51 protein-coding genes and 1 riboswitch are annotated in these 55,802 nt (G+C 45.2%); of the genes, 27 read left to right on the forward strand and 24 right to left on the reverse strand.

Going from position 1 to position 55,802, the window contains the following annotated elements; all coding sequences use genetic code 11:
- Both K1M91_RS01675 and K1M91_RS21315 read left to right on the forward strand, forming a co-directional pair.
- Nucleotides 1–549: carbohydrate-binding protein (locus K1M91_RS01675; RefSeq protein ID WP_232799822.1), on the forward strand; the 549-nt coding region annotated here is incomplete at its 5' end.
- A gap of 315 nt (nt 550–864) precedes the next feature.
- Nucleotides 865–987, forward strand: coding sequence for a hypothetical protein (locus tag K1M91_RS21315; protein WP_282560156.1), 123 nt, complete (start codon nt 865–867; stop codon nt 985–987).
- Nucleotides 988–1,123: 136 nt separating this feature from the next.
- On the opposite strand, the gene K1M91_RS01680 is transcribed toward K1M91_RS21315, so the two are convergent.
- The 3 genes from K1M91_RS01680 to nudC all read right to left on the reverse strand — a co-directional run bounded on the left by K1M91_RS01680 (nt 1,124) and on the right by nudC (nt 3,810).
- The gene (locus K1M91_RS01680; protein WP_232799823.1) at nt 1,124–1,636 is read right to left on the reverse strand and encodes a GNAT family N-acetyltransferase; all 513 of its coding nucleotides are present in this window, start codon (nt 1,634–1,636) and stop codon (nt 1,124–1,126) included.
- 198 nt (nt 1,637–1,834) lie between these two features.
- On the reverse strand, nt 1,835–2,899 hold the full coding sequence (gene hemE / locus K1M91_RS01685; RefSeq protein ID WP_232799824.1) for a uroporphyrinogen decarboxylase: 1,065 nt from the start codon (nt 2,897–2,899) through the stop codon (nt 1,835–1,837).
- Nucleotides 2,900–2,994: 95 nt separating this feature from the next.
- Nucleotides 2,995–3,810: an NAD(+) diphosphatase gene (nudC, locus tag K1M91_RS01690; protein ID WP_232799825.1), complete on the reverse strand. Its 816-nt coding sequence runs from the start codon at nt 3,808–3,810 to the stop codon at nt 2,995–2,997.
- Between the two features lie 138 nt (nt 3,811–3,948).
- Between nudC and rsd the strand changes: the two genes are divergently transcribed.
- On the forward strand, nt 3,949–4,428 hold the full coding sequence (gene rsd, locus K1M91_RS01695; RefSeq protein ID WP_232799826.1) for a sigma D regulator: 480 nt from the start codon (nt 3,949–3,951) through the stop codon (nt 4,426–4,428).
- Between the two features lie 93 nt (nt 4,429–4,521).
- Here the strand turns inward: rsd and fkpA are convergent, their stop codons facing one another.
- Nucleotides 4,522–5,349: an FKBP-type peptidyl-prolyl cis-trans isomerase gene (gene fkpA / locus K1M91_RS01700; protein WP_232799827.1), complete on the reverse strand. Its 828-nt coding sequence runs from the start codon at nt 5,347–5,349 to the stop codon at nt 4,522–4,524.
- 131 nt (nt 5,350–5,480) lie between these two features.
- On the opposite strand from fkpA, the gene K1M91_RS01705 reads away from it, so the two are divergent.
- The 4 genes from K1M91_RS01705 to K1M91_RS01720 all read left to right on the forward strand — a co-directional run bounded on the left by K1M91_RS01705 (nt 5,481) and on the right by K1M91_RS01720 (nt 9,780).
- Nucleotides 5,481–6,470: a hypothetical protein gene (locus K1M91_RS01705; protein WP_232799828.1), complete on the forward strand. Its 990-nt coding sequence runs from the start codon at nt 5,481–5,483 to the stop codon at nt 6,468–6,470.
- Nucleotides 6,463–6,684 (forward strand): SlyX family protein, encoded by a 222-nt coding sequence (locus K1M91_RS01710; RefSeq protein WP_232799829.1) that lies wholly within the window; start codon nt 6,463–6,465, stop codon nt 6,682–6,684. Before K1M91_RS01705 ends, K1M91_RS01710 begins: the two co-directional genes overlap by 8 nt.
- Nucleotides 6,685–6,883: 199 nt before the next feature.
- A complete protein-coding gene (locus K1M91_RS01715; protein ID WP_232799830.1) occupies nt 6,884–8,347 on the forward strand; it encodes a TldD/PmbA family protein in 1,464 nt (487 codons plus the stop codon).
- A 2-nt stretch (nt 8,348–8,349) separates the two neighbouring features.
- Nucleotides 8,350–9,780, forward strand: coding sequence for a metallopeptidase TldD-related protein (locus tag K1M91_RS01720; RefSeq protein ID WP_232799831.1), 1,431 nt, complete (start codon nt 8,350–8,352; stop codon nt 9,778–9,780).
- 77 nt (nt 9,781–9,857) lie between these two features.
- Here K1M91_RS01720 and slyD read toward each other — a convergent pair whose 3' ends face one another.
- The gene (slyD, locus tag K1M91_RS01725) at nt 9,858–10,385 is read right to left on the reverse strand and encodes a peptidylprolyl isomerase (protein ID WP_232799832.1); all 528 of its coding nucleotides are present in this window, start codon (nt 10,383–10,385) and stop codon (nt 9,858–9,860) included.
- A 12-nt stretch (nt 10,386–10,397) separates the two neighbouring features.
- Nucleotides 10,398–10,604 carry a YheV family putative zinc ribbon protein gene (locus K1M91_RS01730; RefSeq protein ID WP_232799833.1) on the reverse strand — a complete coding sequence of 69 codons (207 nt, stop codon included), beginning with the start codon at nt 10,602–10,604 and terminating at the stop codon, nt 10,398–10,400.
- 108 nt (nt 10,605–10,712) lie between these two features.
- On the opposite strand from K1M91_RS01730, the gene K1M91_RS01735 reads away from it, so the two are divergent.
- Nucleotides 10,713–12,632, forward strand: coding sequence for an ABC transporter ATP-binding protein (locus tag K1M91_RS01735; protein WP_232799834.1), 1,920 nt, complete (start codon nt 10,713–10,715; stop codon nt 12,630–12,632).
- A 77-nt stretch (nt 12,633–12,709) separates the two neighbouring features.
- Here the strand turns inward: K1M91_RS01735 and K1M91_RS01740 are convergent, their stop codons facing one another.
- From K1M91_RS01740 to K1M91_RS01750, 3 genes are all read right to left on the reverse strand, one after another.
- Nucleotides 12,710–12,892, reverse strand: coding sequence for a hypothetical protein (locus tag K1M91_RS01740; protein ID WP_232799835.1), 183 nt, complete (start codon nt 12,890–12,892; stop codon nt 12,710–12,712).
- A 102-nt stretch (nt 12,893–12,994) separates the two neighbouring features.
- Nucleotides 12,995–13,618 carry a bifunctional 4-hydroxy-2-oxoglutarate aldolase/2-dehydro-3-deoxy-phosphogluconate aldolase gene (locus K1M91_RS01745; RefSeq protein WP_232799836.1) on the reverse strand — a complete coding sequence of 208 codons (624 nt, stop codon included), beginning with the start codon at nt 13,616–13,618 and terminating at the stop codon, nt 12,995–12,997.
- Nucleotides 13,619–13,833: 215 nt separating this feature from the next.
- Nucleotides 13,834–14,961 (reverse strand): immunoglobulin-like domain-containing protein, encoded by a 1,128-nt coding sequence (locus K1M91_RS01750; protein WP_232799837.1) that lies wholly within the window; start codon nt 14,959–14,961, stop codon nt 13,834–13,836.
- 401 nt (nt 14,962–15,362) lie between these two features.
- Between K1M91_RS01750 and K1M91_RS01755 the strand changes: the two genes are divergently transcribed.
- Together K1M91_RS01755 and K1M91_RS01760 are read left to right on the forward strand one after the other, a co-directional pair.
- The gene (locus K1M91_RS01755) at nt 15,363–16,193 is read left to right on the forward strand and encodes a transporter substrate-binding domain-containing protein (protein WP_232799838.1); all 831 of its coding nucleotides are present in this window, start codon (nt 15,363–15,365) and stop codon (nt 16,191–16,193) included.
- A 62-nt stretch (nt 16,194–16,255) separates the two neighbouring features.
- On the forward strand, nt 16,256–16,807 hold the full coding sequence (locus K1M91_RS01760; RefSeq protein ID WP_232799839.1) for a DUF1543 domain-containing protein: 552 nt from the start codon (nt 16,256–16,258) through the stop codon (nt 16,805–16,807).
- A 93-nt stretch (nt 16,808–16,900) separates the two neighbouring features.
- Here the strand turns inward: K1M91_RS01760 and K1M91_RS01765 are convergent, their stop codons facing one another.
- The 3 genes from K1M91_RS01765 to K1M91_RS01775 form a co-directional block, all read right to left on the reverse strand.
- Nucleotides 16,901–18,025, reverse strand: coding sequence for a methyltransferase (locus tag K1M91_RS01765; RefSeq protein ID WP_232799840.1), 1,125 nt, complete (start codon nt 18,023–18,025; stop codon nt 16,901–16,903).
- A gap of 152 nt (nt 18,026–18,177) precedes the next feature.
- Nucleotides 18,178–20,532 (reverse strand): EAL domain-containing protein, encoded by a 2,355-nt coding sequence (locus tag K1M91_RS01770; protein ID WP_232799841.1) that lies wholly within the window; start codon nt 20,530–20,532, stop codon nt 18,178–18,180.
- Between the two features lie 2 nt (nt 20,533–20,534).
- Complete coding sequence (locus K1M91_RS01775) at nt 20,535–20,678, reverse strand: hypothetical protein (protein ID WP_232799842.1); 144 nt, start codon at nt 20,676–20,678, stop codon at nt 20,535–20,537.
- 540 nt (nt 20,679–21,218) lie between these two features.
- Between K1M91_RS01775 and K1M91_RS01780 the strand changes: the two genes are divergently transcribed.
- Nucleotides 21,219–22,181 carry an alpha/beta hydrolase-fold protein gene (locus K1M91_RS01780; RefSeq protein ID WP_232799843.1) on the forward strand — a complete coding sequence of 321 codons (963 nt, stop codon included), beginning with the start codon at nt 21,219–21,221 and terminating at the stop codon, nt 22,179–22,181.
- Between the two features lie 49 nt (nt 22,182–22,230).
- Complete coding sequence (locus tag K1M91_RS01785) at nt 22,231–22,749, forward strand: TrmH family RNA methyltransferase (RefSeq protein WP_232799844.1); 519 nt, start codon at nt 22,231–22,233, stop codon at nt 22,747–22,749.
- Between the two features lie 425 nt (nt 22,750–23,174).
- Here K1M91_RS01785 and K1M91_RS01790 read toward each other — a convergent pair whose 3' ends face one another.
- Nucleotides 23,175–23,909, reverse strand: a complete 735-nt coding sequence (locus K1M91_RS01790) for a transporter substrate-binding domain-containing protein (RefSeq protein ID WP_232799845.1) — start codon at nt 23,907–23,909, stop codon at nt 23,175–23,177.
- Nucleotides 23,910–24,251: 342 nt separating this feature from the next.
- Between K1M91_RS01790 and K1M91_RS01795 the strand changes: the two genes are divergently transcribed.
- On the forward strand, nt 24,252–24,923 hold the full coding sequence (locus K1M91_RS01795; RefSeq protein WP_232799846.1) for a VWA domain-containing protein: 672 nt from the start codon (nt 24,252–24,254) through the stop codon (nt 24,921–24,923).
- A gap of 1 nt (nt 24,924) precedes the next feature.
- Nucleotides 24,925–25,593 (forward strand): PP2C family serine/threonine-protein phosphatase, encoded by a 669-nt coding sequence (locus K1M91_RS01800; protein WP_232799847.1) that lies wholly within the window; start codon nt 24,925–24,927, stop codon nt 25,591–25,593.
- Between the two features lie 824 nt (nt 25,594–26,417).
- Here K1M91_RS01800 and K1M91_RS01805 read toward each other — a convergent pair.
- From K1M91_RS01805 to K1M91_RS01820, 4 genes are all read right to left on the reverse strand, one after another.
- A complete protein-coding gene (locus K1M91_RS01805; RefSeq protein ID WP_232799848.1) occupies nt 26,418–26,759 on the reverse strand; it encodes a hypothetical protein in 342 nt (113 codons plus the stop codon).
- A 159-nt stretch (nt 26,760–26,918) separates the two neighbouring features.
- Nucleotides 26,919–28,463: a PepSY domain-containing protein gene (locus K1M91_RS01810; protein ID WP_232799849.1), complete on the reverse strand. Its 1,545-nt coding sequence runs from the start codon at nt 28,461–28,463 to the stop codon at nt 26,919–26,921.
- 93 nt (nt 28,464–28,556) lie between these two features.
- The gene (locus K1M91_RS01815; protein WP_232799850.1) at nt 28,557–30,713 is read right to left on the reverse strand and encodes a TonB-dependent receptor; all 2,157 of its coding nucleotides are present in this window, start codon (nt 30,711–30,713) and stop codon (nt 28,557–28,559) included.
- A 168-nt stretch (nt 30,714–30,881) separates the two neighbouring features.
- The gene (locus K1M91_RS01820; protein ID WP_232799851.1) at nt 30,882–31,277 is read right to left on the reverse strand and encodes a hypothetical protein; all 396 of its coding nucleotides are present in this window, start codon (nt 31,275–31,277) and stop codon (nt 30,882–30,884) included.
- Between the two features lie 185 nt (nt 31,278–31,462).
- A riboswitch (FMN riboswitch) is annotated at nt 31,463–31,632 on the forward strand.
- A gap of 135 nt (nt 31,633–31,767) precedes the next feature.
- Between K1M91_RS01820 and ribB the strand changes: the two genes are divergently transcribed.
- Entirely contained in the window at nt 31,768–32,421 is a 654-nt protein-coding gene (gene ribB, locus K1M91_RS01825; protein WP_232799852.1) for a 3,4-dihydroxy-2-butanone-4-phosphate synthase, read from the forward strand.
- A 200-nt stretch (nt 32,422–32,621) separates the two neighbouring features.
- Here the strand turns inward: ribB and K1M91_RS01830 are convergent, their stop codons facing one another.
- Together K1M91_RS01830 and K1M91_RS01835 are read right to left on the reverse strand one after the other, a co-directional pair.
- Nucleotides 32,622–34,451, reverse strand: a complete 1,830-nt coding sequence (locus K1M91_RS01830; RefSeq protein ID WP_232799853.1) for an ABC transporter ATP-binding protein — start codon at nt 34,449–34,451, stop codon at nt 32,622–32,624.
- 190 nt (nt 34,452–34,641) lie between these two features.
- Complete coding sequence (locus K1M91_RS01835) at nt 34,642–35,457, reverse strand: PhzF family phenazine biosynthesis protein (RefSeq protein WP_232799854.1); 816 nt, start codon at nt 35,455–35,457, stop codon at nt 34,642–34,644.
- A 257-nt stretch (nt 35,458–35,714) separates the two neighbouring features.
- On the opposite strand from K1M91_RS01835, the gene K1M91_RS01840 reads away from it, so the two are divergent.
- Nucleotides 35,715–35,999 carry a pyrimidine/purine nucleoside phosphorylase gene (locus K1M91_RS01840; RefSeq protein WP_232799855.1) on the forward strand — a complete coding sequence of 95 codons (285 nt, stop codon included), beginning with the start codon at nt 35,715–35,717 and terminating at the stop codon, nt 35,997–35,999.
- A 100-nt stretch (nt 36,000–36,099) separates the two neighbouring features.
- On the opposite strand, the gene K1M91_RS01845 is transcribed toward K1M91_RS01840, so the two are convergent.
- Nucleotides 36,100–37,749 (reverse strand): cellulase family glycosylhydrolase, encoded by a 1,650-nt coding sequence (locus tag K1M91_RS01845; RefSeq protein WP_232799856.1) that lies wholly within the window; start codon nt 37,747–37,749, stop codon nt 36,100–36,102.
- 463 nt (nt 37,750–38,212) lie between these two features.
- On the opposite strand from K1M91_RS01845, the gene K1M91_RS01850 reads away from it, so the two are divergent.
- From K1M91_RS01850 to K1M91_RS01890, 9 genes are all read left to right on the forward strand, one after another.
- Nucleotides 38,213–39,361, forward strand: coding sequence for a hypothetical protein (locus tag K1M91_RS01850; RefSeq protein ID WP_232799857.1), 1,149 nt, complete (start codon nt 38,213–38,215; stop codon nt 39,359–39,361).
- Between the two features lie 10 nt (nt 39,362–39,371).
- Entirely contained in the window at nt 39,372–40,901 is a 1,530-nt protein-coding gene (locus tag K1M91_RS01855) for a hypothetical protein (protein WP_232799858.1), read from the forward strand.
- On the forward strand, nt 40,902–41,558 hold the full coding sequence (locus K1M91_RS01860) for a hypothetical protein (protein ID WP_232799859.1): 657 nt from the start codon (nt 40,902–40,904) through the stop codon (nt 41,556–41,558).
- Between the two features lie 12 nt (nt 41,559–41,570).
- Nucleotides 41,571–43,502 (forward strand): hypothetical protein, encoded by a 1,932-nt coding sequence (locus K1M91_RS01865; RefSeq protein ID WP_232799860.1) that lies wholly within the window; start codon nt 41,571–41,573, stop codon nt 43,500–43,502.
- 372 nt (nt 43,503–43,874) lie between these two features.
- Entirely contained in the window at nt 43,875–44,336 is a 462-nt protein-coding gene (locus K1M91_RS01870; RefSeq protein ID WP_232799861.1) for a RidA family protein, read from the forward strand.
- Between the two features lie 225 nt (nt 44,337–44,561).
- Nucleotides 44,562–45,344: a thiol:disulfide interchange protein DsbA/DsbL gene (locus tag K1M91_RS01875; RefSeq protein ID WP_232799862.1), complete on the forward strand. Its 783-nt coding sequence runs from the start codon at nt 44,562–44,564 to the stop codon at nt 45,342–45,344.
- A 237-nt stretch (nt 45,345–45,581) separates the two neighbouring features.
- Nucleotides 45,582–46,550 carry an OmpA family protein gene (locus K1M91_RS01880; RefSeq protein WP_232799863.1) on the forward strand — a complete coding sequence of 323 codons (969 nt, stop codon included), beginning with the start codon at nt 45,582–45,584 and terminating at the stop codon, nt 46,548–46,550.
- A gap of 134 nt (nt 46,551–46,684) precedes the next feature.
- Nucleotides 46,685–47,638 (forward strand): LysR family transcriptional regulator, encoded by a 954-nt coding sequence (locus tag K1M91_RS01885; RefSeq protein WP_232799864.1) that lies wholly within the window; start codon nt 46,685–46,687, stop codon nt 47,636–47,638.
- The gene (locus K1M91_RS01890) at nt 47,625–48,590 is read left to right on the forward strand and encodes a LysR family transcriptional regulator (RefSeq protein WP_232799865.1); all 966 of its coding nucleotides are present in this window, start codon (nt 47,625–47,627) and stop codon (nt 48,588–48,590) included. Before K1M91_RS01885 ends, K1M91_RS01890 begins: the two co-directional genes overlap by 14 nt.
- Before the next feature lie 29 nt (nt 48,591–48,619).
- Here K1M91_RS01890 and glpX read toward each other — a convergent pair whose 3' ends face one another.
- Nucleotides 48,620–49,630 (reverse strand): class II fructose-bisphosphatase, encoded by a 1,011-nt coding sequence (gene glpX / locus K1M91_RS01895; protein ID WP_232799866.1) that lies wholly within the window; start codon nt 49,628–49,630, stop codon nt 48,620–48,622.
- A 282-nt stretch (nt 49,631–49,912) separates the two neighbouring features.
- Between glpX and msrA the strand changes: the two genes are divergently transcribed.
- Nucleotides 49,913–50,542: a peptide-methionine (S)-S-oxide reductase MsrA gene (msrA, locus tag K1M91_RS01900; protein ID WP_232799867.1), complete on the forward strand. Its 630-nt coding sequence runs from the start codon at nt 49,913–49,915 to the stop codon at nt 50,540–50,542.
- Between the two features lie 401 nt (nt 50,543–50,943).
- Here msrA and K1M91_RS01905 read toward each other — a convergent pair whose 3' ends face one another.
- On the reverse strand, nt 50,944–51,810 hold the full coding sequence (locus K1M91_RS01905) for an NAD(P)-dependent oxidoreductase (protein ID WP_232799868.1): 867 nt from the start codon (nt 51,808–51,810) through the stop codon (nt 50,944–50,946).
- Between the two features lie 129 nt (nt 51,811–51,939).
- On the opposite strand from K1M91_RS01905, the gene K1M91_RS01910 reads away from it, so the two are divergent.
- Nucleotides 51,940–53,298, forward strand: a complete 1,359-nt coding sequence (locus tag K1M91_RS01910; RefSeq protein WP_232799869.1) for a PLP-dependent aminotransferase family protein — start codon at nt 51,940–51,942, stop codon at nt 53,296–53,298.
- Nucleotides 53,299–53,441: 143 nt separating this feature from the next.
- On the opposite strand, the gene K1M91_RS01915 is transcribed toward K1M91_RS01910, so the two are convergent.
- Entirely contained in the window at nt 53,442–54,242 is an 801-nt protein-coding gene (locus K1M91_RS01915) for a DUF1338 domain-containing protein (RefSeq protein ID WP_232799870.1), read from the reverse strand.
- A 60-nt stretch (nt 54,243–54,302) separates the two neighbouring features.
- A complete protein-coding gene (astD, locus tag K1M91_RS01920) occupies nt 54,303–55,763 on the reverse strand; it encodes a succinylglutamate-semialdehyde dehydrogenase (protein WP_232799871.1) in 1,461 nt (486 codons plus the stop codon).
- Nucleotides 55,764–55,802 lie beyond the last annotated feature (39 nt).

Raw genomic sequence — 55,802 nt, forward strand, 5'->3', positions numbered from 1 at the left:
GTTGAACCAACTGTTGAACCAACTGTTGAACCAACTGTTGAACCAACTGTTGAACCAACTGTTGAACCAACTGTTGAACCAACTGTTGAGCCAACTGTTGAACCAACTGTTGAGCCAACTGTTGAACCAACAGTTGAGCCAACACAGCCACCAGCTGGTGCTATCGTTTGGGTACCAGGTCAAACTGCTGTTAACAACGGTGACCTAGTAACTTACAACGGCCTATGTTTTGTAGCTAAGAACAACCCTGGTACTTGGGAATCTCCAGCTGCAGGCGGCAACTGGTTCTGGACTGAAGTTCAATGTGAAGGCGGCGTAACACCTACTGTTGCACCTACAGCTGAGCCTACAGTTGCTCCAACTGTAGCACCTACTGTTGAGCCAACTGTTGCTCCTACTACTGAGCCAGGTAACACTACTTGGAGTGCTGAAGCTGTTTACAACAAAGGCGATACTGTAATCGTTAATGGCGTAACTTACACAGCTAAGTGGTGGACAACAGGTGAAAACCCTGAGACTACTGGTCCATGGGGCGTATGGTCTAAATAATAGCTAGTTAGATTTTCTAACTCACTTTAAGGGATGCTTCGGCATCCCTTTTTTGATCTTTACTATCTTTCATGTAATCCCCATACAAACGCCATCAAAACGTAATAAAGTTACACTCAATACGATAATCACGACAAAACAATTGACGCAAATCACATAAAAAAGCCCAAAGAGATATAGATCACACTTTTCTGTAATTATTTTACACAAAAGTATTGAAAAGTGTGATCTGACGCAGTATGATGAACTCGTTCCTTAAGAAAGGGACAAAGAGAAAACTTAGATAAACAACTTAAGTCAAATAGAGGTAATATTATGTTATTAGGTAGCTCAGCATTAGACTTTACACGTGCAACAATTCAAGAGCGCGAAGCACAACGTAAAGCAGGTTTAAACTTAAACTTTTTCGCAAAAAAGAAAGAGAAAAAAGTTAAATAATTAACCTAACAATGCTTAACATTAAGCATTAAAAAGCAGTAAATTTAGTAAGAAAAGAAAGTAAAGCATCGACAGAGAATAGCTCCAATCATGGAGCAAAAGACACACCTCCCCTGCCATTCAAAAATTCAACAAATTAAACTTTTTTTTCCAAACTATAAACCAACACGGGTTTATCATAAAAATGCGTTTCTCGCTCTAGCTTAAAACCAGAACTCTCAGCCACCCGCTTTGACGCTTCATTATTATCAGCAATGAATGATATCAGCCTGTCCAACCCTAATTGATTAAACGCATAATCTGTCGCCGCTCGAGCAGCTTCACTCGCCAGCCCTTGCCCCCAATAATCAGGTAATAAACGATAGACCAGCTCAATCTCGTCTTTACCCTCAAGACGATGAAAAAAGTGGCCGCAAAACCCGATTACTCGTTCATCTGCTTTACTGTGCACCGCCCACAAACTAAAACCTTTACTCGCGTAAGTATCAAGAATGCTGTCAAGAAATGTATTGGCTTGTTTACGATTGAGCGGCCCGCTAATAGAGAACTTCATTACTTGCCGATTAGACATAATCTTATAAATAACATCAACATCTTCAGGCTCAAAAAAGCGCAGTATCAAGCGTTCGGTTTCTGCAATAGTTGGCATATCATCTAGCTCCATACATCAGGGGGGAAGTTAATCATACCAATGGTTATCGCCATATTAAAACGCAAAAGGTATAAAGACGGTTAATACGCAGGCTAAGCTTAGGCGAGGAAGTTGTCCCTATCAAATTTATCCAGTAGACACAAAAAAGCCACTAATGGGACAACCCCTTAGTGGCTTTAACAGCTAAGAGTTAAATTATTTGTGGTACGGCTGACTTAATTCATGCACAGCATCAATAAACACACCAGCATGATCTGGATCGACGTCTAAATGAATTCCGTGTCCCAAATTGAATACGTGCCCCGTGCCTTCACCAAAATCAGACAGTATATGCGCCACTTCTTCACGAATACGTTGTGGTGAAGCATACAACATCGAAGGGTCCATATTACCTTGCAACGCCACTTTGTCACCAACACGGGCTTTAGCATTGGCAATATCTATGGTCCAATCTAAGCCTACAGCATCACAGCCTGTTGCCGCGATATCTTCAAGCCACATGCCACCATTTTTAGTAAATAACGTTACAGGCACCTTACGGCCGTCATTTTCACGAGTGAGGCCATCAACAATTTTCGCCATATATTGCAGTGAAAACTCACGGTAATCTCGCGGTGATAACACCCCGCCCCAAGTATCAAAAATCATTAATGATTGTGCACCAGCTGCCACTTGAGCATTGAGGTAGCTAATCACTGAATCTGCCACTTTATCGAGCAGTAAATGCAGTGTTTTGGGCTCAGCAAATGCCATTTTCTTAATCTTAGTAAAAGCTTTTGATGAGCCACCTTCTACCATGTAAGTCGCTAAGGTCCAGGGGCTACCCGAAAAGCCTATCAACGGCACTTCACCTTTTAATTCTCGGCGAATAGTGCGTACTGCATTCATCACATACTGCAACTCACCTTCAGGATCAGGTATGCCAATTTTATCAACATCAGCCTTACAAGTGATTGGACGCTCAAACTTAGGACCTTCACCGGTTTCAAAATACAAACCTAACCCCATCGCATCAGGGATCGTTAAAATATCCGAAAACAAAATCGCAGCATCAAGGGGAAAACGGCGCAGTGGCTGCAGTGTCACTTCACAGGCTAACTCAGCATTTTTACATAACGACATAAAATCGCCAGCCTGCGCGCGCGTCGCTTTATATTCTGGTAAATAGCGGCCTGCTTGACGCATCATCCATACTGGCGTTTTGTCGACAGGCTGTTTTAGCAGCGCTCTAAGGTAACGATCATTTTTTAACTCGTTCATAAAACTTCCATTGCATTGATTCTGTCGCGAATTGTAGCAAAGCCCATCACCAAGGGAAAAGTAAATGTCAGCTTAATAGCCATTACTTGCCGTGATTAACGACATCGCTGACGCACTTTTTCGATTAACAGACGCGCAATGGTGCCATGTGGTGGTAACAAAGGAAGGTTGTTAAAATCGTACCAATTAGCATCATTTAGCTCGTGCTTATCAATGTTCAATTCTCCACTATCATAATCAGCAATAAAGCCCATCATTAATGAATGGGGAAACGGCCAAGGCTGGCTTTTCACGTAGCTAATATTTTTAACCTTGATCCCCGCTTCTTCAAACACCTCTCGCTCAACACACTGCTCTAACGTTTCACCAGCCTCGGTAAAGCCCGCTAAAGTAGTATAAATCTCTTGCCCTGGCTTATTATGGCGTACATGGTTTGCTAACAATACTTGCTTACCTTTTCTGATGGCGACAATAATACAAGGAGAAACACGTGGATAGCAGCGGTGGCCACAGTCATAACACTTCATCGCTAGTTCCCAGTCAATACGGTGCATTTGCTTACCACATTGACCACAGAAACGATGTGTCGCAAGAAAATTAACTATTTGAAAAGCCCGGCCAGCCAAATTGAATAAATCATCATGCACTTTACCCAGCAAATAGCGTAAACCTTGATATTCCCCTAGCCCCATATCTATCGATGCATCAGTTAACTGGAATAAATAAGCTGGCGTGCCTTCAAATTCGCCAATATGAATACACGGCTCAAAGTCTAAATCTGGAAAAGGTAACTCCCTTAAACAACCAAAAGGAACAGGCTGCGGCCCATTTGCCACAAGTAGCTGCCCATCACAGATAATAAACCACCATGCCACTAAATCTGGTGATAGATGGATTTGTTCATTTTGCAAAATTAAGTCCTCACAATTTCCATATAGCTCACAGTTATACATGAAGCCGGATTCAGTAACCAAATTAGAGTTGACGATAAGCCTGCTTTTCATTACTTATATCAATATGGCAATAAAAATAAAAACCAAGGACATAATATGCTAACCAAACTTGAACAAGCAAAACAGGAATGGGGTGGTACATCTCATATTATTGACAATTGGTTAAATGACCGCCAAAAGGTACTAGTTGAATACTGCGAGCTTGCAGGCTTACCGCCTTACAGTAAAGAGCACCAAACACTTCCCTCGATAGAGCAAATACAAACCTTCTGCCAGTCTTTGGTTGATTACATGTCTACCGGACACTTTGAAATTTACGACCAAGTAGTTTCGGAATGCGAAAGACACGGCGCTGAAAGCGCAAAATTAGCCCAAGATATTTATCCTCGCATCTCTACTACGACAGATACAGCGCTTGAGTTTAATGATAAATACGCCGAAAAAATTGACGATGACACGTCGGTGGACTTCGATGCTGACCTATCAAAGCTTGGGCAAATTATGGAGCAGCGCTTTGAACTAGAAGATAAGTTGCTAGCGACCTTGCATCAAAAGCATTTACAACCAGAAACTTAAACAGCAGTTACAAACAGACACTACAAATAAAAAAGGGCGCCTCAATGAGCGCCCTTTTCACACCTGCTATTTAATAGCTAGTTAACAGCTAAACTATTCAGCCGCTTTTTCATCTGCAACTACAGGCTCAGCCGCAGCTTTTTCAATTGACAGTAGTTCAACATCAAAAATCAGCGCAGAGTGCGGAGGAATATTACCTGCACCTTGGTCACCATACGCAAGCTCAGCAGGAATAGTGAACTGGTATTTTGAACCAACAGACATCAGTTGAACACCTTCAGTCCAACCAGCTATCACGCGGTTAAGTGGGAAAGTAGCAGGTTGGCCACGAGTCATTGAGCTGTCAAATACTTCGCCATTTAACAAACGACCTTCGTAATGAACTGTTACCGTATCTTCAGCGTTTGGCTTGTCGCCTTCAGCTGCTGTTAATACTTGGTACTGTAAACCAGAATCCGTAGTGGTTACGCCTTCTTTTTTAGCATTTTCAGCTAGGTAAGCCGTCGCTTCAGTTTTCGCTTTTTCTGTTGCTTCAGCTTGTTTCGCTTGTGCAATCTCGCTTAACTTTTTGTCGTAAGCTTGCAATGTTGCAATCACGTCTTCATCTTTTAATTTCAGTTCGCCACGCAGCGCATCTGAAATACCAGCAATGATTTGCTCTTTGTCTAAAGTAACGCCTAGTTGCTCTTGCTCAGCTAACGTCTTTTCAATGTAACGAGAAACAGATGCACCAATCGCGTAAGCCGCTTTCGCATCTTCATTGGCAAACTCTGCCACAGGCGCAGTTTCAACTGCTGCCGATACCGCTTCAACAACTTCTGACTCAGCCGCTTTAGGGGCTGTTTCAGCTTGCTTATCATTACAACCAGCTGCAGCTAGTACAGCACCAGCAAGTAGCGATACCTTAAAAATATTATTCATGTAAATAACTCTCCCAAAAAAAATTCGCCTCATCGCGCATAATCAAAACACAAAGAGGGGCTTAGCGTAATAAATCCATTTATACTAACGCTATCACGCAGTAAACAAAACAAAATTAGTAGACTATAAAGATGACAAAAGGTGCAATCTTTTTATCTGTGATCTCGGCAATCTTGTTAACTGCTTGCAGCGGTGAGCAACTGTCAGCCACAAAAATCGAACACGCTGTTGAAGGCGCGTATGCTGCCGACATCTCAACAGATGGACATTACAGTGTTATTTCATCCATCCACCACGGCATTAGCCTATGGGACAATAAGAAAAATGCGCTTAAATATCAATGGAGCCATCAAAATGATGCGCAAAATGGGGTATTTTTAACGAAATTTTCTGATGATGCCAGTCATGTCGTCACCGCGAGCAGTGATGAGTTCGTCGTCTGGGATGTGGCAACGGGTGAAGCCAAAGGCTATTACAAAATCCCTGAATCGAATATTCGTGACATCGTCATCTCGGCGCAAGGACGTTACGTGCTATATGGCTTAGCAACCGGTAAAGCCGTACATATCGATTTAAATACCGGGAGACGCATCGAGTTTCTCGGCCATACAGAAAAAATAAATGCGGTGGATATGTCAGCCAACGGTCACTATGCGTTAACCGGTGGTAATGATTATACAGCCTACTTCTGGGATACCCGCACAGCACAAGTACTGCATCGCTTTTCTCATCCTAGCCGGGTCACTATGGTTAAACTAGAGCGAGAAGGTAAATATATATTTACCGCAGACAACCAAAAACAAGCCAACATCTGGGACATGCGCAGCGGCCAACCGGTAAGTCGGTTAAACTATCTAGCCCGCCAAGAGATCTTCAGCAGCGTGCGCTTTGTTGAACAAGGCAAATATCTTTTAACGGGCTCTCCGTCTCGCATGCTGGCACTGTGGGACTCAAAAACCGGTCAACAATTACAGAAGTGGCATGTCAGCCCAAGAAAAAACAGCCGTCCGAAAAGCGCTGTTGTATACTCAGCCACCTTAGCAGATGGGCAAATTCTTAGTGAAAGCTCGGCTGGCCTTCTCGAAACTTGGACTTTAGATAAGAGCATATCCCATGAATAACCTTGAAGATGTATTGAAGCGACTGGAATACTTAGAAACAAAAGTTGCCTTCCAAGACGACACCATAGAAGCGTTAAATACTGAAATCGCATCGATGCAAAACCGCCTTGAAATACAACGTGAGCAAATGAAGTACCTAGTGAATAAAGTCAAAGATGTGCAAAGTGGGCAAATCGCTCGCGAAGAAGACGAAACGCCTCCTCCTCATTATTAATATATTGCCGCTAAGCTAGGTTAGCTCTGCTGATTCCCTCAGCAGAGCAGGCTATGATACCTTGAGAATAAATGGTTAAAACACTGCGCCACAACTCGCCCCTTTTATTCCAGCAGCTAAGCTATCACTATCAAGCCGCGTATTAGCATCATTAATTCACTGCAAACATCCACTTGCCAAAGAAATAAGGGTTTAGTTTATGCTAGAGCAAGGGCGACAGGTTATTAATTACCTGCAACAACACGGCGTCGATTACGCCGATATTCGCATCCATCAATTGGACGAAGAAGAAACCATTGCCACTATGAAAGGCGATGTTGATAAATATAATCTGGTTAGCAAACAAGGCTATGGTATTCGTGTATTAGTGAATGGCGCGTGGGGCTTTGCATCCAGTGAGGTGATGACCTTAACGGCGATGCAGCAAACTGGCCATCAAGCCATTGCAAAGGCAAAAAACGCTAGCGACTATATTCAACAAAAAGTCAGACTTGCACCAAAAGCAGTTATTCAAGATAGCTACTCCTCACCCTGTCAAATCGATCCCTTTACCGTTTCTACTCAAGACAAACTGGCACGCTTATTACAACTCGATAGCCAGCTGGCTGATAAGCGCTTTGATTATTGGGGCGTATCGGCCAGCTTCTACAAGCGCGATATCCTCTATATTGACAGTGAAGGCAGTGAGATTCGTCGCCACCTAATTGAACTCGATGCCGAGCTATTTGCCTACGCCAAAGACCAAAACGGTGAGCAATGTCGTCGCACCTTCAACTTACCACAAGACGCCAACGGCACCACTGGCTGGGAAAACATCATCAACGATGCTCAGTTTGATCACACCGCCCGCATCCGCGAAGAGTTACTGGCATTACTCGATGCCCCTGAGTGTGAAAAAGAAGTATGTGACGTGATTTTATTGCCTGAGATGATGGCATTGCAAACCCACGAAACCATCGGTCATGCCTTAGAGCTCGATCGCATTTTAGGCTATGAGTTGTCGTATGCCGGCGGTTCACACGTGGATTTAGCCGATTTTGGTCAATTGCAGTTTGGTAGTCACAAGCTCACAGCGCGCGCCGATGGCACAGTGGCTAACTCACCCGGCTCTATTGGTTATGATGACGATGGCGTTAAAGCGCGCAATGTCACCTTAATCAAAAACGGTGTGTTGCAAGATGCCATCACCTCACGCCAAATGATCATGGAAGCCAACGCCAAAGCGGGCCGTACTATTTTTAGTGCGTCAGGCGCCACCAGCCGTGCGCAAAACTACAGTAATCTACCCATCGAGCGCATGAACAACATCAACATTGATCCCGGCCAAGATGGCAGTCTGGCCGATATCATTGCCGCCACTGAAAACGGCTTGTTAATGGAAACCCCACGCTCATGGTCGATTGGCTCTAATCGTGAAAACTTCCATTTTGCTACCGAAGTTGCGTGGAAAATTAAACACGGCAAGATCACCCACATAGTGCGCAATGCTACCTACCGCGGTGATAGCCTGAGCTTCTGGAACGCCCTCGATATGGTAGGTGATGAACGAACTTGGCAGCTGCAACCTGTGTTTCAATGTGGTAAAGGCCAGCCCAATCAAATAATGCGCTTAGCCCACGGCATTCCTGCCTGCCGCTTTAAAAACGTTCAGGTAGGAGAGTAATCATGAGCAAACAATCTACCCACAAAGCGATGCACACCGCCATGCAACCTGTGCTGCAGTTACTCACAGAGATCAACACCTTTATGAAAAATGAGGGGATCACTGGCAGTATCACGTACCGCCAAGAAAGTTCACACATGGTGCGCTGCGGCCGCAGTCAAATCTCCCTTAACGTGTCAGAAGAAGGTGAGAAATACTTTGTCGAGATCCAAGCCAGTCAGCGTAAAATTTCAGGCAGTACCACCGCCCAAGCCAACGACAGCGATAAACTCAAAACACTGGTATCAACCCTTAATGAACGGGTTAAACTGATGCCAGAAGTAGCCCATATGAGCCCGATGACGGCGATTGTCCAAGGCGACCTCAACCGCTTTAATGCTGATGGGGCTCTGATTAACCTCGACTCAAAAGTGATGGTGGATCTCTTTAAACGCTGCGGTGAGCACTTTGCCCATGGCAACGTTGAAGTATCAGGTGCCTTTTCTGCTGGTGTTTACAGCTACGCAATCATCAACACCTTAGTGGACGCGCCAGTGGCTTACCAAGGCAGTGATTACAACGTCGAGCTCGTGTTACAACTACTAGACCACGACAAAAAAGAACTGCGCGTCGCCGATGTTGGTGAGGCATTAAATCAGTTCGACGCTAACTCGCTGATTAAACAACTAGATGCCAGCTACCAACTGCTCACCAATACGCCCCGTCAAGATATCGAGCCTGGTGAATATGATGTCATCTTCCATGCCGATGCCTTTGGCGATCTCATCAACTACCTCGGTTACATGGCGCTACACGGTGAAACTTACCAATACGGCATGGGCATGTTACAACAAGACAAACATCAAATCGGCAGTCAGCTGTTTGGCAGTAATTTTACCATCACTGATGATCCAACCGATCCCGAGGTGTTATTTGCTCGTCCCGTTGGCGAAAATGGTATAGCGCGTCAGCCCTTTCCCCTGATCAGTGATGGCGTATTAAGCAATCAGTTTTACAGTGATAAAGACGACTGCGATCGCTTTGGCATTGCGCGCAATAATGATATGGATGTGGCCAGCATTAAAGTGGCCACAGGCAACGGCCCCACTGACTTTGCCGCCATGGTAAAAAGCTGCACTAAACCAACCTTATTTATTTCATTTATTCATTACATGAATTTAACCAACGCCGCCAAGGGTGAGTTCACCGGCAGCAGCCGCTTTGGCACCTTTTTAATTGCAGACGGCGAAATCAAAGCGCACTTATACAATCAACGTATCAATGACTCTTACCATCGTATTTTTAATCAAATCGAATGGTTATCGAGTCAACTCCATCACGTTAACATGTCGAGCACTTATGGCATGCGCAGCGCCAGCAGCATAGCTTGCCCGCGGTTTGTAAAAGTGAACAAGGTGAAAATAACCGGATCGAGTGCGCCGGGTAAAGGCTAAAACACTATTAACTAAGAAAAATAAAAACCAAGGCTCAGCCTTGGTTTTTGATTCACACTAACTCACTCTAGATGAACTTAGTGCTTACAGTGCTCGCCATGAACGTGCTCTTCTTCGTCGTGGCTGTGACCACAACCGCCGGCGCTGTGCACATGGCCGTGGGCAAGCTCTTCATCAGTCGCAGCGCGCACCGATAATACTTCACCTTTAAAAATCAAGGTTTGACCCGCTAGCATATGGTTGCCGTCTACGGTTACAGTGTTTTCTTTCACATCAGTGATTTCAACTGGGCGTGGGCCTTGGTCAGTTTCAGCGGTAAAACGCATGCCTACTTCAACAGCGCCTTCGGCTTCAAACAGCTCGCGTGGCACTTCTTGTACTAGGCCTTCTTGGTGCTCGCCGTAAGCATCTTCTGGCGCACAAGTTAAATCAAACTTGTAACCCACTTCTTTGCCATCAAGCTCAGCTTCAAGACCCGGTACTAAAAACATGCTGCCTTGAATAAATTCAAGAGGAGCACCGCCTTCGGTTGTACCGAGCTCAACGCCGTCTGCATCATGTACAGAAAAATGGATGGATACTACTAAATCATTTTCAACTTTCATCTTAATTTCCAATTAGTTTTCGTCTGGGTTAAACACGCCAATCACTTGTTCAAACTGACGTGTGGCGCCACTTACTTCACCTGGGGCTTGGGACTGCAAGTAGTCACATTTAACGCATTGCACTTTCTCGACGTTTTGTTCAACAAACACCACTATCGTGTCTTGCTCGTTACACGATGGGCAGGTTGCGCCAGCAATAAAACGTTTTCTCTTACTCATATTGCTCCCCTTTATTTTTGTCACAGTGTAACCGATCAAACAGGGTTTTTCTTCTGCTATCACACCTGTGTTAGAATCGCGGCTTATTTTTTAATGTTGAAGTAAATTATGATCACAGCCAGTGCCATTGAACTTATTCGCGGCGGACGCCCGCTGTTACAAAATGCCACCGCCAGTATCAACCCCGGCCAAAAAGTGGCATTAGTGGGCGCTAATGGCACAGGTAAATCCAGCTTCTTCGCTTTATTAAAAGGCGAACTGCATGCCGATAACGGTGAGTTAAGCTTTCCCAGTAACTGGCAACTCGCCAGTGTGGCGCAGGAGACTCCAGCATTAAATAAAAGCGCCATTGAATACGTGATTGATGGCGATCGTGAGTTTCGTCGCCATGAAGCCGAGCTTGCCGCAGCAGAAGCCGCCGAAGATGGCCATAAAATTGCCCTCCTGCATGGCCAAATTGAAACCATTGGTGGTTACACCATTAAAGCCCGCGCCGCTGAGTTATTAGCCGGCTTGGGCTTTAGTAATGAAAAACAGCAGCACGCCGTCAGTGATTTTTCTGGTGGTTGGCGTATGCGCCTAAACTTGGCACAAGCCCTGCTTTGCCGCTCAGATTTATTGCTACTGGATGAGCCAACCAACCACTTAGACTTAGACGCAGTAATCTGGTTAGGAAAATGGCTAAACGCTTATCCTGGCACCTTAATTCTGATTTCTCATGACCGTGACTTTATCGACGACATCGTGGGTAAAATAATTCACATCGAGCAAAATAAATTTTTCGAATACACAGGTGATTATTCCAGCTTTGAAAGGCAGCGCGCCGAAAAACTAATGCAACAACAAGCCACTTATGAAAAACAACAAAAGCAAGTGGCACATATGCAAAGCTACATTGACCGCTTTCGCTACAAAGCATCAAAAGCGCGCCAAGCACAAAGCCGCATCAAAGCCCTAGAAAAAATGGAACTGGCGATGCCAGCGCACGCCGACAGCCAATTTAACTTCTCATTTTTTGCACCTGACGCACTGCCAATGCCATTGATAACCATGGAAGAGATTTATGCAGGTTACGGTGATACCCTGATTTTAGAAAAAATAAAATTTAACCTTGTGCCCGGCAGCCGTATTGGTTTACTTGGGCGCAACGGCGCCGGTAAATCCACTTTAATCAAACTACTGGCAGGCGAAATCAAAGCCCAAGGCGGCAACTTTGAGCTTAACCCTAATGCCAAAGTCGGTTATTTTGCCCAGCACCAACTTGAATTTTTGCGTTTAGACGACACGCCACTTGAGCACTTAGCACGCCTAGCTAAAGATAAAACCGAACAAGAATTGCGTAACTATTTAGGCAGCTTTGGTTTCCAAGGAGATAAAGCCCTAGAGCCCGTTGCACCGTTCTCGGGCGGTGAAAAAGCGCGATTAGTATTAGCGCTGATCGTATGGCAAAAACCGAACTTGCTACTACTCGATGAGCCAACCAACCACTTAGATTTAGAAATGCGCCACGCCTTAACCGTTGCGCTGCAAAGCTTTGAAGGCGCGATGGTCGTGGTATCGCACGATCGTCACTTACTGCGTACCACCACAGATGATTTATACCTAGTGCATGATGGCCAAGTGGAGCAGTTTAATGGTGATTTAGCGGATTATCATAAGTGGCTTGGCGAACAGCAGAAAATTGATAAACAAAAAGCCGCGCCTGATAACGGGGAAAAGAGCGCCAATAGCGCCGTCAATCGCAAAGAGCAAAAGCGCCTAGAAGCCGAGATCCGTAAGAAAACCCAGCCGTTCAGAAAAGCAATGGAAAAAGCGGAAAAACAAATGGATAAGTTAAGCGCGCAACTGGCAGAAGTAGAGCTAGAACTTAACGACAGTGCCCTTTACGACATCGCACAAAAAGCTAAATTGACCAAAATATTAGAGCAACAACGTCAGCTTAAAGCCGAAATTGAAGATGCAGAGATGGAGTGGATGGATGCCCAAGAGCAATTGGAAGCGTTAGAGGCGGAGCTTAATTTGGCCTAAATCACCGTTTAGTCGTGACTAGATGAGTAGGCTGCTAATAAAACAAGCCTACTCATTTAATTTACATTTAACGTTAGTTAGTCTGCTTTGCGCTCACCTAACATATACCAAGCCTGCTTTTCTGCCGCAGGCTTCATTAACTCTAGCCGTTCGTCAGTCGAAAAAGATGACGCTTTAACATAAGACACAAACACGATGGTTAATAACAGCGCTGTCACTTCTAACCAAGGTAATTTGCTTAAGTGGGATAGCTTTTTCATTTTGGCTTAATCTCTTGTTGGGAATATAACAAAGATTAAGCCGAAAGCATGGCAAAACAGTTAACACTTTAAGTCGTTTTAATTAAATCAACGCGCCAAGGATTAGGCTAATGCAGCGACCGCTTCTTTTACCAAAAGAGCAATCTCATCCCACTGTTGATTATCAATTAAATCGCCCGGCACCATCCAAGTACCACCGCAAGCCAATACCGCTTTAACGCCTAAGTAATCATTAATATTGGCAGCCGACACGCCGCCCGTCGGCATAAAGCTAACGGGATAAACCGCCGTTAACGCTTTCAACATGCCCACACCGCCAGATGGGCCAGCAGGGAAAAACTTTAACGTATCTAGCCCCATTTCCATGGCTTGCTCAACCAACGAAGGATTGTTTACGCCAGGAATGATTGGCATGTTACGTTGCTGGCAGTATTTAACCGTAGTGGGGTTAAAGCCAGGACTAACAATAAAATCGACACCCGCATCAATCGCCGCATCCACAGTGGCCGCGTTTAATACCGTGCCTGCACCAATTAACATATCAGGAAAAGCTGCGCGCATATTTTTAATCGCTTGCGCTGCAGCGGGGGTGCGAAAGGTAATTTCAGCACATGGCAGGCCATTTTCTACTAACACTTTACCCAGTGGCACGGCATCATCCGCGTTATTAATCGCAATCACTGGTACCACTTTTAACTGTTTTAATCTTTCGTTAATTGAGCTCATGTCACTTCCTATGAAAATTAAAATATTTACCATTATCAAATCGTATAGTACCGACTTGCTAGCAGCATTGCTTTAATATGGTAAACAATTTCATAGTGAACTGCTGCTATTAGGTTGACCCGAAAGGTTTAACCCAAGAAGCTCAACCTAAGAAGGTCTATCAATAGGTACCGAAAGGCTCAGTTAAAGCCCTTCGAGATAAGAGCTAAACAAGACTACATTTTTTGATGTTGTAATAACCACTGGAACAGACTTTGGTCGTAAACATCGTAATTAGTAGCGCCTTCCCCCATAAACCCTAGGCTATACACATCATCATCAATCAAGTGGCCGCCACTAGGGAAAACTGTTAACTTGGTTTCGGAGACCGAGCCTGAACAGGCTTTGAGGGTAGCGACAACGCTAATGACATTGTCACTAGGAACCACGTTATCATCAGCAGCAGTGAACGCCCAGATCGGGACTTCTTTTACCGGACAGATATCGAGCCAATACCCCATAGACAACGGCGCAGCAGCTGCAAGTTTATGGCCATACTTCTGCGCATAATCCCACGTCATAAAACCGCCATTACTAAAACCTGTCATGTAGATCCGGCTTTTGTCGATCGGGTAATTGCGCTCTGCCCATTCAACAAAACTATTGAGCCTTGCCGTTACACTATCCCCCAAAGCACTCTGGCAGCGTTGTGGTGCTAATACAATAAAGGGCAATTGATTATCCCATTGATCCGTTTTAAACATTTTCACCACATTGGTTTTATCCATTCCACTCATACTGCGGCCATCAGTATCGAAGGTTTTAGAATGCTCATAACCATGATTACTGATTAATAGTGGGTAACGGGCTTTGGGATCCTCGCCAAAATTAGCGGGAAGCTGTTCATAAAACTCCCAAATAGCATCCATTTCAGTAAAAAAGCGCGGACTATATCTCGCTACTCGATCGCCATCAAGGATCCGCACCATGCGGTACTCACTCAATGAAAGGTTTTGCTCACTATCTGCAACACTATATTTAAGTAAATAATCCCCTACTTTTCCGGTGTCTAGCTTATCTAACCCTTGTACTTGTACAGCAGAAGATAACTCACCATCTTCGCTATCAAATGCCTCGACACCCGGCTCTACATACTGGTCCCCCACATTAAGCAACATCACTTTATCACCCAGTAATTGAATACTCGGCTGGCCTGCTTGCTGAGCATAATTAGGTAATGCAACCTGACATACGTCACCAGAGCTACCCGCAATAGAATTTCCAGTGCCGGATGAACCGCCGCCACCACAACCCAGCAAAACAAGTCCAAGGGCACTGCAAATAACCGTCCGAAATGGTGACATCTCAACTGATTCCTTTTTGTTAGCGAATAAAATCACTACTAAATAGATAGCGATTCATTTTAATACTGAAGACTACTGAAGCTAAAAACCTGAACAAAAGTCACATAAACATGAATAAATAAAATTTAGCGTTCTATTTTTCGACCAGGATGATGCATTCAACATTCAGGGCAAAGCATAGAAAAGGAATTAGCAGCTAAAACTGATCCGTGCTGCTCGCCAACAGCACTCAGTAACACCATAAGTTATGGTCAGTTTTATCAAAACTAGTTTGTCCGTTTTTCCTCACTGTCTAATTTGCATTTAGAGCTATACTGACGAAGTAACCGATTAAACCTTTAACTGCCTTCGCGGGAGTTGAGCAATTGAAAAACAGAACACAGTGCCAGACTGAGCCTCTAATGAAACAATTCGTTCAGCAACTATTTAACCACCTAAAAAATAGAATTTACCGTAGCGCTTTAGCGATGGCTGTTTACGGCATATCCGCTTTCTCACCCGCCTTTGCAACTTGTAATCAGGCTTCTTTAACATGGGGTTGGGTTGCGTGGGAACCGTTCATTTACCAAAGCCGACAAGGCGCAATGCAAGGCATTGATTATGAAATCGTGTCACAAGTGTTTCAACAAACGGGTTGCTTATTTTCGGTGACAGATAAAGAAATCCCTTGGCGTCGGCAATTGGCGTGGCTAGAAGCAGGGGAAATAGACGTCATGACAGGCGCATCCAAAACGGCCGAGCGAGAACAGTATGCCTTGTTTTCACTTCCTTATCGCACCGAGTCCGTCACCCTATTTATCAGAAAAGCAGACCAAGAGAGTTTTGCTATCAAGCAACTATCGGATTTAACTCAATCAAAACTGCATCGTCTAGGGTATTACAAGGGGACTTATTACGGCGAGGAATTTAGTCTGCTTCAACAAAAGCCTGAGTTTCAGGCTTTACTACAGTCCGATATTGAAATTAACAACTTTACTCGTCTGCTAAATAATCGTATCGACGCAGTCCTTGCGGATGAAATAGTCGGTCAACTATTGATAGAGCAACTTAAACAACAAGACAATATTGTACCATTAAAGGGCTTTAGCATTAAAACAGGGGGGATCCATGTTATGTTTAGTAAAAAAACCACCTCAGAAGCCTTTATCACTCAATTTAACCAAGCGCTAACGAAGTTTAAGGCATCTTCTGAATACCAAAGGATTTTACAACGATATTTAAAGGGAGAGTAGCAATCCAAACTGACCTTTAATTCGTTGACTTATCTAAACGTACGAACATAAAAGTGAAGCCAGTGAGCGACCATTCCCACACCCCAATCAGTAAACTATTTTTAGCCTATTTAGGTGGTCGTATCAATGGCGGGCACATAGAGTTGCATGATGTCAGATTCGTGCACGGCGACAGTATTATGGCGACTTATGAGCAATTGAAACAACAATGGATTGGCGACAAAGGCCGAGTACATTTAGATAGTTACGTTGAACTTCGACATATTAATGGCTATCGCATAGCGCTCTCGGCGCGGCCTCCTAATAATGACCTCAAACTGTTTTTTGTTAATTTAGGTGGCTATCATCCCAGTCAACTAGCCGAGCAGCACAGCTTTGGCGTTTTTGTCGCCAACAACGCCGAGCAAGCTAAGCAGCGTGCATGGCATGAATTGCTTGGCCGTTACCAAGTTGATTGGCAACAGGCTCATAAAGACGATTTAATCGCAGTCGATGATTGTTTTGCTATCTCATTATTAGATAGCCCACTCAATATTCACCTACATTACGAAGGTGAGCATTTATCTCAGATACAGCCACTGCGCCCTGACTGGTTTGGCTACCACAAACTGTAAGCTTTTGTTCAACGCTAGAACGTTAGATAGAAATAAACGGTTCTTTCACCCCACCACTACCCCGCCAGTTTTAGCCACCAAAGATCTCCATTGTTACTTAACAGATTGATATATAATGAATTTATTATTTTGTGAGATCACAGTGGCCTGACCAAATAAGCGCTTCAGCTTCTCGCCATAGCCAAGCTGACGATTACCTATCACGATTAAAGACTGTTTCGGCTTTAACACCCGACGGGAATCATTAAACATTTGCCATGCGATATGATCGGTAATGGTATTGGCTTGATGAAATGGCGGATTACACAAAATTAAATCAGCAGTATTAGCCCCAAGGCCATCTAAACAGTTATTCACCATCACAGTAAATTGCTCAGCCTCTAAACCATTTAACAGCACGTTTTCTTGACATGATTGTGCCGCCATATAGCTCTCATCGACACTGGTAATATGCGCCTGCGGGTTTAACTGCGCCGCCTTGATGCCGATAACACCATTACCACAGCCTAAATCAATAATATGCTGTAAGCTTGAATCTTGCGGGATATGCTCAAGTAGCAAGCGTGCACCAATATCTAGGCTATCACTAGAAAACACATTGGCGTGATTGCTTAAGGTTAAACCATGCTCAGGTACAGGCCATTGTGTCGGTTGCGGTAAAGGCTTAACCAAGTCAGCATTGGGCTTACAAAATATTAAACGCGCCTTTTTCACCGCTAATGACGTTTTGGTTTCACCTAAATTTTTTTCAAACAAACGCAAGGTCGAGGTATGAATATCTTTCGCCTTCGCCGCCCCAATCACTAGGCAGTCTGCTGGCAAAGATTGGCACAACTGCTGTAAATGCCAAGTAAGTAGTCGGTTGTTTTTCGGTAATTTAATCAACACCAATTGAACATTGTTTGGCAGCTCGGCTAGGCAATCTTGAATAGTAATATGGGGTAACTGATTTTGCTTAAGGTTTTCAATACAAGCTTGTCTGGCAATAAAGGAATCCGTCACGCTCGTCACCTTTCCCTTGGCTGTAAACCAGTTACTTAGTGCGCCAAAGCCATCATTAATAATCAGTATCGGCCGTTGGGGATCAAGCACGAGCCCCTCGCAGTGGTTAATCAGGTATTCATCCGCAGCGTCCCAAGCTTGTAATGTTTCATTGTTGCGAACAGGGTAACGCTCCAAAATCAGGGTGCGCTGATGCAATGTAAGTGAAGGTTTCATCATAACTACTAAATACTAACAGGCCGAATTAAGTCGGCTATTGTCGCAGAAGCGAGGACAAATCGAAATACACCCCAATAATTAACCTCAGTTTTGCTTCAGCCAATGACGCACGGATACAGTCTGCTTTACTTATCCACAGCTCGGATTAATTAATACAGTGAACTATGTGCTGGCTTGGACTGACTTTTGTTTTGCCCTTTTGGATTAACTAGATTAAATGCCTGTAACCAAGTTACAAATTCATCTGCTTTTAACGGCTTAGAATAAACATAACCTTGGATTAAATCGCAGCCTCGCTCACGTAAGTAAGCTATTCCCTCTTGCTCCTCAACCCCTTCAGCTGTCACGATGTAACCCAAGCCGTGACTGAGCGCGATGGTCGTTTCTACTATCATGGTATCGTTTTGGTTATAAAGCATGTCTTGAATAAAACAGCGATCAATTTTTACTTCATTGACTGGCAACTCCTTCAAGTAGGCAAGGGACGATTGTCCGGTGCCAAAGTCATCGATGGCAACTGAAATACCAAGGTTTTTAAATAACTGCAATACCGAAATGACCGTTTGCGGATCTTTCATCACCGCTCCTTCTGTCACCTCAATAGCCAGGGCGCTAGCTGGCACTTGATACTGTTGCAGTAAATCTTGAATAAGGGTTGGCAACTGCAAATTAAGTAAATCATGAGCCGACAGATTCACCGCAACTTTAGGTTCAACTCCTTGCTTACGCCAGTCGGCTATTTGCGCCACAGCTTGTTGCAACACCCACTCGCTGACTAAGCCAATATTGCCAGAATGTTCGGCTAAACGAATAAACTCATCGGGTGGGATAAAGCCTAGATCGGGGTGTTGCCAACGGATCAATGCTTCAGCGCCACGACAGATGTTGGCCTGAATATTGATTTTAGGTTGAAACACTAAATGAAATTGCCCTTGCATTAAGCCCGTCGTCAAATCACTGATAATTGTTAATTCACGTTGGTACTGTTCGTCTTCTCCCGCGAGATAGGTCGCTAAGGCTTTATTTTCAAGACAGGCTTTAGCCAGCGCAATTTCAACGCGACGTAAAATCACATCGACCGAGCCACCATGTTGAATTAAGTCCAACACACCGGCACGAACAGTGAGCGTAATATTAGAGCCGCGCACCGGAAATGGTTGCTCAAGCGCATCTAAGGTGGCACACAATTGCTCGCGATTTATCCCGTTTTTATATAGCAAAAGAAACGCATCGCCATCGACACGCGCAATAAAATCAGCTGCAGGAGTAATCGTTTCCAAGCGCCGAGCAAAGCGCACTAACAAAGCATCCGCGTTAGCAAAACCTATCATGTCGTTAATATGGCGAAAACGCTGAAGGTCTAGCAGCACCAAATGCCCAGCTAAATCACCGTTAATTTCACGTAGCATTTGCTTGGCAGATTCTCGGTTGTGCAGCCCAGTCAAGCTGTCATGGCAAGATTGATACTTAAGCGCCGCTTCACGCGAAGCCACATGACTTTGCATTTCATTCATACTGCTGGCCAAGCTCTGTAGCTCAGTCGGCGCGTCAATAATCGGCTCGGGCTGCTCACCTTTACCTATCTCCTGCGCATAGCGCACTAAGTTCATAATCGGGCGACTTAAACTACCAGACAACCAGAGGGAAACCATGAACGCAAGGGATAAAGTAACCGTAAAAATCAACAGCAAATTATTACGCAGCTGAATAAAACTTAACTCCCACGGCAAGTTTGATAAATGCAAAACTGCCCACTGATCATTGCTTTGCTCATTAAGTAAAATAGAGTACGACAGGTAGTTTTTGGGGAGGCCTTCTTTAGCCATCTTAGCCATATTCGGTAGCTCAGCCAGTCCGTTCAAAAAGTCTGCTTGCTCTGATTTCGCCAGTGTCGAAGAAATACTTGGCGGTTGATCCGGTGACGAATGAATAAAACTGACATCGACTCCGGTAATAGCTTGCGCATCTTGCGCAACTTGTTGATCCAAAACAAACCCCATGCCCACCCAAGCAATTAATAACGGGGCTTTAACGGGCTGTAGGACAAATTGATAACTCACCCCATCGATATCCAGTACGGTCGAAGAGCTAACACTATTAGCCCCTGCAGCTAAGGTGTTTAACGCCTTAATTTCAGGCTGATTCACTCCAGATAAGCTCGCACTGATTAACTTTCCTTCTGGGGAAAGTAACACCACAACATCAGCATCGATCTGGTTGCCTTGGTTTTCTAACACCGAAGCGATGGTTTCTTGCTCGCCCGTTGCAATGGCTTGGCGAAAAGCAAAATCTGCTGCAAGTACCGATACGCTTTTATTAAGCTCTTTCGAGCGGTTTTTTAACATATCTAAAAATACATTAATTCCCACATCTAAACTTTTTTGTTGCTGCTTTAGCCTATCTTCGTGCATCGCCGTTAGCACCGACACCGCCGTTCCTAACTGAACCACGGTTAACACTAAAATAAATACCACCACTAACCGAGTACGGTAGCTTTTAAACATAATCATCTCACTTGATAGTTAGGGTAACCAGTAGGCTTATCTACTGGTTTAGGTTGATCAATCAGCAAAACTAGGCTCAGTGAAGCCGCGCCATCAGTGAGCTTTAGAGCCGCTAGAGGTTGATCTTTTTCTTGCCATGGGGCCATAACTTAACCTGATAAGATGCAGCATTAACGGGCAAAGTAACACTGCTTATAGCAATCAAAAGTGAAGCAAAATATCGCGGTGAAATAAACATCTAACACTCCCATAAAAACCCATTTCAAGTAACTTTGAATGTGTAACTAGGATCGATATTCTTTGAGACTAATTTTGCCCACGCTAACGCGCACTAAACCAAAACCAGTGATAAACCTTCCCAGACTGCGGGCTAAAACCCACCATTAATAGTCAACTCGCCACCATTAAACTATGCGATAAGAATGGCTATTTCGCCAACGCAAAGGCCTATAAATAAAAGTCTAATCAATTACAAAGCCCGATTAGCCTAGGGCAAACAAATGAGCATTTTTGAACGATAGATAGCGATTTATTAGACGAATGTCTGCCACAGGGAAGCGGCAACTAAGCCCTTCAAGGATGCTTTTACGGCGTTTCGTATAATAAAATGTTACTTGCTTTAAGCTTATGCTCAAATATTGTACGTTCATACGTTCGCCCTACCTATTAACCAGAGTGATAAAACAATGTCTTTACCCTACCATCATTTTCGCTTACATAGCCCAGCCCTTGCTGGTAACTTGTTACAAGATAACCCTGTACGAGAGGCACTTATATACTTACCACCAAGCTACCATAAACAATCTGACCGATGCTATCCGGTGGTTTACTTACTTCATGGTTTTGGCGGTACTGCCAAAGGCTGGTTTTCCGAACAGCAGGGCGAGCCAAGCTTACACTTAACCATGGCGCAGCTAATAGCGACAAAACAAGTCAAAGAGATGATTATTGTGGTGCCAGAAAACAGTACTCGCTTTACCTGTACTGGCTATAACAACAATGACGTTCAGGGCCACTGGCTAGACTTTATTTGCCATGATTTAGTCAATGCTATTGAAGCGGAATATCGCTGTTTGGGCGGTGCAAAGCATCGCGCGCTGATGGGCCATAGTTCAGGAGCAGACGCCGTACTGAAAACCCTTTTTTATAAACCCGGCTTTTTCCAACACGCCTTTGCCATGAGTCCAGCCAACCTACACAACGATAGCATCACGTTTTTTAAACAGTTATTCAACGACAACCACACAACCTTAATGCAAGCCGCCCAAGGCGAGCTAGCCATAGAGCAGCTTGATGTGTGGCAACACCTTTTGATCTGTCGCTTACAAGCTGCACTGCCCGATGTGAATAAACCACCGCTATATTGCCGCTTGCCTGAACAAGAAAGTGATTGGCTACAACTGGCGAATACCGCTTTTAATTGCGTTATTCCCACTCACGGCCAGCATTTAAAAGACGTCAACATAGCCATTGATATCGGCAGCCAAGAAGATACTCACCAAAGCTGTCTCAATTTAGTGAAACAGTTTAATCAGTCGGGAGTGGCCATTGAACTGTTTGAATTTGATGGTGGTCACGTCGACCATATGGGAAAAAGCCTTGCTTACGTTTTACCTTGGCTCAGTCGTGCGCTAACAAGCACTGATTGATAAAATCAGGTAAACTGAACAGCATTCTCGACTTACTTATTTACTTAATATGACGAAAAGAACAGACGTCACCATCGGTTTAACCAACCCTAAAAGTGCGACTAATGTTGGCGCCGTCATGCGCGCCGCGGGGTGTTTTCAAGTTGATCGCGTAATTTACAGTGGCGAGCGTTACGATCGCACCTTAAAGCTAAATACCGACACCAAGAAAATCCGCTCAAGTATTCCTCTCACCCAGCAAAATTGTTTGTTAGACAATAAGCCAGAAGAGGTAAAAGTAGTGTGCGTTGACTTAGTAGTCGGTGCAACACCACTACCCGAATTTGAACACCCAGAAAAAGCCCTTTATATTTTTGGCCCTGAAGATGGCACCATTAGCCAACAAGTGATCGATCAAGCCGATGCCGTGGTTTACATTCCAACCATAGGTTGTTTAAATCTCGCAGCCTCCGTTAACGTACTTTTATATGACAGAAGCACGAAATTGGCGCAACTAAAGGCCAGTGACGAATTAATACACAATAGCCGTGATCGTAACAACAAAGTAAAAGTTAAAAAAGCGGAGTAGCCTTATCAATCAATCGTAGGCACAGTGCTCCAGAGGCTGACCAATTATACTAGCAGTTGGCCATATATACCCAATCAACTTGGAGAGGCTTGATTTCAGCAAGATCTTACACGCGTTTAGGCAAGGCATTGATTGCCGGTAATGGCTTCCCCTTATCAAAATCAATAACACAGCATAAACGCGTGTAAAACTTGCCCTTTGGGAGCCCGCCGTGTTTCCACTACGTTGTTACGCTAATTTGAAAGGTGCCTACATTCCTTCATTAGCGTGCCTAGTATTGAAAACACGGTGGCGCTCTGAAACATACATCTTCAAGTTGATTGGGTATAACTACTGCTATTGCTGTAATGGCTGCGTTTTAGCTTGCGACATGATGAACAAGCGACACTTTCGTTCAACGCGGTCTGTTAAGACCGCTCGCTTTTTTAACTTGAATATTTCTGCAATAACTTAGTAATAAAACCATCATCCAGCATACTTTGCAGCACCTGATTCAACTGCTCTAGTGGCACAGGGCTAAGTTTAGAAACGGCCGGGGTGATCTTTTGCTCGCTGATCAAAAAACTAGCAAAGACAAGTTCATTTTGATAACCGCTTTCTTTGAGCAACCAAGTGCCTTGGATATCGGATGTGACAACCGCATCCAAGCGTCCCGCCTTTAACCTTGTTAAATTATGCATTACCTCAAGTGAGTCCGAACGAATAACTAGCCCATTAGTTAACTCGTTATCTATTTCTGGGTATGCATATCCCAACACCGTTCCTAAGGTTAAGCCGATGAGATCTTCCACATTGGTGATATTAGGCGAATCACGACGGATCACTAACACATTCTTTTCATCAAATATTGGCAGCGCCCAATCCACCTTATCAGGCTCAGCCAACCACTTCGGGCTCGACGTTACCACGACATGGACCTTTCCAGTCTGCAGACTATATTCTAAGCGCTTCCGTGCCACTTGCTGGTAACTCACCACAACGTCGGCGCGCCTAGCAAGCTCGTCCATTAGCTCAACAATAATGCCAGATTCAGCGCCACTCGGGCCTAAAAACACATAGGGTGCATTATCACTAGGCGCATAAGTAACCACCAGCAAGGATTTAGCTAAAGCAACGTCACTAAAAATGAAGCTAAAAAATATCAACCACCTAAACTTCATAACTATCCCTTGCCAGTAATATGAATCCGCTAAGTATAGTTCGGCTTTTCTCTCCACTATTAGCAATCAATATTAATTTACTTAAGTTCTACTTAAGGCAGTCACTGCCAAATGGAGTATGTTTACGGCAAAATTACGTTTTTTGGCTGACAACACCAAGCGAACAGGGACATATCCACCACACTTTTGTAAGCAAAACATACTGTTACTCTTGTCCAGTAATAAGATGAATGAGTCATGATGAGCCCAGCTTTTAAGCTAGAGTTTTACCTTATAAATAAAAAGCGCTAACATGTCATAAAATGTCAAATACACATCAACTATAGTCAACAAGGAGATATCATGTCACACGCCATTCCAGGGGTAGAGTTTGCTGACAACACCAACCAAAGAACCCCTTGCGTGCTAGTGCTGGATGCTTCAGGCTCGATGAATGGAGCTCCCATTGAACAGTTAAACCACGGCCTCCGCGTATTTGAAGAGCAGCTTAAAGGCGATGTATCCACCGCTATGCGCGTCCAAGTATTAGTGATCACCGTAGGCGGTCACGACGATGTGACTGTGGTGCAGCCATGGGTCGATGCCATTGACTTTAAAGCGCCAGAAATAATAGCTTCGGGCCTAACGCCATTGGGCAAAGGCATGTCATACGCCCTTGAAGAAGTACAAAACCAAAAAGCCCAATACGACGCCAATGGTATCTCCAGCACCCGCCCTTGGATCATCATGATTTCTGATGGCTCGCCCAATGACTATGGCTGGGAAGAAGCCGCACAAGCTTGTCGTGAAGCTGAGCAAAACAAACGCGCGGTGATATTTCCCATCGGCACTGAAGGCGCAGATTTTGACGCTCTTGGTCAATTTTCCAATAAAACACCGAAAAAACTAAAGGGCCTTGCCTTTAACGAACTTTTTGTTTGGCTCAGCCGCAGCATGACCACGGTATCTTCAAGTGTACCGGGACAAAAAGTACAACTACCAAGTACCAATGAATGGGCCGAAGTCGAAATCTAACATGACGCAAACAACCAGTAAGCGAGCGCAAACGGTACACTTTGTTGGCGCAGCAGTGCGCGGTCAGGGCCACCTTAAAACCAATCAACCATGCCAAGATGCTTGGCAAGTTGCCAGCGACGCTGGCGCTACTGTGGCCTGCGTTTGCGATGGTGCAGGCTCAGCTAAACACTCAGATCAAGGCGCAAAAAAACTCAGCCAAATGGTCTGTGATAACTTGCTAAATTATGTATTGGCGCAACCCTCGGCGGTGATTGCAGAGCCAGAATTAGTCAATCAACTGTTCGATACCCTCGCGCAATGTCGCAAAGCACTAGCCAATCAAGGTCCATTAAATGACTATCACGCGACGCTTTGTGGCTTAGTGCAACATCAACAACAAAACTTAGTATTTCATCTCGGTGATGGCTTGATCATTGGTATTAACCCAGATGATTGGCAGGACTTTATTATCAGCGAGCCTGAGAATGGCGAGTTTGCCGAAACCACGTATTTCTTTACCTTAGACGATTGGCAGTCGCACCTGCGAGTCATGTGCGCGCCAGCGCGTTACAAAATTTGGTTTTTAATGAGTGATGGCTGTGCCAGCTTTGCTGCGAAGACGCATCCCTATGCACCGGATTTAAAATTTTTAAAGCCGGTACATAGTTACTTAGCTAGGGTCTGTTGATCTTTGCTGGTTAATTTTTGTTCGAGATAAAAGCGTTTTGAGCAAGGCGAGCAGTGTGTAGCTTAGCATTCTAAGTAAATACTGCTCAACGATGGGCAAAACGCTTTTAGCCGAATCCGTAGGACAGCGTTTGTTGGGTATTTCTACTGCGTTATCGCTTTTTCGTGTAGCTAGCTACACCACAAAAGCGCTGCCTTGTATAAATACCCAACAATTCGCTGCAAAAACAATCACGAAAGATCAACAGACCCTAGTGTTGATAACGAGCTTGCCAGCCAAGCACTAACGGCAACCTTAGACGATCCTCGCACATATTCAATTACCCAAGACGATAAAACCCTAGTGTGGTTGTATAACTCAAGTTTAGCTGTATGACTTTACGCGTTAATCTTTGCTTTAATGATGGCAAAAACAAACTTTTAAATACTCAAGATAAATCGTAACTCATCTTGCGCTAAAAGAAGCGACTGTGTGACAAACTAAAACCACCAGCAAGGGCTAGAGGAAAGCTATTAGTTTCACCCTACCACAAAGCATATGACCTTATTTAAGATTTCAAGGCAAGAGCCTAGCCCTAGTCCAGCATCTTTTTGCTCATACTTACTAGCCCCATACTCAGGGCGAGATCTCACAATATAAATAAGGCTATTGTGTATATTTAACAGTCAAAATTAGCTATGAACTCTTGCTAGAAGTCTGCCCATTACAAAACGTGCGAACAAAATATGTGCAATTCGATTACACATTTATCTGCACCTTTAGTTGCTGCACATTTTCTGTTCAAAGTGGAATCCCACCCTGGCCCCATACTGGGTACTACTTTTTCAATCTTGGGTAATAAACTTCCAAGCCTCCGATGCATTATCTTCAAGCTCTTTTGATTCCTTGGCAACAAATGGGATGGCTGAAGTCACCCAAACTGCAGCATCAACCATAAAGGGGATAGTTTTAAAGATAAATGCCGCAAACAGGACGATAATAAAAAAACGAGCAAATCCCTTTGCTTTAGTATCTTTAGTCTCTTGCAGCGACTTATTACAAGCGTCCCAACCCAACTTTGCAATAATCGCAACAACACCTAACTGTACAGCTAAAATAATGGATGTAATAAAGAAAAAGATGACTAGAAAAAAAACACCTTCAACTAAACCTGCTAAAACGTCCAAATGGCACTCCTAAAATCAAAATTCACAATCGAAACATAATGACTCACTTATCACTTAAAAACCTTGATTTGGTTTATATCTTATTGAATTAGAGGAGATAAGCCATTGCTTCCCCCTCTGAGATATTTAGCTATGACAAGTCGCTTTAAAACAAGAGCCTTATGATGCCTTGCGTCTTATCTTAAGCACTATCCCTAACCCAGCGAAGAGCATGGCTAGCCCTAAAACTAAACTCATTATAACGTCACGGGTGGTGCGCTCCATAAATGGCCGAGTAAAGTTCCATTTATGTAAAAAGCTAAACGAATAACCTTCGTAGCGTGCGTTGTCGGTGAGGCGGTCGACTAAGATCCCTGTCGCCGGATCAATAAATACCTTATCACCTAGCTTGCTATCATAATCCAGTTGCCACACAGGCAAGCGCTTGTTGCGAAAATCATAATGTAAACCGAAGTGCGTAATAAGCTGAGTGCCTTGCAGCTGCTCAAGGGATAAACCCAACTGTTGCTCAGCCATTGCTATCACCAGTTTTTCATCGTTAAATGCCACTTGCTGGCCCGTTTTCGCCGAGATGTACAACGCCGGATCCGTAATGGCGATGCCGTCATAAATCGCGTCACGTTGCGGGGCTTGATGACCGTGATGACGGTGCTCATCTTTACCTGCCGTTTTCACCGCATCATGGACATGGCCGCCCTTACCCGCTTTGTTACTTGGTAAACTTAAGCGATAAATTAACTGCCCTTGCGGGTCGCGAATTAAACTTAAACCATTCAGCATAAAGCCAAGCTCTTTGCTAGACCATATTTGTTGGTTGAGTTCATCGTCTTGCCAAGTCAATGGCTGCGCTAAACGCAAACCGTTGTGTTGGTCAGCGATGGCAGCATGTAACAGGTGATACAAGCCACTGCCACTAAAGCCCAGTAAAGGCAACCAGATAGCATACGCCACTAAATGATGCACATTACGCTGCCAAGTCGCCTTAGCGCTGCGCTTAATAGAAAGTACCAGCGCCATACCAGTTAGCGTGCTTAGCACCAGCACTAACATTAGTAATCCCACCAGCAATACTCGCGCATACTCAAAATCATCTAACCAATGCCAAGTGTGTAGAGTACGAAACCAGCCTTGCACTTGAATTTTGTAGTCATTAGTGAGCCCAGCTTGGGCGTTGGTTTCCGTGTGTACATAGATGGTGAGACCATCGGGCGAGTCAAACGCCACTTTATACACCGGCAGCAAGCGGTTAACCCAAGGGTAAGCATGATCAAACTGCGTTTGCAGGGTGACGGACTTGATCGCCGTATCAGCGAGGCCGGTATAATGACGCGCTAACCACTTAGCATGCTCAACATCATGATCGGCTAACTCACGATAATTACTCAAATCAAAGTAACGCCGCGGCGCCAATTCATCTTGCGTCACCTGTAGCACCGCCCCATTGACCGAGGGCACAACCTTCACCAATAACGCTTGATTGATTTGGTGTTGTTTTAACACCGCTGGCACTTGGCTTACCAAACTGGCGGGTAATACGGCTTTAGGCGGAAAAAAAGCCGCCAACTTTGGCCCAGTCCAACTCATTAGCGGATGTAACAACCCCGACAACGCCCAGATAAATAGGCTAATAAACGCCAACCAAGCGAGACGGTTGTGCCATGTTTTAGCCGGCTTTAACAGCGGCTTTAAAAATTTAAACTGCATGGGAATACCTTACATATGCCTTACCATCAACAGCTTCCAAGCACCTATGTTGCCAATCACCAAGTTCTTGGAGCCGTATTCTAAAATCAGCCCTTAAAACTGTGCGTCAATACCTAAGTAAAAACTGCGTGGCGCACCCGGACGATAGGAAATATTAGGGTTACCCACTTGGTTGGAGGTGTAAGTAGAATAACGTGTATCCGCTAAGTTCATTACCCGACCACGCAACATCACGCGGTCGCTAATTTCATAGCTGGCGCGCAAGTTAAATAAATCATGGCCCTGATATTTATTGGTGTTGGTTTCGTCGGTGTAGTATTCACCTAAGTGCTCCCACTCAACCTCTATTGCTAGTCCATCTAAGGCTAACGGCGCGTATTGGAATGCAAGATTACCCATGGTGTTGGGCGCTTTACCGACATCAAAACCAGCATAGTTGCGCGTTTCAACCACTGGAGGAACACAAGCTGGTGGATAGCAAGAGTAAATATATTGATAGGCTTTGTACTCTTGCTGGTTGTAAGTAAAGCCCGCGTTCATACCCCACTCGTCAGTTAGGTCACCTGCCAACGACAACTCAATCCCTTGGTGCTGCGTTTTACCGGCATTGGTGGTTTTACGATCGCGGCCATCAATATAGCTGACCACTTGGTTTTTCACTATCATGTGGTACAAGGTCAGGTCATAGCCAAAGCTATCACTTAAATCACCACGAAAACCTATTTCAAAACTGTCTGATTCAACTGGTTTTAGATCCGTGGTATTAACCGTTGAGCCAGAGCGAAATAACTGGCCAACGGAAGGAATACGAAACGCATTACGATAATTGGCATAGGTTTGATGACCTTGATTAAAGCTATACACCGCGCCCAGTTTGGGGCTGAGGTGGTTAAAATCAAGAGACTGAGAATCGGGGCGCAACCAACGGCCTCGGCCAATAATTTCACTGACACTGCGGTCAAGATTATCGGTGTAATCAAGGTGAAAATAGTCATAACGCAGCCCAGCCACTAAACGCCAATTATCTGCTGGTGTCCATTCGCCATGCACATAGGGTGAAATAGAGGTTTGGTCAGCATCATAATCGTAATGAGTACGACCTGTTTCACTGTAATCGGTAAAAATGTCGCCTTGCTTGGTTACCGAAATTTGCTTTTCTTGGTAGTCAGATACAGTGTGGTCGATGTCGACACCGGTGATCAATTCACCTTGCTCAAAGTTATAACGGTACTTACTTAATAGACCAAATGACTGGAAGTTGGTTTCACGAATGTTCGGATCATAAGTTACCATCCAACTGGGCATCATCTTAGTGGTGTTATCACGATAGAAGGGCGTAAAACTCAGTAGCGATACATCACTTAGCTCGGTGGCAATTTCCCCCGTTAAGCGAAAGGCACTCACATCACGAAAACCAATGTCGCCATGGTATTTATTCTTGGTCGGATTATTTTTGTAATCATCTTCTTCTAAATCTGACACGCCACTTTGGTCAACACCGGTATAAGCTGCGATCAACTTGTAACTGGTCGCACTAGAAAGATTGCCGTCAAAACGCAGTGAGGTAGAGTAACGCTGATATTCTGACTCATCACGATAACCGTCACTGTCAGTCAGGTTTAACTTAAATGCCATGCCATGATCGTCATTAATATCAGTGCCACCAGAAACCAGCGCGCGTTTCCAGCCATGCTCTCCCCCTTCAAGGTTTACTCGCCCTGACGCGTAATCGGGACAGGCCTCAGTCACCGAGTTAATCACCCCGCCGATGGCATCGCTACCATAGAGTGATGATCCTGGTCCTTTGGTCACTTCCACTCGCTCGGCCTGAGGAATATTCACTTCGTATAAACCGTTGTGATTGAAGAAACCGGTAGGACGAGTCGGCACCCCATCTTCTAAAAACAGATACACGCCACTGGTTGAAATTGGTTGGCGGATTGACGTCATATGCCCTTCGCCGCCGAGGTTATTAACATGCACACCCGCCACTCGATTAAGTAACTCTGCGGGGTGAGATGGCGAGACAGCTTCAATTTCTTCTTTGTCTTGCACGCTAACACTTTCCGCCAACTCGCTACGGGATTTACCTTCACGAGTGGCAGTGATCACCATGGTATCAACGCTGTTAGTCGTCGTTTCAATTTGGCCCGGTTCAGTTTGCCCTTGCTCAGATTGCGCAAACGCGGCAAAAGGTACAATACTGCTCATCGCCAATGCGATTAAGGTTTTTTTAGTTGTTATATTCATTTCTAATTCAACACGTTTATCAGCTAAGTTGGCGCTTTATTGGCATCTCAACCAAACAATCACTTTCGTTAGCAAAATTAATTTTGATATTGAATTTGCAAGAAAAATCAAGCGGCAACCAAAGTTACACCGCAAAGCTTTCCAACAAAATCAGATTAAATGAGGCGGTTAAACGTGTTGTGGCGGCGGGGCGCGCAGGAGGGGTTGAAACCAAATAACATTTGCATATTCAAGGCCATTAGATTGATACCAAATAGCAGTGAGCTGGCTTAATAATAAGCTAGGTTTGATGCCAAGATAGACCTGCTGCAGTGCACTAAGATCGACTGCAGGTACACATAAAGCGCATTTAAATTTAGAAAAAGGAGAATCGCCGTGACCATCCAAATTAGCAACATCGGCATTAAGACCATCACTGGTAGCCATCGCATTGCCAGCAAATAGCTCACTTGCCTTAACCCACTTAAATCCCGTGGCGGTACAAATCAGTATTTTTTCGTTCGGATCGTAACCCTGCAGCGCCGGATTAACGGCACTGGCAGCGCTGGCATAGAAGGGCAGCATCAGCTTCAGCAGAACTGATATAACGAGAAATCGTGCCCAATGTCGAAAACATCCTTGTTTCATGGCGCGCAGATTAGCGACTCAGCAAAGCAAATGCAACATTTCGTTAACAGCATTAAATAAAACGCAAATAACCAACCACTTGCAACTTATTGCTATAGCAGTAAACTATCCGCGCTTTTTAAGCACATTCTCAGGGCGGGGCGCAATTCCCCACCGGCGGTAAATTGTTTTCACCTCGATGTCGAGATAAACAAAAGCCCGCGAGCGCTTGGTTAACTCTGTTTAAGCAAGGTCAGCAGATCTGGTGTAACTCCAGAGCCGACGGTCATAGTCCGGATGAGAGAGAATAAAAAATAATGCGCGGGCTCGTCCGTTAGCAGGCTATTGTCAGCCATTTGCTAATGGGCACTTGCGTAGGCTTTTTTCGTGGTCAAACACGTCCTCTATCAGCCCTGATTCTGGTATCTATTTATAGAAGGAATTTACCATGAGTCAGTCTTTATTAACCCCATTTGGCACCCCGATGCAGCGTGTTGAAACGGCATTAATCGCCCTACAACAAGGCCAAGGTGTACTGGTTGTTGACGATGAAAATCGTGAAAACGAAGGGGATTTTATTTTTTCAGCGCAGCACCTCACTACCGCACAAATGGCGATGATGATCCGCGAAGGCAGCGGTATTGTGTGTTTATGTTTACCAGAAGAGCGTGTTAAGCAGCTCGATTTACCACAAATGGTTAGCAACAACACCAGCCAAAATCACACCGCTTATACTGTGACTATCGAAGCAAAAGAAGGCGTAACCACAGGTGTTAGCGCCGCCGATCGCGTGACCACCATCAAAGCCGCCACCGCAGCCAACGCCAAGCCCGAAGATTTATCACGTCCCGGCCATGTGTTTCCGCTAAAAGCGGTCAATGGCGGCGTGTTAGTAAGACGCGGTCATACCGAAGCGTCGGTCGATTTAATGCGACTAGCCGGACTCGATCCTTTTGGCGTGATTTGCGAATTAAACAATATTGATGGCTCAATGGCACGCTTACCTGAAGTGGTTAAGTTTGCTACGCAACATCAAATGCCCGTACTGTCGATTGAAGATTTGGTGAGTTACATTAACAGCCAGCAAAGCTTGGCGGGTTAATTTATTAGGTAGGAGCCCCAGTCATGGGGCGATAAAGCGCTTTTTCGCTGAGCAAGCTCAGTTCCTCTATAGAAGGAATATCGTGTAGAGGGCAAATATACTCGGCGATATTGCTAAGTTCAGAATATCATTCGCCGAGCAAGCTCGGCTCCTACGGGGGAATATCGTGTAGGAGCCGAATTTATTCGGCGAATAGGAACTTAATCCTCGCCAAGGAAGCCGCCCGTTTGATGCGCCCATAGCTGGGCGTAAATCCCACCAGCCGCGACCAGTTCAGCATGACTGCCCTGCTCGGCAATTTCACCTTTATCCAGCACGATCAGTTTATCCATCGCGGCGATGGTTGATAAGCGGTGAGCAATAGCAATAACGGTTTTGCCTTGCATGAGTTTATATAAACTAGCTTGAATCGCCGCTTCTACTTCTGAGTCCAGCGCCGAGGTGGCTTCATCTAAAATCAGGATCGGCGCATCTTTTAATAACACTCGGGTAATGGCAATACGTTGACGCTGACCACCGGATAACTTCACGCCGCGCTCACCCACATGGGCATCATAGCCTGTGCGGCCACTAGGATCCGTTAAACCGAGAATAAACTCATGGGCTTCGGCTTGCTTGGCCGCAGCAATCATTTCTTCTTCAGTGGCATCTGGGCGTCCGTACAGCAAGTTTTCTCGCACCGAACGATGCAGCAACGAGGTGTCCTGCGTTACCATGCCGATTTGCGCGCGCAAACTATCTTGTTGGATCTCACGAATGTCCTGATCGTCAATGAGAATACGTCCTGACTCAACATCGTGGAAACGCATCAACAAGTTCACTAAGGTTGATTTACCGGCTCCCGAGCGACCCACTAGACCAATTTTCTGGCCCGGTTTAATGGTAAATTGCAAATTATTAATCACGCCTTTGTCCTCACCATAGTGAAAACCAACCTGATCAAATTTAATTTCGCCCTTATTAACTACTATCGGCTGCGCACCCGCTTTATCTTGAATTTGTAATGGCTTAGACAGGGTATTCATGCCGTCTGTCACTGTGCCCATGTTTTCAAATAAGGCACTGACTTCCCACATGATCCATTGCGCCATGCCGTTTAAACGTAGCGCTAATGACACCGCAATGGCAATAGCACCAACCGTAATTAAGCTGCCAGACCAAAGCCAAATAGCCATCGCCGAAATAACAAATACCAGTAGATAATTAATAACGTTGACCGACATATTCAGGCTGGTTGCTAAGCGCATTTGTTTGTACACCGTCGCCATAAATTCGTCCATGCCTTCTTTGGCATAGTCGGCTTCACGGTTAGTGTGTGAGAATAGTTTTACGGTGGTGATATTGGTGTATGAATCGACAATACGACCCGCCATCATCGAACGCGCATCAGCTTGTTCAGCTGAAATTGCACGTAGCTTAGGTACAAAATACATTTGAATGCCAACATAAGCGGCCAACCATACCAACATAGGCAGCATTAAACGCCAATCAGCCGAGGCAACCAATACCAGCATAGAGGTGAAATACACCACAATATACATTAGGACATCAAGTAGCTTCATCACGGTTTCACGCACCGACAGCGCGGTTTGCATCACCTTAGTTGAAATCCGCCCTGCAAAATCATCGGCATAAAACGACACACTTTGTTTAAGTAAAAACCGGTGTGCCAACCAGCGGATTGACATCGGATAATTACCCAATAAGGTTTGATGCACCAACAACGAATGCAATAGACCAACTAAAGGCATCGCCACCAGCAGCACAATACTCATATAAATCAGTGTGCCCGACTCTTCTGCTAGGAAAGTGTCTGGGTTTTTATCCGCTAACCAATCAACAAGTTGTCCCATGAAACGAAATAATGATACCTCTAATACTGCGCCTAATGCTGTTAATAATGACATCAGAAGCAGTGGGATCCACATTCCCTTGGTGTAGTGTCGGCAAAAAGCTAACAACCCCTTTGGTGGCTGGGTCGGCTCTTCGGGCGGAAAAGCAGGCAGTAGGCGTTCAAAAAAGCCAAACATGGCATATCCTTTTTTATTTGCAGGTAAAGAAGAGGCAAAATCGGCAACAAAGCTGCCGAATAGGTGAACTGAATATGATAAGCGAAATCAGGCAGTCGGATCTAACTAAAAATGCGCATTGTTTGTTCTAATTTTTCATTTATAAATCAATTAAGTTGGCCATGTAAGCGACCAACTTATCGTACCAGCATTACAGGTGGATGTGGCCTGATAGGTATTTTTTTCCTTGGCCTGATAACAGCACTCTGCCCGCGGCCAATAGCTTACAGTGCATTGCGCCCCCGCGTTTAGATGCTTGATATGCGTTGATACTCGCTTTCTCTAACTGTCGGCTCCAATAGGGCGCCAAAATGCAGTGCGCCATACCAGTAACTGGGTCTTCATCTATACCATAACTGGGCAGGAAAAAGCGCGACTCGCAGTCATAGTCAGATCCTTCCTCTCCCAATGCTGTCACCAAAACAGAGTGGGGATGCAAGCGAGCTAAAATGTTCATATCTGGTGTCAGCGCCCTGAGTTGCTGCACACTGTCGAGTACAACTAAATAAACAGGGTCGTCTTGGTTAGTGGCTTCTAATACATTTGCAACGGGCACACCCAAGCCAAGTTCAATGTCAGCAGGGATCAACTCATCAGCCACCATGGCAGCTGGAATTTGCGGGAAATTTAACTGTAATTGCTCACCTGATTTTGTCACCGTTAGCTCACCGCTTTTACTGTGAAACACCACCTGCTCTCCATTAACTCCCATTTCATTAAACAACACAAAGGCGCTGGCCAAGGTGGCATGACCACATAAAGGGACTTCACAGGCTGGCGTAAACCAGCGGATCTGATATTGACCTTGGCTGATGGGCACAAAAAAAGCTGTTTCCGCTAAATTATTCTCGGCGGCAATTTGCTGCATTAATTCATCACTTAACCATGACTCTAACGGCACTACCGCTGCGGGATTGCCTTTAAATAGCTCATCGCTAAATGCATCGATTTGAAATAACGTTAACATCCTTATTCCCATTAACAGTGGTTCTTCTTTGATACCATAAAAGCTGAGCAAAGATGACGCAAGACAATAAGCTGCAAAGATGAGTTGTTAAGCATCAATATCTGAGCCTTTCAACCTAGTTTTACTTGTCTCCGTCATAGCCTAAAGGCATACTTGGCGCCGAAATTAATAACAAAATCCTTGCGAGAGCCTGCATGGCCCCATGGAAAACACAACACCATTAAACTTATAAAAGTTTATACATAGGGATTATAAAAATGTTTAATGTAAACGAATATTTCGACGGTAAAGTGAAATCGATTGCCTTTGAAGGCCAAGATCTTCCTGCAACTGTAGGTGTGATGGCAAAAGGCGAGTACGAGTTCTCTACTGGCGCTAAAGAATACATGACAGTGGTAAGCGGTAGCTTAACCATTAAACTAGCTGGCTCTGATGAGTGGAAAACTTACACTGACGGTCAAATGTTCCCAGTGGAAGCTAACTCTAGCTTTTCAGTAAAAGTAGATGTTGATACGGCTTACCTTTGTAAATACGAAGGTTAATTGCCAAGCTAGCCATTAGCTCGAAAAATAAAACGGCAGCCCGATGGCTGCCGTTTTTGCGTGAAACCATGCCCGCCTTATGATTTTGACAGGCTAAACATTACTTACGCATTTGCTCACGAACCCATTTACCTGCAGGTTTTAAGCTCGCCTCAGTCCAAGGACCATCGTTACGACAGGTGCTTTGCTGCCATACTGCACCACTGCGAAAATCATCCGAATAGTTCCAGTTAACCCAGCTAATTTGCTTATTATTTAGAATATCTAAATAAGCCTGTGCACTGACAAAGTCATTGTTACCATCGCCGGTATAAGTTTGCGTACCAAACTCGGTAACAAATAATGGCAACACTTCACTGGCGGCCGTTAGCTGCTGACGGTAGTAATCATCATGACTAGCGGCATAGAAATGGAAGGTGTACATCACATTATCAAATGGCACTGGATTGTTAACGATATCTTGATAACTCGCGCCATCGGACACCCCTAAGCTTGCCCAGCCATGAGTACCCACTAATACCACCGCATCAGGATCAATCGCGCGGATCACGGGGATAATTTCAGTCGAGTAAGATTGAATGCGATCCCAACTCACTTTGTTAGGCTCGTTGGCAATATCGTAAATGATATTGTTACGATCTTTGTTAGCGTTAGCAATATCGGTAAAGAAACGCTTAGCATTGGTTAGATTGTAATTTGGATCGCCCGGATCAAGCTGGTGCCAATCAACTAGCGCATACATACCGCGCTCAGCGGCTTCGGCAATTAAGCGGTTCACTTGTTCGGTGTAGCCTTGCGGGTCAGTTTCATAACCGCCTTCTTGCACGTAAAGTGAAATACGCAGCACATCGGCTTGCCAATCTTTAGCAAGGGCATCAAGTGATTTCTCGGTTAAACAGTTGTTCCAACCATACCACTGCAAGCCGTGGCTGCTCATGCCTTTTAACTGGATTGGCTGCTGTTTTTCGTTACACAGCTTGGTACCGCAAACCGACAGCTGACCATTGATTGTAACGGGCGTGTCTGTGGTGTTGCCACCGCCAGTGTCTCCGCCACCGGTATCTCCCCCGCCAGTATCGCCGCCGCCCGTATCTGTGCCTGTTGAGCAGCTGCCTTGCTTGCTCCACACTTGCCATGGGCCCGAATTTTGCTCAGGGTTGGCGCCTTTCGTCCACCAATTCGCCTGATATAACTCACCTTGATAATCGATGACAGTACCACTGCCATAAGCAACATTGGCTTGCCAATCTTCTGTGGCATCACATGATGGCCCCGCTGTATCTGTACCACCGCCCGTATCTGTGCCACCGCCGGTATCTGTGCCACCGCCAGTATCTGTGCCGCCACCGCTATCCGTGCCACCGCCGGTATCTGTGCCGCCGCCGGTATCTGTGCCACCGCCGGTATCTGTGCCACCGCCGGTATCTGTGCCACCGCCGGTATCTGTGCCGCCGCCAGTATCTGTGCCGCCACCGGTATCCGTACCACCGCCCGTATCAGTGCCGGCATCACAAACGCCTAAATCTTGCCAAGCATTACTCGATGCCCAACCAACACCAGGCTCATAAGGACCATCAAGGGCGCACCAGCCAGGAACAGTACATTGAAATTTATTGCTTTGATGGGTAACTTGTTGATCTTTCGTGTATTCACCTTTGCCTTGATACGCTTCAATACCACTGCAGTCAACGGCTAAAACAGGTTGGCTAAATGTCATCGCGACACCCAGCGCTATGAGGGATTTTTTCATAAATTCATCCTTGAATTAAACATCTTCTCGCTGCTTGATTTTTAAACAACAGAGTCAGTGTACAATCAAATATTCATAAATAAAGATGAAAAGCATCATAATGAGAGCAACAGCAAAACCCGCAGCCATATCTTACTAACTAGCCCAAAACCTTAATCGGTTTAATAGTTTTCTAACGCGGCTCGAGTTTGCAACAGCTTTTGTCCAACGGTAATCAACATCACTATTGCCATAACTTCTGATACTTCAACTTAGTCACTCCCTACTTTTTTGTTTGTTTTGATCCCTACACACATTTTTTATCAAGCATTCTGTTTCGACTCATTACTCCCCTCAGGCTTGCGTCTCGACAATTAAAAGTTGATCAACTGCAAAAAAATTACAAGCCAAGACAATATGCATTTTATTGCATATGAAATAAGTTTAGTATCTTGCCATTAATATCTAATGGACCGAACTATTTATGCTTCGATTTCACCGCGCAAAATCGATTCATCTCTTTGCTATCACTTTACTTAGCTTTTTAAACAGCTCTCAGTTACAAGCAAATATCATTTTTTCGGAAGATTTTGAACAGCAAGCAGATTGGGTAGCGGGTTATCCGAATACAAATGGCGTTGGGCTACGACCACACGCCAACCCTGCACCGCCAAATTGGACCGTGATCCGCACCGATCCAGCCTACGCACCATCCATGGGCGATGCTGATCGTCATGAGTCGATTGAAATTGGTGCATTTGCCGAAAAAGCTCGCAGCGGCGAGCGCTCGGTGGTGTTTTATCGCGATGCTAAATCTGAGCCCAATTGGAAGTGGTGGTCCGATGGCATCTTGGCGAAAAAATTTGACCAAGAGTATAGCGAAGTCTACGCCGAGTTTTACATTAAATGGGCACCTAATAGCGATCACCCTAAAGCGTTAAGTAAGCTGTTTCGTATCCTTCACACTTGGGGTGAAGGTGGAGAAATATTCAAAGGCTTTCGTGATGGCTTTAACGGCCCCATTGCGGGTTGGAACTATGTTCACAACAACTACGGCTTACGTAATACCATTTGGATGCGCGGCTACCCGCCAGCAAACCACTACTACTTAGAAAGTAACCCCATTAAAGGGCTACCAAGGGAAATGCTCAGTGGCGACATGAGCTTAAACTTTGACAATAACATCACCGATTTAAACCAAGATCGCGTCACCGATAACCCCAATACCAAGCTGGTTGGCATGAAATCCGGGCTATTAATTCCACAGGGCGGGCAGCAAGGCATGATCCACCCGAGGGAATTCTTTGGTGATGAGAGTATCACTGGATGGCGCAAAATGGCCTTCTACGTGAAAATGAATTCCGCCCCCGGCGTTGCCGATGGCCATTATGAGCAATGGATTGATGATCAACTGGTGTTTGCTAATTACCAAATTGCTTGGGTGGGTGGCGACGCAGACAAGATGGTGGGCTGGAACGCCGTCAAACTGGGCGGTAACGACTACATAGATAAAAGCTTGCCCGATAGCCTGCGCTACGAAGACTGGTATGCCATGGACGATTTGGTGGTGATGGATGCTCATCCTCACACCCCATCCGCACCAAGCCAATTGAGTGTAACTCGACAGCCATAAGGATATGTTCATGCCAACTCATTGTATCTTGCGCCCCGTAGCGCTTATTAGCCTAAGCTTGGCCTTAATCGCTTGTGGTGGTAGTAGCGGCAGTGAAGCCTCACCAAACGATGGCGAAATCCAACCCAGCAACACACCTTCATTGGCACCAACAGTAGAGCCAACGGCGAAGCCCGATTTGTGCGAGGGATTATCCGAAGGTGAAAAGCAAAATCGTACTCGCTACCTAGCCCCTGTGGTGATTGCCCCTGAAATTTGCCAAAGCGAACAACAAAACAGGCAATGTGAGCAAAGCACGTTAACACCTTGGACTGGCAGTTTTGAGTACAGTCATTGCGAGCAACAGCCGGCCGATAATGCCAACTTACCCTTATGGCAAATTAGCGATATGCAATACCTTGGCGGCTTTCGTTTATCGGCGGGTCGGTTTGGCGACTCAGCTTACCCTAACTTGAACTACTCGCCAGCAGCGATTGCATTTAATCCCAACAATCAATCCCTGTTTGTGGTCGGTCATGACTATGAGCAAGGCATCGCCGAATTTGCCATCCCAGAGGTAGTAAACAGTCGCGACCCAGCGGAATTTAATATCGGCGATCAAGCATTGCAGAACTTCGCCCCCTTTCATAATACCGATCGTGTAGACACAGGGATTGATAACTGGTTTCGGGTCAATGGGTTGTATTTACTCGACGGTCAGCTCATCGTCAATTACATGAACTGGTACGATGCGGGCGGCGGCGAAACAGATACCTCGGTGCGCTTTGTCGATGCCAGCGATCTCGCCAACAGCGAAATGCACGGCCCCTATCAGCTTGATGGCGCTGCCCATGTCGCAGGCTGGATAACAGATGTGCCCGACAATTGGCAAGCTGACTTTGGCGGCACCCATATTTCAGGTCATGCCCACGGCTCTATTCATAGTCGTTTATCCACTGGCCCATCAGGTTTTATTTGGTCGCCCAGACAAACCATGCTGCAACAAACCAATGGCCCCGTTGCCACCAAAGCATTACTCGACTTCCCTCATCGCCGTGCACAAATGCTTTATGACAAGACCCTCTATGGTGATTTAAGCATCAGTGTGCAGGATGTTTTGTACAACACCGACAGGCAAAATCAACTGTGGACCGCACTCAGTGAAGCCGCTTTTGGTGTCATTATTCCCGGAACCAATACCTATCTCACCATAGGTAATTCAGGCGGCCATGAATCTGGCATCGGTTATAAAGCCACCCAAGATAATGGCAATTTATGCGGCGGACCTTGTAGTCTGGCCGCCGCTGACAACTACAGCTATTACTGGCTGTGGCGCGTCACCGATATGCTGAGAGTGAAAAACGGTGAAATAGAGCCTTGGGATGTGCGCCCATATGACTATGGCAAACTCGATAGCCTTGGTCTAATTAACCTAAAAGGCGGCGCTTATGATGCCAACACAGGCAAGCTTTATGTCGCCTTTAAAAATGCCGATACCCTGAACAATTATGCCCGTCCACCTCTGTTTCTTGTTTACCAACTTAACCAGCCTGGAGGCTAAATGAATCGACTACTTACCTTTTGCTTGCCTCTGGCATTATTAACACTCACCGCCTGTGGTGGTGGGTCTGATGGCAACGATGAAAAGACCGGAGAAACCACGCCTACGGTAACACCAACCGTAACACCAACCGTAACACCGACGGTAACTCCAACCGTAATACCGACGGTAACACCAACCGTAGCACCTACGGTAGCACCAACCGTAGCACCTACGGTAACACCAACCGTAACACCGACGGTAACTCCAACCGTAATACCGACGGTAACACCAACCGTAGCACCTACGGTAACTCCAACCGTAATACCGACGGTAACACCAACCGTAGCACCTACGGTAACACCAACCGTAGCACCTACGGTAACACCGACAGAGGTCCCAACGCAGGATCCAGATACGCCACCAGCGCTGACCGAACGCTACTTAATTGAATGGCAAACGCCAAACTCTCGCATTGATGGCAGCGTACTTTTGGCCAGTGATATCGCCAGCTACACCTTGCGCTGGACCAACAGCCAAACCCAAGCAACGGGTGAAGTGAGCATCTCGGGCGATCAAACCCAATGGCAAATAGAGCTGCCCAAAGGTGACTATCAATTTGAAATAGCTAGCCTTGATAGCAATGGCCGTATCAGCCAATTTGTCAGCGCCCAATAACGAGGTAAAGCGATGCGATATTTCATTAGTTGTTTGCTGCTCATCACCAGTCTAAGTGGTTGGGCTGCGCCAGCCCCTCATTTAGCCTTTAGTGATTTAGTTTCAGGGCCCAATGCAGGTTTAGGCGACGGTTTGGGAGAAGGGGCGATCGTGACGGTGTGGGGCTATCGTTTAGGCGATAATCAAGGCACCGTCTCGATCGTTGACCAACAAGGTCAATCTCACCCCGCCGCTCATATTTACTACTGGAAAAAAGCCGATGGTCAACTTCCCAGTGGCCCAGCCGATTTATGGACATCGCATCAACTGTATGAAGTCGCTTTTTCGATTCCCACGAGTGTAGGACTTGGTGAAGCAAGTATTCGCCTTGTTGATGAAGCGGGTATTAGCAGTGACAACACCCTGCCCTTTACCGTACGTGAAGGTAATATTTATCATGTAAAAGCAGGCGGTAACAACCAAAACAGCGGCAGCTTTGACGACCCGTTTCAAGTTATTAATGGTATGACCTATGGCGCGCGTGCGCCGGGTAATCGTTTATTACAAGCAGGTGATATCGCTTATTCCCACGGCGTGCAAGAAATTCAAGAGCAACACCCTCTTAGCGGCGGTCAGTCCCTTGGCGCAGGCCTTTGGTTAGTCGGCCTTGAAGGCACCCAAGAAAAACAAATCGCCATTGCTAGCTATCCCAACACCCAAGCTCTTGCATCGGGACCAATGAGAGGCGTTTATCCGTATTTAAGCCGCGGCATCGTTATTTCTAAGTACAAGGTGTTGGCAGGCGATCAAGTTGATATGGGCGAAGGAGCGCCTTATCAAACCGTGTCCAATCCGCAAAACTCCACCTCACAGCTATCAACCAACCAATGGGGCCGTGCGGTGGGTAACGCCATTGGTGAGCGTGATGGCATGTGTTCAAACGGTTGGTCGGGTGCCATTGTCGGCGGCGGCGCGAGCAACGATAACTTCAAAGCCTTTGGTAATCAAATCACCGACATTGGTTGCGATCAAACCTCGCATTTTCAGCACACCACCTATTTAACCATACGGACTCCAGCCGAGGGCAACGAGCCAATTACTGGCTGGGAATTTGGCTGGAACCACTTAAACGATAACAAGGCCAAATTTGGTCTGCATTTTTACGATCAACTGAACTATGGCTATGATCTCTGCCGCGGCTTTAAACCCGGCAGCGTACTAAAAGCCCATAACAACTACATCATTAATCAAAAAGGCTCAGGCATTAACATCCACACTTACAGTCGCACCTACACAGACAGCAACGGAGTACAACAGCGCCCTGCTTGTTGGGAAGTGGATGCGCAGGTGTATAACAATGTCATCATCAACGCAGGCCTTGGCCCAGTGGCCGAAGAAAACAATGGCACTTCTCCTTACGGCATCACCTTAGGCGGGGGTATCAAGGGGCATTTTGATGTCTACAACAACACCATTTATGATGTGTCCGATGAGTCCTCGCGCACCTATATTCGTGGTGGCAAACCTAGCCATGTTGAGCCTAAAGCCATCAGCATGGGCACCGACCAAGGCGCAACCTTTAGTGTCAGCAACAATGTTATCCGCGTCAGTCATCCCATGCCCTACCTCACTTACGGTAAACGCGGTGATGCGCCAAGCTGGATAAAAGTAAGCAACAACTTACTCTATAACACCACCAGCGACAGTTGGAGTGACAAAGATCGCGCCCACTTTACCGAGTGGCTAGATAGCAGCGATGAAATTGCCGATCCACAAATTGCCAGCTTAACCCCAGCCAGCCTAGAGCAAACCTCCCCCGCCCTCACTGGCGGCAGCGATAGCGTGGATCTCAGTCATGACTTTCTCGGTCAACCCGTTGGCTCACCAATACATCGCGGCGCATTTGCCTCGTTTGTGCTGGCGCAACCAAACCCACCTAAGCAAGTGAGGGTTACCAAGCTATAGAAGTAAATATGAGGTGGGAGCCTCAGTCATGGGGCTTAGCCAGTTATGATTATCAACTATTGCACCTCAGCCAAACGGAGTGCACGAACTTTTCTGGTATAACAGTAAGAACTACCTAGACTGATCAAAGCCACTTGAACCCTTACTTTCTTTATATTTATTTGACAAAGATATTCACAACAAGCTGGCGAACGATTAAAGTGGCATTTGAAATCCATGATTTAGTCTCAGTTGGTTAGCCTTAGGGAGTTGGAGCCTGCGTTTCGTAAAGTTGTAAACCGCCCCCTTAGCCTAAGAGTTACTTGACTACATTTATAGCCGCTTTATTGCCTGCACAATTTAATAACATGGCTATCACAAATAGGAGCGAATATGAGCATCGATAAAAGAATATTAGAACTTGGCTTAAACTTACCAACTGCCAGCGACCCGCAAGGAAGCTACTGTAATTGTGTACGTACAGGCAAGTTACTTTATGTTTCTGGTAAAGGCCCTGTAGCGGGATTAAGTGTTGTACCCAAAGGTAAGCTTGGCCAAGAATATACTGTTGAGCAAGGTTATGAATTTGCCAAAGCAACGGGTCTGGATATATTAGCCGCTGTAAAACTAGAATTAGGCTCGCTTGATAAAGTCAGTCGTGTGGTAAAACTGCAAGGTTTTGTCAACGCAACTCCAGACTTTGAACAACATCCAAAGGTACTCGATGGCTGCTCAGATTTAATGGCTAAGGTATTTGGTGAAAAGGGCGTTCATGCACGCTCTGTCTTTGGCGCAACTTCTGTCAGGGGCAACTTACCCATTATTATTGACTCTATTTTTGAGGTCACCGACTAGGCCGATAGAGTGTTAAGATTAAAAATGATTATTTGGCCGCTTTAGGAGCTTAGATGCTTACGCTGTAACCTCTGCTAGTGCCAGCCATACATCGCCAGCTCAATCTATACTGGGGTTTCATTTCAGTCACTAAACTGTGTAAAGTTAAGTCAAGCTAGTGGCATACTCATTTATCTCAGGCATAATCGACTCTTTTATTATTTAGTGATTATTAACGGATTTGATATGACCCCCATCACCAAACTAAGCCTCGTCATCTTATTTGGCGCATCCCTTGCTGCTTGCTCTGAGCAATCAGAAGTGCCTACCGACACAACGGCTAAAAGTGCCGAAGTAGCTGTGAGTGTCGAGCCAACTGTTGTGCCAACCGAAGCACCAGTAGCAAAAGAAGCAACACCAGAAGCTGCAACCGACAGCCACGAAGGTCATGCTCACAACGAAGCAACCGAGCTAACCTCGGCAGCCATAGCCACGGCCAATGACCCATTCCAGCAAGATGTCCATTACCGTGTGTTAGAAACAGCTATTCCAGCAGACACTAATCAAGTACACGAGTTCTTTTGGTACGGCTGTCCAGCTTGTAAGGCTACCGAACCATTAATGAATACCTTAAAGGCCAATGAAAAGTTAAAAGTGACGGCCAATGCTTCACTATTAAATGAAAAGTGGGTGTTTGATGCTGTGATCTTCCAAGCCTTTAAACACTTCGGTGTACTGGAAAAAGCTCACCCCGCCTATTTCGAAGCAAGACAAAACGGCACTGTTAAAGATCAAGCTAGCTTTGAAGCTTTTCTTGCTGAACAAGGTATTGATAAAGATAAGTTTGAAGCATTTAGTCAGTCTGAGGACCTGAAAAATGCACTCGATGCCTCTTTTGCCGTTGAAAGTAAACTACAGAGCACCGGTGTACCAACCTTGGTAGTAGGCGGTAAATATGTGCTACTCAACCGCGGCTTTAGTAGCGTAGGAGAAATGGAAAAAGCTATTGAATGGTTAAGCACTAAGTAATCGTTAGATAAGCCGCTTAATCTATTTACAATAAAATTAATATTGCATAAATATTAAACTGTGATCTACATCTAGTGAGGTAGATCACAGTTATTATAAGTTTTATTCATACTCACCATTAACAAAACCCTATTCTCTTATTTACCTTCCCCACCTAGACTGCTCTTCATCAACTGAAGCGGCAACTTGATTTGCCACAGCTCAGATTGACTAACAATAATAATATGAAGGTATACAATGAAAAAATTATCTCTTGCGATTACATTAGCGTTAACTTCTGGTGCAGCATTTGCCGGCAACACTTACTTCGGTGGCGGTGCAGGTATGGCGCAACACGAAGATACTTGTGATCAAGTTGGCGCAGCGTCATGTGATGACAAAGATAAAAGCTTTAATGCTTTTGGTGGTTACCAATTTAATGAACATTTTGCCCTAGAAGCTGGCTACAACCACTTAGGTAAAACAGAGCTTCCAGGCGAAGACAGTATTCTTCAAGGTATCAACACCTCTATTATCGGTCGCCTTCCCCTTTCTACTAATTTCTCTGTATTCGGTGAAGTTGGTGCATTTGGTTACCGCTCTGATTCTTTAGGTCACCGTGATGAAGGCCTGTCTCCACTAGGCGGCGTAGGTGCAACTTACCGCATCAACGACACTTTAGATCTGCAAGCGCGTTACCGCCGCATTGAAAACGTTGGCCGTTCACACAATGTGAAAACTGACGTAAATAACTTTGGTTTAGAGCTAGTAGCGCACATTGGCCGCGGTGCGGAGCAAGTGGTAGTGGAACCATTACCGATTGAGCCTGAGCCAATTGTGACTCCAGAGCCAACACCAGTATACGAAAACCGCGTAACGTCACTATCTGACGCAGTATTGTTTGGTTTTGATTCATACGCCCTGACCGATACAGCTAAAAAGCAACTAGATGAAGCGGTTGCCTTTTACAATGCCAATGACATTGCTGAAATACAATTAACAGGCGCTACCGATAAGTTAGGTAATAAAGAATACAACGAGCGTTTATCACAAGCCCGTGCTACCTCTGTACAATCTTACTTAGTACAAAAAGGCGTTAAAGCTGAGCATATCACCACTAATTGGCAAGGTGATACTCAAGCAACAGGTATGGCTGAAAGTGAACGTGCACAAGATCGTCATGTGACTATCGACATCACAGGCGAAACCCAAGTTGAAGTGAAATAACACTTAACTTGTTGTGAAATAATGAGGCCAGCAATTGGCCTCATTATGCTTACGGTCAGCACCAATGCAGTAAATGATTCCCCCGTTTCCACTTTACTGATATTTTATCGGCAAACGCACCAACTTTGCCGGAAATGATAGATAAACCTCTTACCCTTGAAAACCTCAATCAATCTAACTTAAATTTATTGATCAGCTTGGCAGTGTTGCTAGATGAAGCCCACGTTTCTCGTGCCGCTGAGCGATTAGGCATGACACAATCAGCCATTAGTCACGTACTCAACCGTGCCCGCGATTTATTTGATGATCCTTTACTGATAAAAGGCTCTCAAAATATGATTTTGACCAGCAGGGCACAGACTCTAAAAACCCAACTGAATGATTTTGTGCTAACCAGCAGCACCATTTTCAAAGGCAGTGAGTTCGATCCAAGTAAAATAAAGGGCGTGATTCGTTTCACCATGAATGATTTAGCAGCAAGCTTATGCATTGAAGAGATATTGACGCAAGTGGCCGAACGAGCCCCCTTTTTAGAATTAGAGTATGTGCGTCAAACCGATTCCGTATCCAGCCAACTTAATAGCGGTAAACTCGATTTAGCCATTGGGTCTTTTAAAAAGCTGCCAAAAAATGTCAGCAGCGTACATGTTGGTTTTGAGCGCTGGTCACTGCTAGTTGGGCAGCGTTACCATGACAATAATATTGAAACCTTGGCTGAATCTTTAACACTGCCCCAAGCAAAATATGCCGTGGCGGGTGAAGTAGACACGCAACTTGAACAGTTTTTGCTACAACACCAACTCAACATCAAACCCGGTTTTACCTCTGGCTCAATGGTGGTGTTGGCTGAAGCCATGAAAACCGGCTATTTGACCGCTATCGTGCCGCACACCTTAGCCCATGCGTTAGCGGATAATGAAAGCCTGACTCAATTTGACATACCCGAGCTCAGTGATACCGAAACCATGATGGTTTGGCCTGAAGACTTAAACCATCAAGCACTGCATGTTTGGATTAGAGAGCTGATCATGACAGCCTACCAAAACAATGTCTTATGCAGTAAGGAGGCTGACCATGCTGAGCTCTGATCTACTTTTTTTACAACAGACCGATGTCAATTTATTAGTCGCCTTAGCAGCCTTATTGGATGAGAAGCAAGTTGGTAAAGCCGCTGATCGATTAAATCTGACCCAACCGGCCATGAGCCAACGCTTAGCCAAGTTGCGACTACTACTAGACGATCCAATTTTAGTCCGCGCGCAAGGTGGATTTGCGCTAACAGATAAAGCCAAAGGCCTACAACCCCATTTAACGAAAAGCTTATTGTTAGCTCAGAATATTTTGCAACCTGCCACGTTTGATCCAGCCACTACCCAAGGCATGATCCGTTTTACCACCATGGATTTTGCTGCCACAAGGCTAACGCAGTCACTCTTTGATAGTTTGCTAGAATTCGCGCCAAACATTGAACTTGAGTTTGTTCGCAGACCAAAAAACATTTTTGAAAAGCTCGAAAATGGTGAGCTCGATCTCGCCTTAGGTGGCATGGTCGATGCGCCGCCAAACATACACGCGCGCCATATAAGTAATGACTGCTATCGCTTTGTCGTCGCGAAGCATCATCCACTCGCTGCGAAAAATAAAATAACTCTCGCAGACACCGCTAATTATAGCCACATTCGCTACACCCCTACCGGTGCGGTGGAGCCTATGGTTGATGCGCTGTATAAAAAGCACAAACTGCAACGCCGAGTGACCTTTCATTCCAGCTCGATGGTGGTATTACTTGAAGGGCTAAAAGCGGGTAAGCATATCGCGGTACTGCCTTGGCAACTCACTCAAGCAGAGGTGCATAAGCTCAACATGGTGCCACTGGATGTGCCTTGCATTGAACCTGTCGATCTAATGCTTTATTGGCATGCCCGCTCCCACAAAGATCCCTTACACATCTGGTTTCGACAGCTTTGGTTAGAACTACTCAAAACCTCGATAAATGATATCGAAGCAGCGAATACTAGGTATAAAAAAACCAGCAATTAAGCTGGTTTTTATTTGCTCAGAGATACTTATTAAAAAATTATATCTTTAAGCGCTTGATCTTTACGATCCAGATAATGTGTCGAACGAATACGACGAACAGTTCTTGATTTACCGCGTATAAGAAGCGTTTCAGTCGTCGCTAAACGCCCATTAATGGCAACGCCTTCCAACAAGTCACCTTTGGTGATACCGGTGGCAGAAAAGATAACGTTGTCGTTCTGCGCTAACATTTCAAGAGTAAGTACTTCTTTTACCTTAATACCGAGTGCTTCACAACGTGCCACTTCCTCTTCACCAATGCGAATATTTTCTTCCGTTGGCTCTTTCACCAATGGACGAGGTAGTAAGCGCGCTTGCATGTTGCCATCTAATGCTCGAACAACAGCTGCAGAGATAACACCTTCTGGCGCACCGCCAATACAGTAAAGTAAGTCCACTTCGCTGTCTGGCATACACGCCATCACCGACGCCGCTACGTCACCATCAGGAATAGCGAAAACACGCACGCCTAAACCTTGCATTTCTTTAATCGCTTTATCATGACGCGGTTTTGCCAATGTTGCACAAGTCAGCTTATCTAGTGGCTTGCCTAACGCGAATGCAATGGCTTTTAAATTCTGTTCAAGAGAGCGGTTTAAATCGATAGCATCCTTTGCATCAGGGCCAACAATTAACTTTTCCATGTACATGTCTGGTGCTTTAAGGAACATGCCTTTTTCAGCAACAGCAATAACAGCAACCGCATTTGACTGCCCCATAGCCGTCATACGCGTACCTTCAATAGGGTCTACCGCGATATCAACCGCATCACCAGCGCCGCTACCGACATGCTCACCAATGTACAGCATAGGAGCATCATCAATTTCACCTTCACCAATTACGATTTCGCCATCGATATCTATTTGGTTAAGGATATGACGCATTGCTTCTACCGCTGCGCCATCTGCTATATTTTTATCGCCCCGACCAACCCACTTATATGCAGCCAATGCTGCTGCTTCTGTGACTCGGGAAATCTCGATCGCTAACTCACGTCTCATCTTTCGCTACTCCAAGTTGCCGCGGTCGCGGATCTTAGCACAAAACGACCTTATAACGGCATAGTATTAGCTGCTATATATACGAGAATAAGTCTATTTATCTTATTAAATCGTATAACAACTAGATTAATCTGTTTTAACAGGCGTATCTTATACTTAAATGACTGTAATATGATCGTTTCGCAATAAATTATTGCTTACTTAGCAAAGTAATCAATAACATCGTCTAACGAGTATCAGGTTTCTCAAGTACACAAAAATGATTAAACAAAAGGAACTAACATGGCTGCCTTACAACAAATGATTTCTGCTGACCAAGCATTACCTGGTCGTGAACAGGCCATTCACATCCCTACTGAACACTTTGTTTTTAATACACAAATGGAAAGTGTAGCAGGTTTAAAAAAAGTCTGGTTTGGCATGGGCTGTTTCTGGGGGGCTGAGCGTTTATTTTGGCAACAAGCAGGCGTTAAGTTCACCAGTGTTGGCTATGGCGGCGGCTTTACCCCTAACCCAAGCTATGAAGAAGTTTGCTCAGGCATGACCGGACACACTGAAATAGTGGAAGTCATATACGATCCAAGTGAAATAAGTTTATATCAACTATTAACGCTGTTTTGGGAACAACATAACCCAACCCAAGGCATGCGCCAAGGTAACGACATAGGCAGCCAATACCGCAGTGCTATTTATTGTGATAATGAAGACGATTTAAGCTTAGCCATGCAAAGCCAAGCTTTGTTTCAACAAGCGTTGCAAGCTAAGGGAATCGACTCAAGCATCACCACTGAAATTTTACCTTTAACGCAGTTTTACTATGCAGAACAATATCATCAGCAATATTTAGCCAAAAACCCCAATGGCTATTGTGGCTTAGGCGCGAATGGCGTGTGCTTACCACCGCAGCCTTAGAGGTTTAATAAGCGTGCTCAAAACCAGGCTAATTAGCCTGGTTTTATACCCAATCAACTTGAAGATGCATGTTTCAGAGCGCCACCGTGTTTTCAATACTAGGCACGCTAATGCAGGAATGTAGGCACCTTTCAATTTAGCGTAACAACGTAGTGGAAACACGGCGGCGCTCCCAAAGGGCAAGTTTTACACGCGTTTATGCTGTGTTATTGATTTTGATAAGGGGAAGCCATTACCTGCAATCAATGCCTTGCCTAAACGCGTGTAAAATCTTGCTGAAATCAAGCATCTCCAGGTTGATTGGGTATATATCGCAATGGCAGATATGGCTTTTAATTACTTGTTTGTGTTCCCCAAGTGCCCTTCACCTTGTTGTAACGGCTGCGCCAATGCGCTATTGGCTACTTGTTTGTTAAACGTTTAATCAAAACCGACGTATCGCTGCGGCCTTCACCTTGTTGTTGTAACTCACCATAGTAGCTATCAACTAATTCCGTGACCGGTAGCTGCGCCCCATTTTGCTGCGCTTCTGCTAAGCAAAAACCTAAGTCCTTACGCATCCAGTCAATGGCAAAACCAAAATCAAACTTGTTCTGAGCCATGGTGCTAGCGCGATTTTCCATCTGCCAAGATTGTGCCGCACCATGTTTGATCACGTCGATTACTTGTTCAACGTCTAGCCCGGCCTGCTGCGCAAAATGAATACCTTCAGATAAGCCCTGCAACAAGCCTGCAATGCAAATTTGATTAACCATTTTGCATTTTTGCCCCGCGCCATGGCCTCCCAACAACGCCGCACTTTTGCTATAAATAGCCAATATCGATTTCGCGAAATCAAAATCCCTTTGCTCACCGCCACACATTATGGTTAAACAAGCATTCTCTGCCCCCGCCTGACCACCAGAAACCGGCGCATCTAAAAAGCGTTTAGCTTGCTCGTGACATGCCGTAGCCAATTCGATGGCCAATGCTGCAGAAGTGGTCGTGTGATCCACCAGCAAAGCACCAGCCTTCATGCCCGCTAAAACCCCCTCTTCACCGTATACCACCGCGCGAACATCTTGGTCATTACCTACACACATCAATACAATATCGGCATCAACCACAGCTTGTGCAGGCGTGACGGCAAAGTCACCTTGGTATTGCGCCGCCCATGCCTCGGCTTTGCTGGTGGTGCGATTATAAACCGTGACTTGATGGCCCGCTTGCTGTAAATGCCCTGCCATTGGGTAACCCATTACGCCTAAACCAATAAATGCTAATTTCATTGCCGTCCCTCTGCTTTAGTTTGATGCTAATGACTATAACGTGAATACCAAAGATCAGACGAAAAAAAATGCACATTTACTAAGCCAAAGGTAATACAATGTAAAAAACTGTATTACATTTATCAAACTATGACTTGGCAGCCCAAACTCAACTCCAACAAACTCGGCTACAAAACCTTAGCGGCAGCGCTGATCCAAGACATCAGCCAAGGCTTATTAGCAGCAGGTACACCATTACCGACGATCCGCACACTAGCAAAGCAGTTACAATTAACTCCAACAACAGTAAGCCGCGCTTATCGCTCCGCCGAACAGCAAGGTTATTTAGTATCACGAGTGGGTAAAGGGACTTTTGTTGCGGGAACGCAAGATCTCAACGCCGTCATTCAAGCCGGGCAAAGCCTTTGCAACTTATCAATTATTCAACCCTTAGTTGAGCTAGTACAACCCGAATTTGATCTCGCCATGGCTAGCTTTAGTGATCACAACATGCCAAGCACAGTGCTGACTTACCCCGATGAACACAGCCTTTTGCCTTACCAACACATAGCCTGTCAATGGCTTCAAAGTTTAGGCATTCAAGCATATAACCCCGCGCAGTTAGTGTTCACTCACGGTGCACAACATGCCCTGTATTTATTGATTGAAAGCCTCACTGAAGTGGGTGACAAAATTGCGCTAGAGCAATGGGTGTATCCTGGCGCGCTCACAATATGCCAACAACTAGGCCGCCAAGCAGTTGCGATTAAGTTAGATGAACATGGCATGTGCCCTGACAGCTTAGCGCAGGCCTGTGATAGTCATAATATTAAGCTGGTGCTGGTAGTGGCAAGCTATCAAAACCCCACCGCCGCAGTGATGCCAAACAAACGCAGAAAAGCCATTGCTAAGGTGGTAAAGCAATATCGATTATGGCTGGTGGACGACGATATTTATGGCTTTCTTAATCAAGGTAAATATCAAGCACTGTATAACCTAGTTCCTGAGCGTTGTTTTTCCGTTGCCAGCTTATCAAAAGCAGTGCTGCCCGGATTACGCATTGGTTTTATTTACGGCCCAAGCCGCTTTACCAGCCAACTTAACAGCCATATTCGCGCCAACATTTGGATGTGTAATGGTATATCGCTAGCGATCATGACCCGTCTTTGGCAGCAAAATTTACTTGCCAAAATGATGCTAAAGCAAATAGCAGAGGCGCAGCAACGGCAAAAAATTATGCGTGAAGTGTTAGGCAATTGGCAGATTGATAGCCAACTTAACAGTTTTCATTGTTGGTTACATTTACCCAGCCCTTGGAGCAGTGAACGCTTTCGCCAAGCAGCTAAAAGCCAAGGCGTGATAGTCAGTAGCGCACCTTATTTTTGCGTTAATAAACAACATCCACCCGCAGCTGTCAGGTTGTCTTTAATGGCGCCAACAAGTCAAAAAGTATTACGCCAAGGGCTAATCGTTCTGAGTGAATTGCTAAAAAACAACGACATATATTAAGCATGTTCGCAGAACAAGTTCTGCTCCTTGTATGCTGAGCGAGTTGATTGGTGTTTTTTGTAGGACATGAGCTTGCTCAGGGAATTTGTGATGTTCGCTGAGCAAGCTCATCTCCTACAGCGCTATCTAACTCAAAGCTCTAGCTATACCTTGCTGTCGGTACTGTGAAAAATCTTATCTGCTGATGCCTCAACAAAACCTTGATATAACTCGCCACTGGGTAGCTCATAACGCTGAGCAAACTCATAAAAACAACTTGGAATTAAGTGGGTTTCATCTAAAAAATCAACCTCTGCTTTATCTGCTAACGTCGATGACTGGGCTAAATAGACATCAGGCCCACCTTTGATTTCCCCGCCGACGGTATTAAGAGTAAACCCAGCTTGGTGTAAAGTTTGATTCACTTGGGCAAGATCGCTAAAACCAGTTAGTTGGTTCACGTTTACCGTAAAATGATTCGCACGATAACCCCATGCGGCTAACCAAGCTGCGTATTCACTTTCTTCAAGTAAAGCTTGGTAGCAATGATATTGCGTACGCCATTGTGCGCCACTATAGAGCATTTCAGGTGTACCTAATAAGTTACTATCAAGTTGCGCCACTAAATCTCGTATAATGGCTTGAGCACAATCAGAAAACGCTGACGTTTTAAGTTCACTAATGAAAATTAAAGGCGCGCTGGGATCTGGATGAGCAAAATACTGAGCATGAAGTTTCTTACTGGTAAATTCGTATTCGGCTTGACCTTGATAGCCTAGCTCAAGCCAAGGTTTTGCTAACACATTTAAATTTACCGCGGGCAAATCAAAGGTGCGCAGCGCAATATGATCATTTTGAATCGGTTGCCCAGAGCCCAGTAGTTGATGAATTTTACCGGCACTAGGGGTAACAGCCACAAACTGCTGCCATAAATGTTCGAGTAACTGCGTTAATGCCTTATCCATAAATCCTTCCCCACAGCAGAAGTAACCAAAAAAAAGCAGCCTAGACTAAGGCTGCGATGCTCAAACGCTGAGTCCGGGCGCTAAGGAGGTGGGAAGACTGAGTTCATCAGCTTCAACCGACGCCACAGGATAGGAGCAATAATCGGCGGCATAATAAGCGCTCGCTCTATGGTTACCACTGGCGCCAATACCACCAAATGGCGCGGCACTGCTGGCTCCCGTTAACGGCTTATTCCAATTCACTATCCCTGCTCGAATTTTACTAAAAAAGGTCTGATACAAGGATTCGTCATCTGCGAATAACCCAGCAGACAAGCCAAATCGAGTTTGGTTTGCAAGGGCTATCGCTTGCTCGAAATCTTGGTAACGTACTACTTGTAACAAAGGACCAAAATATTCTTCATCCGGCAACGATGCAATGCCACTCACTTCTATTAGACCCGCGCTAAGCAATCCAGTTCCCTTTTTCAATAGCGTCATCGGCACTAATTTTTTACCACCCAGCTCAACCAATGCCTGTTGCGCTGATAACAGATTTTGCGCCGCTTGAGCTGAAATAACCGCCCCCATAAAAGGTTGTGGCTGAGCATCATATTCACCTACTTTTATTGCTTTAACAGCTTTGATTAAGGCTTTTAATAGCTCATCCCCTTGCTCATTATTTGGAATATATAAGCGCCGTGCACAGGTACAACGCTGACCTGCGGTTAAATAAGCGCTTTGAATAATGTTATAAACCGCTGCCGCTTGGTTTTTCACATTGGCAACAATAAGCGGGTTATTACCGCCCATCTCTAACGCCAGTATTTTTTCAGGTTGCCCTGAAAACTGTTGATGCAATAAATGACCTGTGCGACTGCTCCCAGTAAAAAATAAGCCATCAAGGTTTGGGTGAGCCGCTAAAGCTTGCCCTGTACTTATTTCGCCTTGAATTAAATTAATTACACCTTCGGGAAGACCTGCTTGCAACCATAGGCCTAAGGTAATTTCAGCCGTTTTCGGTGTTAATTCAGAAGGTTTAAACACCACTGTGTTACCAGCTAACAAAGCAGGAACGATATGGCCATTTGGTAAATGTCCGGGGAAGTTATAGGGGCCAAACACCGCTACAACCCCATGAGGTCTGTGGCGTACAACAGCTCTGGCGCCTGGCATGTCGTTTTCTACTTCACCGGAGCGCGCTTTAAACGCTTTTATAGAAATCGCAATTTTACCTATCATCGCTGCCACTTCGGTTTCGCTTTCCCATAGAGGCTTACCGGTTTCCTTAGCAATAACCTGTGCGAGCATGTCTTTGGCGTTGGTGAGTTTTTTTGAAAATTGAGTCAGTAGTGCTTCACGCTCGGTAATACTGGTTTGTGACCAGTTAGCAAAAGCACCACGAGCGGCTTGTACAGCTTGATTAACCTGCTCAGGATCGGCAGATAAATCTTGCCAGCAGATATCATTATTGGCGGGGTTTACGGAGACTATCGGTTCACCACGCCCTTCGAGCCAGATTCCATTGATTAAATGCATCATGCCTCCTTGTTGATTTAAGAACACTTATCCATATTGGAC

This window comes from Motilimonas sp. E26, from assembly GCF_021278025.1.
Classification (GTDB): domain Bacteria; phylum Pseudomonadota; class Gammaproteobacteria; order Enterobacterales; family CBDFNC01; genus Motilimonas.

Coding starts and splice junctions, on each gene's coding strand:
- K1M91_RS21315 (WP_282560156.1), top strand. CDS start 865: ATGTTATTAGGTAGCTCAGCATTAGACTTTACACGTGCAACAATTCAA.
- K1M91_RS01680 (WP_232799823.1), bottom strand. CDS start 1,636: ATGCCAACTATTGCAGAAACCGAACGCTTGATACTGCGCTTTTTTGAG.
- hemE (WP_232799824.1), bottom strand. CDS start 2,899: ATGAACGAGTTAAAAAATGATCGTTACCTTAGAGCGCTGCTAAAACAG.
- rsd (WP_232799826.1), top strand. CDS start 3,949: ATGCTAACCAAACTTGAACAAGCAAAACAGGAATGGGGTGGTACATCT.
- fkpA (WP_232799827.1), bottom strand. CDS start 5,349: ATGAATAATATTTTTAAGGTATCGCTACTTGCTGGTGCTGTACTAGCT.
- K1M91_RS01705 (WP_232799828.1), top strand. CDS start 5,481: ATGACAAAAGGTGCAATCTTTTTATCTGTGATCTCGGCAATCTTGTTA.
- K1M91_RS01710 (WP_232799829.1), top strand. CDS start 6,463: ATGAATAACCTTGAAGATGTATTGAAGCGACTGGAATACTTAGAAACA.
- K1M91_RS01715 (WP_232799830.1), top strand. CDS start 6,884: ATGCTAGAGCAAGGGCGACAGGTTATTAATTACCTGCAACAACACGGC.
- K1M91_RS01720 (WP_232799831.1), top strand. CDS start 8,350: ATGAGCAAACAATCTACCCACAAAGCGATGCACACCGCCATGCAACCT.
- slyD (WP_232799832.1), bottom strand. CDS start 10,385: ATGAAAGTTGAAAATGATTTAGTAGTATCCATCCATTTTTCTGTACAT.
- K1M91_RS01730 (WP_232799833.1), bottom strand. CDS start 10,604: ATGAGTAAGAGAAAACGTTTTATTGCTGGCGCAACCTGCCCATCGTGT.
- K1M91_RS01735 (WP_232799834.1), top strand. CDS start 10,713: ATGATCACAGCCAGTGCCATTGAACTTATTCGCGGCGGACGCCCGCTG.
- K1M91_RS01740 (WP_232799835.1), bottom strand. CDS start 12,892: ATGAAAAAGCTATCCCACTTAAGCAAATTACCTTGGTTAGAAGTGACA.
- K1M91_RS01745 (WP_232799836.1), bottom strand. CDS start 13,618: ATGAGCTCAATTAACGAAAGATTAAAACAGTTAAAAGTGGTACCAGTG.
- K1M91_RS01750 (WP_232799837.1), bottom strand. CDS start 14,961: ATGTCACCATTTCGGACGGTTATTTGCAGTGCCCTTGGACTTGTTTTG.
- K1M91_RS01755 (WP_232799838.1), top strand. CDS start 15,363: ATGAAACAATTCGTTCAGCAACTATTTAACCACCTAAAAAATAGAATT.
- K1M91_RS01765 (WP_232799840.1), bottom strand. CDS start 18,025: ATGAAACCTTCACTTACATTGCATCAGCGCACCCTGATTTTGGAGCGT.
- K1M91_RS01770 (WP_232799841.1), bottom strand. CDS start 20,532: ATGTTTAAAAGCTACCGTACTCGGTTAGTGGTGGTATTTATTTTAGTG.
- K1M91_RS01775 (WP_232799842.1), bottom strand. CDS start 20,678: ATGGCCCCATGGCAAGAAAAAGATCAACCTCTAGCGGCTCTAAAGCTC.
- K1M91_RS01780 (WP_232799843.1), top strand. CDS start 21,219: ATGTCTTTACCCTACCATCATTTTCGCTTACATAGCCCAGCCCTTGCT.
- K1M91_RS01785 (WP_232799844.1), top strand. CDS start 22,231: ATGACGAAAAGAACAGACGTCACCATCGGTTTAACCAACCCTAAAAGT.
- K1M91_RS01790 (WP_232799845.1), bottom strand. CDS start 23,909: ATGAAGTTTAGGTGGTTGATATTTTTTAGCTTCATTTTTAGTGACGTT.
- K1M91_RS01795 (WP_232799846.1), top strand. CDS start 24,252: ATGTCACACGCCATTCCAGGGGTAGAGTTTGCTGACAACACCAACCAA.
- K1M91_RS01800 (WP_232799847.1), top strand. CDS start 24,925: ATGACGCAAACAACCAGTAAGCGAGCGCAAACGGTACACTTTGTTGGC.
- K1M91_RS01810 (WP_232799849.1), bottom strand. CDS start 28,463: ATGCAGTTTAAATTTTTAAAGCCGCTGTTAAAGCCGGCTAAAACATGG.
- K1M91_RS01815 (WP_232799850.1), bottom strand. CDS start 30,713: ATGAATATAACAACTAAAAAAACCTTAATCGCATTGGCGATGAGCAGT.
- K1M91_RS01820 (WP_232799851.1), bottom strand. CDS start 31,277: ATGCTGCCCTTCTATGCCAGCGCTGCCAGTGCCGTTAATCCGGCGCTG.
- ribB (WP_232799852.1), top strand. CDS start 31,768: ATGAGTCAGTCTTTATTAACCCCATTTGGCACCCCGATGCAGCGTGTT.
- K1M91_RS01830 (WP_232799853.1), bottom strand. CDS start 34,451: ATGTTTGGCTTTTTTGAACGCCTACTGCCTGCTTTTCCGCCCGAAGAG.
- K1M91_RS01835 (WP_232799854.1), bottom strand. CDS start 35,457: ATGTTAACGTTATTTCAAATCGATGCATTTAGCGATGAGCTATTTAAA.
- K1M91_RS01840 (WP_232799855.1), top strand. CDS start 35,715: ATGTTTAATGTAAACGAATATTTCGACGGTAAAGTGAAATCGATTGCC.
- K1M91_RS01845 (WP_232799856.1), bottom strand. CDS start 37,749: ATGAAAAAATCCCTCATAGCGCTGGGTGTCGCGATGACATTTAGCCAA.
- K1M91_RS01850 (WP_232799857.1), top strand. CDS start 38,213: ATGCTTCGATTTCACCGCGCAAAATCGATTCATCTCTTTGCTATCACT.
- K1M91_RS01855 (WP_232799858.1), top strand. CDS start 39,372: ATGCCAACTCATTGTATCTTGCGCCCCGTAGCGCTTATTAGCCTAAGC.
- K1M91_RS01860 (WP_232799859.1), top strand. CDS start 40,902: ATGAATCGACTACTTACCTTTTGCTTGCCTCTGGCATTATTAACACTC.
- K1M91_RS01865 (WP_232799860.1), top strand. CDS start 41,571: ATGCGATATTTCATTAGTTGTTTGCTGCTCATCACCAGTCTAAGTGGT.
- K1M91_RS01870 (WP_232799861.1), top strand. CDS start 43,875: ATGAGCATCGATAAAAGAATATTAGAACTTGGCTTAAACTTACCAACT.
- K1M91_RS01875 (WP_232799862.1), top strand. CDS start 44,562: ATGACCCCCATCACCAAACTAAGCCTCGTCATCTTATTTGGCGCATCC.
- K1M91_RS01880 (WP_232799863.1), top strand. CDS start 45,582: ATGAAAAAATTATCTCTTGCGATTACATTAGCGTTAACTTCTGGTGCA.
- K1M91_RS01885 (WP_232799864.1), top strand. CDS start 46,685: ATGATAGATAAACCTCTTACCCTTGAAAACCTCAATCAATCTAACTTA.
- K1M91_RS01890 (WP_232799865.1), top strand. CDS start 47,625: ATGCTGAGCTCTGATCTACTTTTTTTACAACAGACCGATGTCAATTTA.
- glpX (WP_232799866.1), bottom strand. CDS start 49,630: ATGAGACGTGAGTTAGCGATCGAGATTTCCCGAGTCACAGAAGCAGCA.
- msrA (WP_232799867.1), top strand. CDS start 49,913: ATGGCTGCCTTACAACAAATGATTTCTGCTGACCAAGCATTACCTGGT.
- K1M91_RS01905 (WP_232799868.1), bottom strand. CDS start 51,810: ATGAAATTAGCATTTATTGGTTTAGGCGTAATGGGTTACCCAATGGCA.
- K1M91_RS01910 (WP_232799869.1), top strand. CDS start 51,940: ATGACTTGGCAGCCCAAACTCAACTCCAACAAACTCGGCTACAAAACC.
- K1M91_RS01915 (WP_232799870.1), bottom strand. CDS start 54,242: ATGGATAAGGCATTAACGCAGTTACTCGAACATTTATGGCAGCAGTTT.
- astD (WP_232799871.1), bottom strand. CDS start 55,763: ATGATGCATTTAATCAATGGAATCTGGCTCGAAGGGCGTGGTGAACCG.